This is a genomic window from Hongsoonwoonella zoysiae, assembly GCF_013266695.1.
Classification (GTDB): domain Bacteria; phylum Pseudomonadota; class Alphaproteobacteria; order Rhizobiales; family Stappiaceae; genus Hongsoonwoonella; species Hongsoonwoonella zoysiae.
The window spans coordinates 1,761,808-1,817,558 of the sequence record NZ_JABRXF010000001.1 but is presented as its reverse complement, the minus strand read 5'-3'; the positions used below and the strand labels follow the sequence as shown (position 1 = coordinate 1,817,558).

Here is a 55,751-nt window from a genome sequence, read left to right as displayed (position 1 = left end):
TCCGTCGAACCTTGTCGTGAAGCATTTGGAACGTCGCACCTTCTTCCGATAAACGGCGCTGCAGACCACGTTCGCTCAAAGCCATTTTGCGCGACACCTTCGACAGGGTCAGATCCGGATCGTCCAGACCCGCGGCTATAGCTTCACAGGTTCGCTCCACGAGGGTATGTGCCCTGCGCTTGTCCGCAAGACGCCGCCGGTTCAATTCGTTCAAGGCACAGAAGATGTCGTTGTTGGCACGCGGGTTGGGTGTTTCCAAAGCAGACGTCTTGACCCGTATCCGGTTGAAAGGCGCATTGAAAGATATATTGGGTCCGAAAAACTCCCGATACGGCCCGGCATCGACCGGCCTGTCGCGATTGAGCTCCACGCTCACGACGAGATCGGTGTCGCCCGCCAACATGGAGAGCTTCCGGCAATACGCGCCGGCGATGCGATCGGTGATCTGATTGCGGCAACTGATCGAGGGCGGAAACGCCCATTGCAGCGCCGTCGTCGCCCCCTCACTGACACATTCGGCCATCGCAAGATCGTGGCTGACCGAAGCGAAACTCGCGAGGACATCGATCGCGGAGCGTAAATCGGGCGCGTAACTCGCCGCCATGCAAACGGTATCATCCGCGCCCTGACAGTCGAGCGGATCGGGCGTTTTCTCTATCAACCACTTCGTCCAGTCGAGCGAAAAGGTTTCACGCCGCGCACGCGTCGCAAGAGCGTCCAGCAGCCGGCAAAAATCGTCCAGGCGGATGTAGCTGCCGAGCGGGGGCTGCGCGGGAATGTTGCTGAGCTGATACTGTTTCAAAAATGGCGACAGCGGGATTTTCAGCATCGCGCAATAGTGCGGCAATCCCACAAGCTCACGCGCCCGGATCAGATGCGCTTCGCGGTCCTCACCCGTGAGAAGCGAGCCGAACTTGGTGTCGCTGGCGGTCCTTTCAAGCATGCTTGTCGCTCAGTAATCAATAACTTCGAGGCGGTTTTGCAAATGACAAGCCTAACGCCTGCTTTCCCGGTCTATCGATCAACTTTCTGCGATGGCAACCCTTACCCGCGCCGGACCCCGCATAACGGATACAAATCCTTGACAAGATTGACTTTGCATAACGAACGTCCGATTGATGTCAGGTCGCACAATTTGCGTTATCGCAAAAACCGCCGAAAGCCTTTCCAAATCGAGGGAAAAGGCGTGCAGCCCGTAGATGCATCGATGAACAGGACGGACCGCAAGAACAAGGAAGCACCCTTCATGGGCCCGGACCAGTTCCGCGCCTGGCGGAAGGCGCTCGGGCTGAAACAGAAGGACGCTGCAGAACGGCTAGGACTGAAAAAGCGGATGATCCAATACTACGAAAAAGGCGATCGCAACGGCCGCCCGGTGGAGATTCCCAAGGCGATCCGCCTGGCCTGCTACGCCTTGTCGAACGGCATCGGCGATTTCGATGGCACGACGCCGGTGCGCGCGCCCCTCGAGCAGCCTTCTGGAAAACCTGCCACCGGCGTCGATTCCAACAAGGACCGGCAGTGGAATGACCGTTCCGGCCAGGCGGCCGATCCCGTCGCTCCGCGACGTTCCAAAGCCTAGTACGTGGACATGCGGAAAATTCCGTAGCGCGACACCTGCCTATAGGGTTTCCCGAACGTCTTTTTTTGCATATAAGGCCCGCTCAGCCGACGAAAAAACCGTACCCTCTCCCCAGCGCGGTGAAAAAAGCGACCCGCGCTCGGATTTTTGCGAGCAGACGATGCCCAAACGCACCGACATTTCCTCCATTCTCATCATCGGCGCCGGCCCGATCATCATCGGTCAGGCCTGCGAGTTCGACTACTCCGGTACCCAGGCCTGCAAGGCGCTGAAGGACGAGGGATACCGAATTATCCTGGTCAACTCGAACCCGGCGACGATCATGACGGATCCGGAACTGGCGGATGCGACCTATATCGAGCCGATTACTCCGGAAATCGTTGCCAAGATCATCGAAAAGGAGCGCCCGGACGCGCTTTTGCCGACAATGGGCGGACAGACGGCGCTCAACTGCGCCTTGTCGCTGCGCAAGATGGGAGTGCTCGAAAAATTCGGTGTGGAGATGATCGGCGCCACCGCCGAGGCGATCGACAAGGCTGAGGACCGCGAGCTTTTCCGCGAGGCAATGAACAAGATCGGCCTGGAAACGCCGACGTCCGTGCTGGCGCACGACATGGTCGAGGCAGTGCAGGCCCTGGAAACGGTCGGCCTGCCGGCGATCATCCGCCCGTCTTTCACGCTCGGCGGCACGGGCGGCGGCATCGCCTACAACCGAGAGGAATATTTCGACATCATCGAGCGGGGCATCGACGCATCGCCCACCAATGAGGTGCTGGTGGAAGAAAGCGTGCTCGGCTGGAAGGAGTATGAGATGGAGGTGGTTCGCGACAAGGCGGACAACTGCATCATCATCTGCTCCATCGAAAACATCGATCCGATGGGCGTCCACACCGGCGATTCAATCACCATCGCGCCGGCGCTGACGCTGACGGACAAGGAATACCAGATCATGCGCGACGCCTCGCTTGCGGTTCTGCGCGAGATCGGGGTGGAAACCGGCGGTTCGAATGTGCAGTTTGCCGTCAATCCGGAAAACGGGCGGCTGATCGTCATCGAGATGAACCCGCGCGTATCGCGCTCTTCGGCGCTTGCGTCCAAGGCGACCGGCTTCCCGATCGCCAAGGTCGCCGCAAAGCTTGCCGTCGGCTATACGCTCGACGAGCTTGAAAACGACATTACGGGAGGCGCTACGCCGGCCTCCTTCGAGCCGACGATCGATTACATCGTCACCAAGATCCCGCGCTTTGCCTTCGAAAAGTTCCCCGGCGCGGAACCCACGCTGACCACGGCGATGAAATCCGTTGGCGAAGTGATGGCGATCGGCCGCACGTTCACGGAAAGTCTGCAAAAAGCGCTGCGCGGCCTCGAAACAGGTCTGACCGGCTTCGACGAAATCGAAATCCCCGGCCTTGGCCAGGGCGACGACCGCAACGCGATGCGCGCCGCCCTCGGCGCGCCCACGCCCGACCGTCTTCTGAAGGTGGCCCAGGCGATACGCGAAGGCGCCGACCTCGACCTAGTTCACGAATCCTGCAAGATCGATCCGTGGTTCCTGGAGCAGATCAAGGCGATCGTCGACATGGAGGAGAAGGTCCGCAAGTTCGGGCTTCCCCAAACGGCCGATCCTCTGCGCCGGCTGAAGGCCATGGGTTTTTCCGACGCCCGCCTTGCCACGCTCGCGGGCTTGAATGAGGCGGATGTCGCCAGGCTCAGGCGCAGCCTTGACGTGCACCCCGTCTACAAGCGCATCGATACATGCGCGGCGGAATTCGCCTCGCCAACCGCCTATATGTATTCCTCCTACGAGGTGCCCTTCGCCGGCCGGCTTGAAAACGAGGCAGAGCCTTCGGAGCGCAACAAAGTCGTCATCCTCGGGGGCGGGCCCAACCGTATCGGCCAGGGTATCGAGTTCGATTACTGCTGCTGCCACGCGGCTTTCGCGCTGCACGACGCCGGTTTCGAATCGATCATGGTCAACTGCAATCCGGAAACCGTTTCCACGGACTACGACACGTCGGACCGGCTCTATTTCGAACCGCTAACGGCCGAAGACGTGCTGGAGATCATTCGCCTGGAGCAGTCGAAAGGCACGTTGCACGGCGTGATTGTCCAGTTCGGCGGACAGACGCCGCTCAAACTCGCCCAGGCGCTTGTCGAGGAGGATATCCCTATCCTCGGCACCGCGCCGGACATGATCGACCTTGCCGAAGACCGCGACCGATTCCAGAAGCTTCTCTGGAAGCTCGATCTGAAGCAGCCTGACAACGGCATCGCCTATTCCGTCGAGCAAAGCCGTCTCGTCGTTGCCGACCTCGGCCTGCCCGCCGTCGTGCGTCCGTCGTACGTGCTCGGCGGCCGCGCCATGCAGATCATCCGTGACGAGGAGGCTTTGAACTCCTATCTCCTCGGCACGCTGCCCGAACTGGTCCCGGGCGACGTGCGCGCGAAATACCCCAACGACAAGACCGGACAGATCAACACCGTCCTCGGCAAAAATCCGCTCCTCTTCGACCGATACCTCGACGGCGCGATCGAGGTCGATGTCGACGCGCTGTCGGATGGCGAGGACGTCTTTATCTGCGGCATCATGGAACATATCGAGGAAGCCGGCATCCACTCCGGAGACAGTGCCTGCTCGCTGCCGCCCTACTCGCTGGGCGAAGACGTTCTGGAAGAACTCAAGCGCCAGACGAAGGCCCTGGCGAAAGGTCTTCAGGTGGGCGGGCTGATGAACGTCCAATTCGCCATTCTCAATGGCGACATCTTCGTGCTCGAGGTCAATCCGCGCGCCTCCCGCACTGTGCCGTTCGTCGCCAAAACGATCGGCGTGCCGATCGCCAAGATCGCCGCGCGCGTAATGGCGGGCGAAAAGCTAGCCTCCTTCGGGCTCAGGGAAAACACCTTTGACCATATCGCGGTGAAAGAGGCGGTTTTCCCCTTCGCCCGCTTCCCAGGCGTCGACACGGTGCTCGGCCCCGAAATGCGCTCCACGGGCGAGGTAATGGGGCTGAACGGCACGTTTGAGGCCGCTTTCGCCAAATCGCAGATCGGTTCCGGTACAAGGGTTCCGACCGAAGGCCGCGTCTTCATTTCCGTTCGCGACGCGGACAAGGAACGCGCTCTCGATCCGGCAAAGCGCCTGCAAGCCGCCGGGTTTTCCATCATCGCCACCAGCGGCACGCAAAGATTTCTCGAGGAGAACGGAATTCAGTGCACCAAGATAAACAAGGTGCTTGAAGGCCGGCCTCACATCGTTGATGCTATCAAGAATGGAGATGTCCAGCTCGTCTTCAACACAACCGAAGGCGCGCAGGCTCTTTCCGACAGCCGGTCATTGCGCAGAGCTGCGCTGTTGCACAAGATCCCCTACTACACGACGATGGCAGGGGCGGTTGCAGCGGCGAAAGGCATCGAAGCATACAAGTCCGGCAATCTTGAAGTGAGACCATTGCAGTCCTACTTCGCCTAGGCTGACCCGCATCGCCGCAGGATGCGGAAGGGGCGGCCAGGCACCCTGGAACATAGAAGCGTGCCCGCAAGCCGGGAAAACGGCGAGCGAATGCACGCTTCGCTAAATAAGCGTACGAGCCTCGGTTCGGGCGGAATTCCCGGACCGGGTTTTATCTTTGTTTGTGCATGCGCCTTGAAGGCGCAAAATACTGAAGGTCAAAGACCATGGAAAAAGTCCCGATGACCGCCGCCGGCTACGCCATGCTGGAGCGGGAACTGAAGGAGCGCACGTCGGTCGAGCGGCCGCGCATCATCCAGGCGATCTCGGAAGCGCGGGCCCATGGCGACCTTTCTGAAAACGCGGAATATCATGCCGCCAAGGAGCAGCAGAGCCACAACGAAGGCCGTATCTCCGAACTGGAGGACAAGCTTGGCCGGGCGGAGATCATCGACGTTTCTAAGCTGTCGGGCGACACGATCAAGTTCGGCGCGACGGTGACGCTCATCGACGAAGACACCGACGAGGAGAAGAAATACACGATCGTCGGCGATGTCGAGGCGGATGTTAAAGCCGGAAAAGTGTCTATTTCTTCGCCCATCGCCAGGGCGCTGATCGGTAAGTCCATTGGCGATTCGGTGGAAGTCGCGGCGCCCGGCGGCGCGCGTGCCTATGAGATTATCGCCGTCGCCTTCGGCTAACGGTTCGAAACAGGGTATCGTTCACGCGGGCGGCATTTGCCGCCCGTTCTGGCTTTGCTGTGCAATTGAATGTTACGTCGCAGCGATTCCGGAGCGAGCCCCGCGCGAACGCGTCCCTGGCGCACCGCCTCAGCCTAGATCGATCGGAACGACAGGCTCATCCTTGGTCCGACGGATCGTGAGGGCGGTGCGCACGCTGTCCACATTGGGCGTGGCGGTCAGGTCGCGGATGATGAAGGTTTGAAACGTCTGCAGGTCCTGCGTCACGCATTTCAGCAGGAAATCCACTTCGCCCGACAGCATGTAGCTCTCGCGCACGATCGGCCACAAACTCACCTGCTCTTCGAACGCAAGAAGATCGGCCTCCGTCTGGCTGTGCAGGCCGACCATGGCAAAGGCGGTGACGTCATAGCCGAGTTTCTTTTCGTCGAGCAAGGTGCGATACCCGCGGATGAGGCCAACCTCTTCCAGCCCGCGCACGCGGCGAAGGCAGGGGGGCGCGGATATGCCGACACGGCGAGCAAGCTCGACGTTCGTCATGCGGCCGTCTTCCTGCAGTTCCTTCAGGATCTGCCAATCGATCGCATCGAGCCGGGCCTTCACTCTGGTCTCCTAAGGTAAAATATGACAAAGCCTGGCGGGAGTGCCGGCTTTCTCCGGCAGCAAATCGCACACACCTACCGGAATCGGCGCAACACAATGGCTGGCGGAAGTCATGGCATTATGATTTTTTGCGCAAACGTGCAATAGAATAACAATCCCGCGCATGAATCGGAAAGAATACGAAACAGGAAAGCCGGATGCCGCGAGTGCCGGCGTCGCTTCCGTATGGGTGCTGACCGACGGCAAGGCCGGCGACGAGGCGCAGTGTATCGGCGTTGCCGAAGCGCTTGGCGCGCCTTTCGAAGTGCGCCGCGTTTCGCCGCGCGCGCCATTCGCCTGGGCAATGCCATGGGGCCCTATCGACCCGCGCGATGCCTCAGAAAAGCCCGGAAGTCCGCTTGCCGCGCCCTTTCCCGACATCGTGATAGCATCCGGCCGCCGTGCGGTCGCCTATCTGCGCCACATCGCGAAGGCAAGCGGCGGGCGCACCTTCACCGTATTTCTGAAAGATCCGAGAACCGGCACGCGAGCCGCCGATTTCATTTGGGTGGCAAAACATGATGATTTGCGCGGGCCGAACGTGATGGTCACCGTCACGGCTCCGCATCGCATCTTCGAATCCAGGCTCGATGAGGCCCGCCGGCCGCCGCTTCCGGAAATCGCCGCCCTCCCCTCTCCGCGCGTCGCGGTGCTTGCGGGAGGCGACAGCCGCCACCACCGTTTTTCGCCGGACGATGTCCGCCGCTTCGTCTCAGGGCTGAAGACATGGTCGGATGACGGGGTGTCGCTGATGATGACGGCTTCGCGGCGCACGCCGCCAGCGCTTGCCGAAAGCTTGCGCAAACTTGCCGCAACCGGGCCTCATCTCTTCTGGGAGGGAAAGGGAGAAAACCCGCTGATCCAATATCTTGCCAATGCGGATGCGATCGTCGCCACGGCCGATTCCACCAACATGATCGGCGAGGCGGCGGCAACAGGCCGGCCCGTGCATGTGTTTCATCCAGGTGGCGGTCATGCAAAAATCAACCGCTTTCTCGCTGAAATGTCCGCGATGGGGGTGGTTCACCCCTTTCCGGGGGCGCTGAAAACCACTACCTACGAGCCGGTCAATTCCACTTCGCAGATCGCACGGGCCATCGTTTCGGCATTCAAGGCACAGCGTGGCGAAACGGACAAAACGGAACATTAAGGAGACGAAGACCATGGCGAGCCAGCACCACAAACTTCTTATTGTGGGATCCGGGCCGGCCGGCGACACGGCCGCGATCTATGCGGCGCGCGCCCTGCTGGAACCCGCGCTCGTCACGGGAATTCAACCAGGCGGCCAGTTGACGATCACCACGGACGTTGAAAACTACCCCGGTTTCGCAGACCCCATCCAGGGCCCCTGGCTCATGGAAGAGATGCGCAAGCAGGCGGAAAACGTCGGCACGAACATCATCTACGATACGATCCTCGAGGCCGACCTCTCCACCCGCCCCTTTGCGCTGAAGGGCGACAGCGGCACGACCTACACCTGCGACGCACTGGTGATCGCGACCGGTGCCCAGGCGAAGTGGCTCGGCATTCCGTCCGAACAAGAATTCCAGGGCGCGGGCGTTTCGGCCTGCGCAACCTGCGACGGCTTCTTCTACCGCGGCAAGGAAGTGCTGGTGATCGGCGGCGGCAACACGGCGGTGGAAGAGGCGCTTTACCTTGCCAACCTCGCCTCCAAGGTGACGCTCATTCACCGGCGCGACGAGTTGCGTGCCGAGCGCATCCTGCAGGACCGGCTCTTCAAGAACCCAAAGATCGAGGTGGTCTGGGACAGCGTTGTCGAGGAAATCCTCGGCGGCGGCATGCCGAAGGCAGTAACCGGCGCGCGCATCAGGAACGTCAAGACCGGCGAAACGTCCGAGCTTTCGGCGGAGGGCTTTTTCGTCGCCATCGGCCACGCGCCGGCGGTCGAACTGTTCAAGGACCAGGTGAAGCTGAAGGAAAACGGCTACATCTGGACGGAAGCCGACAGCACCAGAACCTCCATTCCGGGCGTCTTCGCAGCGGGCGACGTGACCGACGACATCTTCCGTCAGGCGGTAACGGCGGCCGGTATGGGCTGCATGGCAGCCCTTGAGGCGGAGCGTTTCCTTGCCGAACAACCCGTTGCGGAAGTCGAAGCGGCGGAATAGCCTGCCTTCCAGGAGCATCTCCCGCAAAATCCGAACGGATTTGGCGAAAAGTACATGCTCAAGATTTTGATCCTGGAGCGATTTCTTATCGACCGGACGACCCGGGTCGGTCGGGGGAATGCTCCAGGCTAACCTGGGCTCAGGTAGCGTCACCCGAGCACGGGAAAGTTGATCGCATTCAAGATGCTCTAGCGAGCTCGCAAAGGGGGCAACTCGCGTCATGCCTATGGACTGGGACAAGCTGCGTATTTTTCACGCGGCGGCACAGGCGGGAAGCTTCACCCATGCGGGCGATGCGCTCAACATGAGCCAGTCCGCCGTGAGCCGGCAGGTGAGCGCGCTGGAGGCCGATCTCGGCGTGCCCCTGTTTCACCGGCATGCGCGCGGGCTGCTGCTGACCGAACAAGGAGAACTGCTTTACCGCACCGCACGCGAGGTCCTGCTCAAGCTCGAGGCGGTGCAGACGCGGCTGACGGACACAAAGGAAAAGCCGTCAGGCACGCTGAGGGTAACGACAACGGTGGGCCTTGGGTCGACGTGGCTTACCTCTCGCCTGAATGAATTCGTCGATCTTTACCCGGAAGTCGAGCTTCGCCTCATCTTCGACGATGACGAGCTTGACCTTGGCATGCGCGAGGCCGATGTCGCCATTCGCCTGAGGAAGCCCACCCAGCCGGATCTGATCCAGCGCAAGCTCTTCACCGTGCATTTCCACCTCTACGCGGCCCCTTCCTACATCCAGCGCTTCGGCACGCCGACTTCCATCGAAGATCTGGATAACCACCGGATCGTCTCCTACGGCGAGCAGGCGCCGATGTATCTGCGCGACATGAACTGGCTGGAAACGGCAGGCCTGCCTTCCGGCCAGAAGCGGCGCTGCGTGCTTCGCATCAACAACGTAGTCGCCATAAAGCGGGCCGTACAGCGGGGCGTGGGCATAGCGCTTCTGCCGGATTACCTGATCGAGGAGGATTCCGGCCTCATGCAGGTCCTGCCCGGTGCGCATGTGCCCACGTTCGACACCTATTTCGTCTATCCTTCCGAACTCAAGAACACCGCCCGTATCGCCGCATTCCGGGACTTTTTGCTGTCTAATGCGGAACGCTGGACGTTCTGAGCAGCCGTCCTTGAAACTTGATGACGGAAAGGGGCCACCTCGGACCTGCCGGGCATCTTGCGGGCAGGTGCCGCGTTTTTATGCAATACCATTCCATGACCGCTTTACTTACGCTGAGACATGCCGGAAATGCATAACAGCGATGCACCACTGCCTCTTGTTTATTCAGCTTGTGCACTGCATATAAGCGGTGCTGTTGGTTTGCTTCGTCGCTACCTCCTCCCAGCGACGTCTTGATGCAGCCAGCTGTTCCCCTCTGGAAGGTGATTGCACCGTCTTGAGACGGTATGATCAAGACTGCCGGGCCCAAGTGGCCCGGCTCTTTTTTTGTCTGTATTTCAACGATTTTTTGTTGCGCCGAAATCGTCGCTCGTGCTGCGAAGGCATGGCAGGTGCACGCAATTCGATGCATTCCTGTGAAACGGCAAGTTATGCTGCGTCGCAAAATCACATATGCGGAAGGGCCCATGAAATGGGCAGCTGTATCCTGTCATCGACTTTTGCCCAGGTGCCATGCAGCACCCCGCCTTTTTATCGGCAGCTCATACAAGCACCCATAAAAAAGGCCGGCGCGCGAGGCACCGGCCCAAATTGTTCTGCTGTCAATAAAACTCACATGTAGAGCTGTTCGCCCTCCAGCCCCTTGTAAAGGTGGGCAACCTGCTCCGTGTAACCGTTGAACAGCAGTGTAGGCACCTTCTCGCCCGTGTGGAGGACCGTCTCGCGGGCCTGGCTCCAGCGGCGATGTGGCACTTCCGGGTTCACATTCGCCCAGAAGCCGTATTCAGACCCCTGGATCTCTTCCCAGAAGCTCACCGGACGTTCGTCGGTGAAGGTCATCTTCACAATCGACTTGATGGATTTGAAGCCGTATTTCCAAGGCAGCATAAGGCGGATCGGCGCGCCGTGCTGCTTGGGCAGCGACTTGCCGTATACACCCGTAACCATGAAGGCAAGTTCGTTGGTCGCCTCTTCCATGGTCACACCCTCGACGTAGGGCCAGGGATACCAGCTGGCGCGCTGTCCGCTGGCAAGGTCCGGATCGTTGAACGTCTCGAAACGGATGTATTTCGCTCCGGCTTTCGGCGAGGCCAGCTTGACGAGATCGGCAAGCGGAAAGCCCGACCACGGCACCGTCATCGACCACGCTTCGACGCAGCGGAAGCGGTAGAGCCGCTCTTCCAGCGAAACCTTCTTCAAAAGATCGTCGATGGCGATCGTTTGCGGATTGTCGACCATCCCGTCAATGAGGATATCCCAGGGGCGGATCTGTAGCGCTTGCGCGGCGCTGGAAATCTGCTTGTGCGAGCCGAATTCGTAGAAATTGTTGAACTTGGAGGCAACGTCTTCCGGGGTCAGTTCACGGTCGACCGTATAGGCCTCATTACGCTTTGCCGGGTAAAGATGCGCGCTCGGATCCGTTTCCGCGAACGCCGCACGCGGCAGCCCCACGCCACCGGCAACCAGCGCGCCCGCACCGGCAAGGCCGGCAAGCACCGAACGGCGGTTCAGGAAAACCTCTTCGGGTGTTGCCTGGGATTCCGGGATTTCCCAGCTTCTTTTGCGCAGGATGTGCATTATTCCCTCCAGCTTGACTCTTTTCCGGCCGTTTGCCGCCCGTATGTCACGTTGCGGACAGACGTCCGCGAGCCTGCCCTTTGCAAAATAGGTAGCGCGGGGAGCAGCCCGCCTCAAATCAAGCTCAGTTGAACGAAAAGGGCGAAACACCCTCAGGGCGCAGCACCGATCCGGTAGAGAGCGCCATCGGGTTCGTCGGTCGAAAACCACAAAGCACCGTCCGGACCGTTCCTGATCGTGCGGATACGCCCGTAGTCGCCTTCGAGCAGATGCTCTTCGCCGACCACCTTTCCAGCGTCGATCCCGAGGCGGACGATCATTTGGTCCTTGAGCGCGCCCACGAACATGTCGCCGGTCCATTCAGGGATCGTATTGCCCGTATAAAACGCCATTCCGGAGGGCGCGATAGACGGGTCCCAGTAGTGCACGGGCTGCTCGTAACCCTTTGCGGCGGTTCCCACACCGATCTTCCCGCCCGAGTAATGCCTGCCGTAAGAGATCACCGGCCAGCCGTAGTTCAGGCCCGCCTGGGGGCGGTTGATCTCGTCACCGCCGCGCGCACCGTGCTCGACGGTCCATAATTCGCCCGTGTCGGGGTGAAGAGCCGCGCCCTGAATGTTGCGGTGGCCCATGGACCAAAGCTCGGGCAATCCCTTTTTTCCGTCCGCAAACGGATTGTCCGCCGGAATCGAGCCGTCGGCCCTCACCCGCAGGACCGAGCCCGCATGGTCAAAAGGGTCCTGCGCCCTGTCGCTATCGCCCCTGTCGCCGGTCGTGACATAGACCGTGCCATCGGGCGCAGGCACGATGCGCGAGCCGAAATGCCGCCCGGCGCTCGTCTTCCTGGTCATACGCGCGATCACGCGTACGTTCTCAAGGCGCGGGCCCGCGTCATCCTGCATGAATTCGGCAGTTGCCGCCGCCGTCCCGGCGCCGCCCGGCCCCGGTTCGGAAAAGGTGAAATAAATCCGACGCGACGTTTCGAAATCCAGCGCGACTACCAGATCAAGCAACCCGCCCTGCCCCGATGCCCTGACCTCCGGCACGCCTTCAACCTGCGTTACTTGTCCGAAATCCGGCGGTAAATAATGCATCCGGCCATCGCGCTCATTCACAAGAACAGCGCCATCGGGCAGGAAATCGAACCCCCAAGGGTGGTCGAGCGGCTGCGTCATCCGCGTTACGCCGAATGTCGCGGACGCCGCATTATGGACGTCCCCGGCTTCGGATTTGGCACCCGCATTCAGCGCAAATGCCACCGCGAAGACTGCGGCAAGCTGGAATCTCTTCACGTGGGCCTCCTCTCCGGATGCAGATTGCTCAGGAAGATATGGCCGCCGGGATCAAGTTCCATACGCACTTCAAAAGAACTTGCGTGGCCCGCCGAAGACGCAACGCCGGACTTCCAGCACCTTTTCTCGATTGGCGTATCATGAAACCGGACTTTGCCCGCAGAGCCGCGATCGTTTATCATTGCCTTTCCGGCTAAATTCGCGGGGCGCCTTCAATAGCCGACCATGGGATTTTGCGTAAAATCCGAAAACCTCGCGGCCAGTCCTTTTCTCAAAAGATTTTTATTTCGATAGATTTTCCAGGTTGAAACGCTCGGAGCAGTCCGATGACACAGATACGCCATCTTCTGGAAAGTAAGGGGCACGAAGTCTGGACAATCCAACCGGATGACACTGTTCTTCATGCCCTGGAGGAAATGGCCGCCAAGGACATTGGCGGGTTGATCGTGGTCGACAACGGTGAATATGTGGGCATCTTCACGGAGCGCCAATACGCCAGGAACGTGTTCCTCAAGGGGCGCGCCTCGCCCAGCACTCCGATCCGGGATGTCATGCGGACGGATCGTCTTTTTCTCCGCCCGGAACAGACGATCCAGGAATGCATGTTCGTAATGTCGGAAAAGAACGTGCGCCATCTACCCGTTCTGGATCATGGCAAGATCTGCGGTGTCGTGACGATCGGCGACGTGCTGCGCAGCCTCGTCACCGACAGGGAATTCGATATCGATCAACTCGTGAATTACATCAGCGGCGGGCGGTAGGCGTTACGCCGCAGGCCGGATAGTGCGGCTGCCCGGCAATCGGAGGTCGCCGGACAGCGGAGCATCAGCGGCTTACGCCGCCTGACTGCGGCCGAAACGATTGCATATTTCTTCCGCCGTCTTGCCGGAAAGTTCGGCCATATGGTCGAAACGCTTGGTGTAGCTGGCCACACCAGCCGTTGCCGAGCGAAGTTCGATGATGAGTTCGCCGATCTCCGCTTCCGGCATCGTCGCCTTCACCTCGTCCCAGCCGCTCCAGCCTTCGCGAGCGTCGAAGCCGAGGATCTGGCCTCTGCGTGACGACACGATCGCGTTGACCTTCGCTGTCGCATCGTTCGGGCAGTAGATGGACACCTGATAGATCGGCTCCAGCAGCACGGGATTGCACTGCGGCAGGCCTTCGCGCATGCCAAGGATGGCGGCCATGCGGAACGCCTGGTCGGAGGAATCTACCGAGTGATACGACCCGTCGGTCAGCGTCACGCCGACATCGACCACGGGGAAGCCCAGCGGACCGTGCTGAAGCGCTTCCTTCACGCCTTCGCCGACGGCGGGAATATACTGCTTCGGCACGACGCCGCCGGTAATGCGGTCGTCGAAGACGAACCCCGCGCCGCGCTCGAGCGGGCGTATCTCCAAAACGGCATCACCGAACTGGCCGTGGCCGCCGGATTGTTTCTTGTGCCGCCCGCGCACAGTGGTGCCGTTGCGGATCGTCTCACGATAGGGAACGAGGGCCGGCCGCTTTTCGACCTCAAGCCCGTATTTGCCGGCCAGACGCTCCAGTGCCACGCGAAGGTGCATCTCGCCCTGCCCTTCGATGATCGTCTCGGCGGTATCCTGGGTGTGGCTGACGATAAGGCCTTTGTCCTCTTCGGCGATCTTGGCGAGAGCCGATGACAGTTTCACCTCGTCCCGGCGCTCCTTCGGCGCGACAGCCAGCGCAAGAACGGGCGGCGGCGGCTCCAGGGTGTATAGCTGCCTTGCCGGCGCCGACCCGCCCAGCGTTTCGCCGGTCTGCACCTTGTCGAGCTTGCCAAGGCCCACGGTCTCGCCGACACCGGCGCGCTCGCGCTTCGTCGCCTGCTGGCCCATCAGCCTGAAAAGGCCGGAAACCTTGGCTTCCGACCCGTCGTGACGGTGCAGCACCTCGCCATCGCCGACCGAACCGGTCAGCACACGCGCGATTGAAAGTTTGCCGGCGTGCAATGTGTTCAGTGTCTTCAGCACCTGAAGCGTCGTATCCGCGCCGCTGTCGAGGCCAAGCCTCTCACGCGTGATTTCGATGTCCGGCGCTTCATGGCGCAAAGCCTTCAACAGGCGCTGAATGCCGTTGCCGTGCTCGGCGGATCCGATGAAGACCGGACAGATGATGCCCTGGCGCAATTCGTCGACAAGGTCGCCGAACACACGTTCCTTGCCGGGCGCGATATCCTCAAGAAGCGCTTCCATGAGAACATCGTCATGATCGGCAAGCTTCTCCAGCATCTCGAAGCGTGCTTCCACCTCGCGCGCCTGATCGTCATCCGGCATGTCGATGACAAGGCTTTCGGCATGTTCTCGATAGACGAAGGCGCGTTCCAGCGCGAGATCGATGAAGCCTATCGCGATGCCGTCCTTCCAGATCGGGATCTGGCGCAGCACCATCGGCACGCTCGACGCCGGCTGCAGCAGCGACAGGGCATCTCTCACGCGCATCGTCGTCTTGTCGATCTTGTTCAGGAATAAAACCCTTGGGATTCCGCGATCCTCAAGCTTCTTCAAAAGCACCTGCAGCGCGGGAACCTTCTTCTCGTCGGCTTCGGCGACGACGATCGCCATGTCGACGCCCGCCAACACGCCATCCGCCTCGCTCAGGAACTCGACGGAGCCAGGGCAATCAAGAAACGTATAGGTGTCCCCCAGATAGTCGATCTCGGCCACGTTGACCTCGACGCTCATGGAATGATCGCGCGCTTCGGGCGCGCCGTCGCCGACGGTGTTTCCGTCGGAAATCGTCCCCTGTCTGTGAATGGCCCCCGTGCGGGCGAGGATGGCCTCGAGCAGTGTGGTCTTGCCACTGGCGAACGGCCCGATTATCGCGATGCACCGGGGCCCCTCTCGTCTGCCGCCGGCCTGTCCCCCTTTACCGTCTTCTCCCATGGTGTCGCCTCCGTTGGTTTATCCGGTCTGCGGATGCAGCCCGGCCGCGGAGCGCGCGACGCCGCATTCGACGTAGCGTGATCCGCGCCGCCGTCCGCCGGTGTGCGGGCGGTCGTTTATGGTCGCGCCGATCCGCCCGCGAACGCAAGGAAAACCAATGCCGCAGCGCGAAATACGCCTTGGCGCGGCATGCAGCGAATTGTTTCGACGAAGAACCTGCTGGAAAGACGGCAATTCGAATGCTCAGGAATACCGCCCCAATCGCCGCGGATTCCCCCTTTTCGCATCACGAGATCGTGCCCGAATGAATTTCCCACGATGATCGAACAAAAGGTCTTTCGCGGACCGGAAATGCTTGAACCTGTATGTATAACAACTTCGCCGCCTCTTTTTTTAACGAGGCGGAGAATTAAACATTCTGAATTTTCACGTATATATTCTTACTGAAGCTTCAGACCCTTTATTTCCGTCTTGGCGATCGGAGAAAAAGTATCGGATCCCCCGTCGATCTGGTCACCATAGACCAGTTCCCACTCGGTGGTTATCTTCCCGTTCTGATAATAGCCGGTCCATGCCGTGATCGATTGGCAATCCTGCTGGGCATTGCTCCAGCGGACGGACCAGCTGATCAGATTGCCGTAAACGTATCCAACCACTGGATAAGGCGACCCGATACACCCGTAACCGGCCGCACTATTGATGTAATTTCCCGTCAGTAGACCGGAAGCCGGATCGATGGTCTGGATCGTCAGCTTGGATCCTCTCTGGTTTTCCCAAACCGAGAGCGCCGTCAAAGAGGCTTCTTCCGCAGCGGCTATGGTGCTGACGCAGGAGAATGCCGCGATCAAGGCGAGACTGGAAAGGCGTCGCATAATAATCTCCAATATCCGTTTCGATAGAGAAAAACCAATCTGTTACTACGTAACTTATACAAATAACGGTCGCATAATTTTTCTTTGCAATCAATGCTATCAAGTTCGCGAACCGCCTTTCGATCACTTTGGCGGCCGCGAACACAGAGGGGCTGCTTCTTTTATTACGTGAAGCTATTACGTGAAGCGATCCGTCAGACGCTATCTCCCGGCTTTCAAAGACAGAGAGGCGACGCCGGCCTGGATGTTGAGACCTTGCGTGCCCGCCACGCTTAGCGGATTGAGTGCGATCGACTTGTCGAAACCGCCGATCAGGGCATTGGCTTCAATGCCGGCCCCAACCGCCGCACCGGCGGAAACACCGGCGTAGTTTCCTTCAAGCGCGCCGGGGTCAAGGTTGGCCGATGGAGCCAGAACCGCCCAGATGAATTCCGCCGCTTTGACTTCGCCAATATCGATCCCGAACTTGTTGATGGTTCCCGTGTAGGGCTCCTCAGGACGGCTGCCCACAGGCTTGAAGGTGCAAATAAGGCCCTTCGTCGATCCGAAGATGAAAGATCCGCCACTACTGACGTTGCATCTTAAAACACCAGCTTCCACGCCCGGTCCGCTTTGGGCAAGCACCATAACCGGTGCGCAGGAAAACAGAACCACCAACAGGAATCGCAGCATGGCTTTTCTCCACCTATTCAGCATAAAAGCGCTTGGTCCAGACACCTCTAAATAGAGTAAAAGCACAAAAAGGCGATTTCCAAAATAAAAGGGCGGCACGAGGCCGCCCTTCGAAATTTCTCGCTTGCCGAAAGGGCTAATTATTTCAGGTTTCCGCAGAACCTTTGAATGCGTGTGCAGGCTTCTTCCAGAGCTTCCGTGGATGTGGCGTAGGAAACGCGGAAGTTCGGCCCGAGCCCGAAGGCCGACCCCTGCACCACGGCCACGCCTTCGGCTTCCAGCAGTTCGGTCACGAAATCCTCGTCCGATCCGATCACCTTGCCGGAAGGCGCGGTTTTGCCGATCGTGCCCGCGCAGGACGGGAAGACGTAGAACGCGCCTTCGGGAACCGGGCATTCGAGCCCTTTCGCCTGGTTCAACATGGAAACGACGAGATCGCGCCGGCCCTTGAAAATCTCGTTGTTCTTCGGGATGAAGGCTTGCGTGCCGTTCAACGCCTCGACCGCCGCGTATTGAGCGATCGAACAGGGGTTTGACGTCGACTGCGACTGCACCTTCGCCATCGCCTTGATAAGCTCCGCCGGGCCGCCGGCATAGCCGATACGCCAGCCGGTCATCGCGTAGGCCTTGGAAACGCCATTGACGGTCAGCGTGCGATCATAGAGCGCGGGCTCGACCTGCGCCGGGGTCGTGAATTCGAAATCGTCGTAGACGAGATGCTCGTACATGTCGTCCGTCATCACCCAGACATGAGGATGGCGGATGAGCACATCGCAGAGCGCCTTGAGTTCGTCGCGCGTATAGGCCGCGCCGGACGGGTTCGACGGCGAGTTGAAAATGATCCACTTGGACTTCGGCGTAATCGCAGCCTCAAGCGCTTCGGGCGAGATCTTGAAGGTTTCCGGATCGGCGTTGACGACGACCGGCGTGCCGCCGGCGAGAAGCACCATGTCCGGATAGCTGACCCAATAAGGTGTCGGGATTATCACCTCGTCGCCCGGATTAACGGTGGCGACAAGCGCGTTATAGAGCACCTGCTTGCCGCCGGTTCCCACCGTGATCTGGTTCGTCTCGTAGTCAAGGCCGTTCTCGCGCTTGAATTTGGCGGCGATTGCAGCCTTCAGTTCCGGAATGCCATCGACGGCGGTGTATTTCGTCTTGCCCTCGTTTATCGCCGTAATCGCCGCCTGCTTGATGTTTTCCGGCGTATCGAAATCCGGCTCGCCCGCGCCGAGACCTATGACGTCGCGGCCGGCGGCTTTCAGCTCGCGCGCCTTGTTCGTGACCGCAATGGTCGCTGATGGTTTCACACGTGCCAGCGCGTCGGCGATAAAGCCCATTTTGCCCTCCTTGAGGCCAGTCCAATGAAGTGAGGCGGGCGGACCGTAATCCCAGTCGGATAGGCACGCAAGGGGGCAGGCCGAGTTCCGCCGATACAGGCGACGGTTTGGGCCGGCTCTATCCCGAAAGCACGGGCCGGATCGTTTCCCAAAGCAGGCTGAACGATGTGTACCCGGAATCCGTGTTGAAGTGTCCTGCGTTCGGTACGGAGATCAAGTCGGTCCTGAGTTTTTCGGCGGCGAGAGTGCCGTTCCCGATTGCCACGTAGGGATCGTCCTCACCATAAAAAACGAAGAAATTATCGCAGTTTGCCGAAATCGTGTCCCAGTCGAAAATATAGCCGCTAGAGGCCTCGGCCCGCTCGACATCGTTTACCGGTTTCACGCCGAGAGGCGATGCCACGATTGCGGCCACCTTGACCTTGTGAGCAAGTTTTTCGAGCACCCGAAGGGCGAACAAGCCCCCCAGGCTATGGCCAATGAATACGGTGTTTTCATCGATCTGGTCGGCATATTCCGACAACACATCGTGCCACTCGTCCACCTTTGTCGGCACCTCGTTCGGCGGCGACGGAAACTGCGGCGCGATTACGGCGTGACCTTCGGCGGACAAGGTCCTGTTGAGCCAACCGAGCCAATGAATATCCGGATGCCCTTCCGTCCCATGAAAAAGAAAAACCGTACTGCCCATGCAAGTGTCTCCGTTCAGGGTCTGTCATATTCATGAAGGCTTCGAACGGCCCGCACCGTCCGCCCGGCGACGTGCCATCCGTATCGCGAACGCGATTTGGCGGACTGCTACGTTGAGACGCAAATCGTTTGTCAACGCTAGCAATGCGCAAGGCGCCGTCGCACGTTTTCGCGTATTTGCCCCGGCAAAACTTCGTTTTTCGCGCTTACCGGGCAAGACGTCCATTGAATGCCTTGTGGGGCGAACGCCTGAGGGCGAAGGGTGAATTCGGCTTGTCCGGCGGGCTCGCCTCGACGAGGGATTCCACCGGAAACCGGCTTCTCAGTGCTTGCTTTCGATGACGAGGTAAATGCTCTCGTCCTGATGCATCAGCGTGGCCTTGAGCCGCTTGGAACGCGTGATACCGTCGAAACCGCTGATCGTCGCCTGCACGGGCGTCTGGCTGCCTTGCTGGGCGTGGTCGATCAGGCTTTTGAACGTCTTCGGGTGAAGAAGCGTTTCGGTGATCGGCGCGGATTCCATCATCTGCTGCGACATTGCGAATGCGCGGCGAGCAGCTTCGTTCGCCGCCACCATCATGCGCGTCTTTACATCGACGACGAGGATATTGGTCACCAGAAGGTCCATAACCCGCTGGAAATCGACACCGCCGGCAAGTTGGCGTTCGGCAGTGAAAACCGCTCCGCCCAGACCCGCCGAAACACGGAACGGCACCAGTGAAAAGCTCAGCGACACCGCGTCTCCGCTCGAAAGCAGAAACCGGCGCGCGGCATGCTCCGGCGCCCTGCGGGCAAGCCCGGTCAGGATCAGCGAGGGCAGCGTCTTGCCGAGACGGTTAGGAATATGGGCGATGTTGCGGCCGATGCAAAATTGCTTGTCGGCGATCTGGAACATGCGGAAGAAGTGGTCGTTCGCGTAGCGCACGTAGCCGAAACTGTCGACCACCAGAACCGACTTCGAACTGCCTTCGACGAGATGCCGAATGAGCGGAGCGACGCCGCGCACGGCAGCACCACCCGTTTCCACCACGCCGTCGCCGTCGGCTGCCGCGATGACCATCGCTCCGCCGCCCGACGTCTCATAGCGACGCGCGGAAAGCGACAGGCCGTGGCCTATGTCGTCCCCGCCGAGGTCGATCGGGCCGGCCGTGCCCTTTTGCATGGCTCGCTGGATAAGCGAAAGCACCTGCTTCTGGTCGCCCTGGGAAAGCCGGCGCAAGGCGCTTGCAAGCGGCGCTTCCTTGAGGCCCGCCTCGCCCTCGAAGTCGAGCCCCTCCGGCTCCATCCAGATAACCTGCTTCGCAACGGCGTCCACCACGAAGAAAGTGAGCCCCGCAAGGCTGATTGCAGGTGCATCGTCCGCCCGCGCGGGCGCGGCATCGGCGGGCCCGGCCTGCTCTTCTTTCATTTCGGGTTCGGCTGCGCGTTCCAAAGCTTCCATGGGTCTACCGCATACTCGCAAGGCGCCGGGATATTCGGTCCGAAAGTAACTCGGGCCGGCAGCGGAAGTCGCTCCGTTCCCGATTTTTCAAGACGCTTCCCGATCCTTCTCCAGTTCGGGCGATTTTGTGCCAAGAGTGCCTGCAAGCGATGAAAAAGCGGTAAAGAGGTTCGATTGCATTTTCGTCCGTTCCGCGCGTCGGCTGCAGATATCGTTGCGTTAGCTCGCCACAAACTCTCCACGAAATCACACCGCCCCCGCCCGATTGCGGGCATCGAACCGTCCTTTTCGGCAGCGAATGTGCGCCGCATGGAGCCAATGCCGGTTAGGGCACACGCTCATAAATAAGGCTGGAATGGCACAACAAACGGCAAAGAGATGCAAGGAGAAGCGCGCAGAGCGGGTTTGCCAACCGGTCAAGCGCTTCGACAAAGCAGGTCGAAGCCGTTTTCGCGTCCTTTCAGGATATGTCGGATTTGCCCGGCAACGTCGTTGCAACCCTTTGAAAATCGGATGGTTTCCCGCAGGTTTGCGCCTCGTATCCGAACAAATCCGCTCATACCATTTCAACCCTATTTATGCGTCCGTGACCTGGTTGGGGAGTAACGGTGATGGTCGACAAAACTGAAAAAACCGCATTGCAGAAATTTCGCGCCATTTTGCGCTATTCCGCATTCGCCATTGCAGCCGCGTTGCCGCCGGCATTGCTGGCGTCGAGCGCCCGGGCCGGGCCGCTCAGCCTCGGCGAAGACTGGGCCATCGGCATTATCAGCATCGCCTTTTCGGCAATGTTGACGTTGAGCGCCGTATTGGCCCGCCATCTGACGAAAAGCCTCCGTGCCGCTGCCCGCCGCAGCCAGGATCGCTTTCGCTAAGACAGCATCACCAGGTCATGAATTCGCAGATACAACGAAACGACTTTCACGTCGGCGCCGACAGCCCGCGCACGGGCCGTCACCTTTCCATTGCCATCGCGCTTGGCCTTGGTCTTGCGCTGGCTATCGCGCTGTTCGGCCAATCGCTGTCCGGCGCCAGCGGCGGGGCCGAATCCGGTTCTTCGCCGACGGAAACCGGGACCCCGGTTGGCGCTGCCGTTTCCGATCTTCCGGAGACGGCAGCGCCCCCTATAGCGCCAAAATCCGAAGCCCGCCCGATAGCAGTCCGCAAGTTCCAGCGCCGCCACCCGGTCATCCGCGAAGCCGCACGGCAGCAGGAAAAAGGCTCCGCCGACACCCCGCTCGACCATCAGCGCATGACTTTCCTGCAATAGCGCTGCCCCCGGACACTGCGCGCCTGGCGGATCGTTTCCCCGGAAAATGATTCCGGGAACGATCCTGCACGTCCCCTCCTTGCGTTCGATCAAGGCCTTGTTTCTTCTTTGGGCTATGCACGGTTCGGCAAGGCGCCAACGCCGGAACATGCCGACGATTGCGCAAATTTCATCGATACGAGATGATTGTCATCTCGAATGAGGAGTGTGGCCATGGCGGTCGACCTGTCCATTTCGCCGGAAACGGTGCGCATGCTGATCAACAAGGCGCGTGGCGCCTATTCGGGCGTGGACGAAAGCCTGGAGGACGGACACGACGGCGAGATCGAATTCGACAGCGATTCGTTGAGCGACACCCACGCCCATGACGGGCTTGCGGAGGAGGAAAGCGAAGACCTCTCCGAAGAGGAACTGCGCGAACTGATCGAGGATCTCAACGTCGACGAGGCGGCCGAACTCGTCGCCATCTGCTGGGTCGGGCGCGGCGACTACGATTCAGGCGACTTCGAACAGGCCATTGAGGACGCCCGCGAACGCGCAGTGGGGCCGACCGCGAAATACCTTTTGGGAATGCCGCTGCTGGCGGACTACCTGGAGGCGGGCCTGGATACGCTCGATCTCTGAACCCGGCGAATCAGCCGACCCCGACCTTAAAGCCGGCGCCGTTGCGGCACATCGTCGCGATGGCTGGTTTTCATCGGCCGTAGCGTGTCCTTTACGCAACAAGCCTCAAAAAATTCACGAATATCCGATCTCGATCGCTCAAAACTTCGGGATAACGCGTGAGTGTGTCGTGAGCGTTATTTACGAATTGGTAACCATAATTCCTAATCGTTCGGCTTCCACAAGTCTTCCAGGAGACCGTCATGAGCCTTGCGGATCGGACCGAACAGGACATGTTCACCGTCGTCAAGCCTTCACCCTGGCCGCTCGCCTTCAAGGCGACGTTCCTTGCCTCGGTCGTCGTGTTCATCCTCTTCATCGGCTTTCCGTAACGATTCCGGCTTCATCCCCGTTCCATAGGTCCTCTAGGACGCTCGGCCGGTTTATCTTTTGCTGAACGCCTCCGGGTAATCGGGCATATCAATGTTCGAATCCCGCGGCCCGCCGGAACGGTGCTTTTCCTCTTTTCAAAATCCGTCTTCGCCGCCGTTTTACGCGCGCTTCTCCCGGGCGACCGGTTATCTGTCCCCGGCGTGAACGGCTGTGGTTTAATTCTCCTGTCGACCGTCGCCGTCCAGATCATGCCGCTTTTCGGTTGGAGTGTCCGGAAGAAGCCAATTACCCTTTAAATAACTGCCGTGGCACGGACCGCAGCCCCACGGCAAATGTGAGGCCATGGACCAGACCACATACGCCAGCGTGCGAAATTCAACCGCCGGAAAGAAAAGCCGGATCGACGCTGTCGATATCGCGCGCGGGCTCGCCCTGCTGGCCATGGCCATCTACCACCTGTCGTGGGACCTGTTCTGGTTCCGCCTGGTCGACTGGGACGTAGCGCGCGGCGCGGGATGGCGGACTTTCGCGGTCGCGATCGCGGCAAGCTTTATTTTTCTGGTGGGCGTCAGCCTGGTGCTCGCGCACGCCAGATCCTTCCGCTGGAAGGCGATTTTCATCCGCTTCGGCAAGATCGCGCTTGCCGCCGGCGCCGTGACGATCGGCACCTGGTATGCGCTTGGCGACCAGTTCGTGCGCTTCGGCATCCTGCATTGCATCGCGCTTTCGAGCCTGCTCGCGCTGCCGTTTTTGAGGTTCCCGATTTTCGGTGCCGTCGCGGCGACGGCATTCGTGTTTTCGATGCCGTTCTGGGCGCGGGCCGAGGTCTTCAACGACCCGGCGCTGCTCTGGACCGGGCTTGCCACCGCCCCGCCGCCGGCGGTCGATTATGTTCCGATGGTCCCCTGGTTCGGGTTCGTGCTGACCGGCATTGCGCTTGCCAGGATCGGCAAGTCCTTCGGGTTATTCGACTTTCTCGCAAGATGGCAGGCGCGCAATGTGGTTTGGCGAGGGTTCGCCTTCGCAGGGCGGCACTCACTTGCCGTCTATCTGCTGCACCAGCCCCTGCTGTACGGCCTCGTCTGGTCCATGATCGCGCTGGGACTGACAAATTCCCCGGCGGAGATCGACTTTACCGACAATTGCCGGATGTCCTGCTCGGTTTCGCATGACGATGCTGATTGCAAGAAAATTTGCCGCTGCACCCTCAATACGATGAAGAACGAAGGAACATGGGTCGGGCTGCTGGCGAACCCGCAGGACGACCGGCTGACGACGCGGATGCGCGACACTTACGCCATGTGCGAGGCGCGCGAATTCAGCCGCTGAGCGCCGCCAGTGCCCGATTTGCGCGATCAAGGCGTTTTTCCGCGTAAGTATGGAAATCCGTTGCGGAATTTCCGGCGTGAAATTGCTCGAGCGCCCAGAGGCCCGACAGGCAGTCACAGACCGGCTTCATTCGGGCGACCCTTTGACCCATCCCCGCGCCGCCGCCGTAACCTTCGAGCAGATGAACCAGCGAATTTTCGCAAAGCTCCGCCTCCAGCGCGAAATAGGCGAGATCCCAGGCGGGATCGGCCATCGCCGAATATTCCCAGTCCACCAGGAGAATTCCGGAAGGGTCGGAAAAGGTTCCGAAAGGGGTATCTTTAATTCCCTCATGGCTTTCAGGGCGCCTTTCGAGGACGTTGCCGGGCACCGGATCGCAGTGGCAGGGCGCCAACTCCTTCCCATACGTTACATCACCACCCCGAAGTGCCACCACGTCGGCGACCAGACCGCGCCAGGCGGAATCGAGACCGGGCAGGCGCGCAGCCGCATCCGAGATCAGGGCGAAGGGATCGAGCCGCCCCTCGAACACAGCGCCCGAGCGATGCAACCGGGCGAAGGCGGCGCCGACGCGCGCCAACATATCATGGCCCGCCGCGACGGGGACAAGCTCCCGCGCACCCGCCACCAGCCGCGTGACCATGACGCCGCTTTCGGGATCGGCATGGAGGATCTGCGGCCCGATGCCGACGCGTTCAGCTTCCCTTGCGTTATGCAATTCGCGCCGCCGGTCGATGAGCCCGGCCGTTTCCGGCCTCGGCAGGCGCACGACAACACCCGCGCCTTCGGGGAGATCGACCCGGAAAACGCGGTTGGTAAGGCCCGAGAGCGGCGAGACGTCATCCGCCCCGACACGATCCGCCAGCCCGGCGGCGGAAAGCGCGCGGGAAATCTCGCCAAGCGGAAAGACACCGGAAGAATTCATGCCTTTTCCTTTCCGCCAAATTTCCCGGCGTCGCAAAGAAATCGCATTCGCGTTTCACACTAACGTCAATTGCAAGAACGGATACGCGCCCGCAAACAGGTTATGCCCCGCATGCGTTTCACGGAACAGCCGGCCATGCAACATTTCCGCCTCTCCGCCCTCAAGCTTTCCCTCGCCCTTGCCGTAAGCCTGACGACATTCGCCAGCGCCGCCTCCGCAAGCGATTGGGAAACGGTGAGCGACACCGCCTTTACGCGGGTTCTGGAGACGAACTCGACGATGGTGGCGCTGGCCGTGCAATGCGCCGACGAGATGAAGCTGGAAATCTATGCCGCAAACGACGGGCCGATCTTCCACGCCGACACGGGCGAGACCAGCGAATTCCAGTATCTGCCCGGCAAGGTGCTGGCCGTGATCGACGGCGAGGCCTTTCCGCTGGCCGCTGCCGGGGCGGAAGCGACGACGGTGCTTTTCTCCGAAGGCCGGGAAGCGCAGAACTACCTTGCGCCGATCTCGCCGCCGCTGGCCGCCGCCCTGCGCAGTGGCAACAGCCTGGAACTGCGGTTCGACCTTTTGCCGGAGGCGGCACCGGACGGAAGCCCTTTCGAGACCTACGGACGGTTTTCGCTGAACGGCGCGGCGGAGGCGATGGACACCACCGGCCCCTACTGCCGCTAGAAAAGAAACACAACCGCCCCTGCCGCCACCGTTGTGTCAGCAGGGACGGTGGATTGCGGGACGAATGGCGAACGCGGGGTTTCCATACGATATGGAATTATCCATATTTGCGGCCATGGCCAAGCGACCCTCCCCAGCGACGAATCCCGAGAGCGAAGACACCCTGCCGCAGGCGCGCGAAACCCGCGCGGGCGACGGCCTGGGCGAAGCGCCGCTGGGCGAGCTTTCCGGCGCGCCGCTGTCCGGCTCCATTTCCGACTGGGCGAAGGAGATTTCCGACGCGACGGACGCCGCGCCCAAGCCGGCGAAAAAGGCGAAGCCCAAAACCGCCGAAAAGCCGAAGAAGCAGAAAGCCCCTGCCCGCTCCGCGCGCGGCACCTCCATGGGCGACAGCTCCAGCCCGCGCGAGCGCGCGGCGGGCGGACTGAACCCGATCGCCGGGCTCGATGTCTCGCTGGAAGAAGCCGAGGAGCTTCTGGCCAAACACACCAAGGCCAACAAGAAGAAAAAGAAGGAGCGGCCCGAACTTTCCGACGGCACCACCGGCCACACTGAAACGGTGAAGGCGCTTTCGGACCTCATCGAGCACGGCAACCCGCTGCACCGCGACGGCACGCCGTGGACGCCGCACCGCCCGCCGCGGCCCGAGAAATCCGAAGGCGGGGTGCGCCTCGTGCTCGCCTCCGAATACGAGCCGAAGGGCGACCAGCCGACGGCCATCGCCGACCTCGTGCAGGGGCTGAAGGACCAGGACAAGACGCAGGTGCTGCTGGGCGTCACCGGCTCCGGCAAGACCTACACCATGGCGCAGGTGATCGAGCGCACGCAGCGCCCCGCCCTGATCCTGGCGCCCAACAAGACGCTGGCCGCCCAGCTCTACGGCGAGTTCAAGAACTTCTTCCCCGATAACGCGGTGGAATATTTCGTTTCCTACTACGACTATTACCAGCCGGAAGCCTACGTCCCGCGCACGGACACCTATATCGAGAAGGAAAGCTCGATCAACGAGCAGATCGACCGCATGCGCCACTCCGCCACGCGCGCGCTGCTGGAGCGCGACGATGTGGTGATCGTCGCTTCCGTCTCCTGCATCTACGGTATCGGCTCGGTGGAGACCTATACCGCCATGACCTTCGCGCTGGAGGTGGGCGAGCGCATCGACCAGCGCCAGTTGCTCGCCGACCTCGTCGCGCTGCAGTACAAGCGCAACGACGCCGCCTTCCAGCGCGGATCTTTCCGCGTGCGCGGCGACACGGTGGAAATCTTCCCCGCGCACTATGAGGACCGGGCCTGGCGTGTGTCCCTCTTCGGCGACGAGGTGGAAGCGATCACCGAGTTCGACCCGCTGACGGGCAGAAAATCCGGCGAGATGAAGTCGGTCAAGATCTACGCCAATTCGCACTATGTGACGCCGAAGCCGACGCTGAACCAGGCGATCAAATCCATCAAGGCCGAACTCAAGCAGCGGCTGGAGGAACTGCACAACCACGGCCGCCTGCTGGAGGCGCAGCGGCTGGAGCAGCGCACGATCTTCGACATTGAAATGCTGGAGGCGACCGGCTCCTGCGCCGGCATCGAGAACTATTCGCGCTATCTCACGGGCCGCGCGCCGGGCGAACCGCCGCCCACGCTGTTTGAATACCTGCCGGACAACGCTATCGTCTTCGTCGATGAAAGCCATGTCACCATTCCGCAGATCGGCGGCATGTACCGGGGCGACTTCCGCCGCAAGGCCACACTTGCCGAATACGGCTTCCGCCTTCCCTCCTGCATGGATAACCGCCCGCTGCGCTTCGAGGAGTGGGACGCCATGCGCCCGCAGACCGTCGCCGTGTCCGCCACACCCGGCGGCTGGGAGATGGAAGAGGCCGGCGGCGTCTTCGCGGAACAGGTGATCCGCCCGACAGGCCTTGTCGACCCGGAGATCGACGTGCGGCCCGCCTCCACCCAGGTGGACGACCTCTTGGGCGAGGTGCGCGAGGTGGCGCAGAAGGGCTACCGCACGCTGGTCACGACCCTGACCAAGCGCATGGCCGAGGACCTGACGGAATATCTGCACGAAAACGGCGTGCGCGTGCGCTACATGCACTCCGACATCGACACGCTGGAGCGCATCGAGATCATCCGCGATCTTCGCCTCGGCGCGTTCGACGTGCTGGTGGGCATCAACCTCTTGCGCGAGGGGCTGGACATTCCCGAATGCGGGCTTGTCGCCATTCTGGATGCCGACAAGGAGGGTTTCCTGCGCTCCGAAACCTCGCTGATCCAGACCATCGGCCGCGCGGCGCGAAACGTCGACGGGCGCGTGATCCTTTATGCCGACCATCGCACCGGATCGATGGAACGCGCGATTGCCGAGACGAACCGCCGCCGCGAAAAGCAGGTCGCCTATAACGTGGAACACGGCATCACGCCGGAAAGCGTGCGCCGCTCCATCGGCGACATCATGGAAAGCGTCTACGAGCAGGACCACGTCACGGTCGACAAGGGAATGGCCGAGGCGGCGGAGGGCATGATCGGCCACAACCTTCAGGCGCATATCGAGGACCTGGAGAAGAAGATGCGCGAGGCGGCGGCCGACCTCGACTTCGAGACGGCGGCGCGGCTGCGCGACGAGGTCAAGCGCCTGCGCGAGACGGAACTGGCGATCTCCGACGATCCGCTGGCAAGGCAATCTCAGATCGAGGACAAGACCGGCGGCTACAAAGGCGAGCGGAAATTCGGCGCCGGCGGCACGCTGGAAGGGGCTTCAGGCAAGCGGAAGGCGAAGGGCGGCGGGGCTGTGCCCGGCAAGGGACGTTCATCGCGCGATAGCGCGCAAGCCCAAGCGGGCGTCGCGCCTGATGGCGCGCCCTCGCGGAGGCCAGGGCGCGAGCCCGATGCGGCCGTGAGCGGCAAGGTAAGAAAGAATACGCTGGACGAGATGACTGTCGGACGGACGGAAGTGCCCCTGCCTCGCGCAAGGCCCGGTGTCGGCTCCGAGGAGGAGAAAGGGCACAGGGGCAGGCCGAAGAAGACGGGGAGAGCGGGGAGGTGAATTCCGATGTAATTCTACACTTCTGCATTTCTTATTGTCTTCCAAGCGGCTCTGAGATTATTGAGAATAAAAACTTCATATTCTGAGTAGTTTGGCGTTTTTATGTTTATATTTGGCCTCTTATGATTATTGATATATGACTCCAAAATACCGTCATCATTTTTGCGCTTACTTCTTTCGAATAACTCTCTGTATCTTCTAGGAGTTACACCATAAAAATGTAAAAACTCCACCATCGGATACTCGCTATATTCGCCTCTATCTTCTCCCTCAAAAGATATTGAATCTGTGTGCAAATTAACCGACAAACTTTTTGGATAAGGCTCTAGAAAATATACCTTCTTAATTCCGGAAGATACGATGTGCCTTGCGCACATATGACAGGGAAAAGTCGTACAATAAAGGATGGAATCTTTTAGCTCTCTCCCCAATCTAGCGGCATCTGAGATTGCCGCCATCTCCGCATGTATAATTCGCCCATATTCTAAGGCATCCATAATTTGTAAATCCTGTACTTTTTTTGATTTTACTAATTCTTCAATATTTTCATTCGGCAATATGGCCTTTAATACCTCGCGAACAATCTCCACCTTTCTAATATAATTGGTGTCTTTTTTTCTTTTATAGTCCCTGTCATCAATCTTTCCGTCAGACTCCCAGTATGTTCCACCCAGCGCTTTAGGGACCTCATTTGAACCAAGACAAATTATTTCTCCATTGGCGGAGAATATTGCCGCCCCAACCTGACGTGACAGATCAAGAGTCCTAAGAGCTGCAGCCTTAGCTGCAAACATTCCATACTCCAGTTTACTTGGAGAAATTACATTTGATGAAAATAGTAACTCACAAAATCGTTCGACTTGCGATGAGACCTCAGGCTCAGCAATATCTGAATTAATTATTAAATCTGCATCATGGAAAATTTTTCCTACCTTTTGGCCAAATTTATCACGTTCATTTTCGTCAATAGAAACAAGCTCTTCTGCCATAGATCTAAAATCAGTAATATTTGCCGATCCGCGACTCTCAGCAATCCTTCGTGAGAGGTAATCGACCCTCGCCCCTCTACGAGAATATACTGAGACTTGAAAGAAATTTTCTCTATAAACAGACCTAAATAATTCAACCTCTTCCTGGCGTTTAAACTGCCTAATTAGGTAGACCGTCTTTGTAAAATCATCAATTTTTCTCCTATCCTTTTTCCTTTTTCTTTTTATTTCATCTCTATTTGAAACAATCTCGAATATCGCGGCGGATGCCAATATAGCATTATCGTTAAATTTTCTCCTAAGCTGATTTCCATAAGCAATATGAGTTTGATAACGTTTCTCAAATGATGAATTACTAAGTTTTTCTATTGGTGGAATTAGGTCCGCATATTCTTCAAAATGATCTGTGATTCTAATTTTTACGACATCATAATCGCAAGAAGAGAAATATGCTTCAAAAGCAGAAATGGTTTCATCAAGATCAACACCGATTGGCGCAACGAAACCAATAAATATTTCTGGAAATTCCATGTTTGTAAGTAAATCGTTCATTTTCCCTCCAAATTTTATGTGAATTCAATAGATACGTCACTAGATTTCATATTAACGATAGGTTCATATTATGTTAATAATCTGATTCTGGGAGGATTGGAGCTATGCACAGTTTAAAGGGCGCTGTCCGTATGAACGATAGGATAGACACAAAGATTAATCGCTTGATTAAGCGACAGAACGCATCCTATTCCAATTGGCAGTCTACTCAAATAGAAAGAAGCCAAAAGAAGCTTTCGCAGCATACAAATGAAAGCCGCGACAAGATAAAAAAATAAAACACGTGGCATCGAATATTCTCGTTTGGGGTAGGCCTTCCGCTCTAATAAGTGAATTGTTCCGATTCAATGCTTATTGGGAATCCACCCATGCAACCACGGTTCCGCGCACTACTTGATACTACCAGTCAAGCCCGGATGACAGGTGCGATACGGCGATAGCGGTGCGCGACAGGTGCCATACTGGCCCGCGTGCCCGCGCGAGCGGCTCCCCGATCAGGTCGAGGACAGGCGGCAATGACGGGGGAGAGGCGGTGCGCTCTAGCTCCGAATATCTTGCCGAAACTTCTCAATTCGTCATGCCCGGTACCCGGATCAAATCCGGGCAAGACCCGGGCACCCATGCAGCTTCCGCGTGTTTGGTGAGCGTTTTATGGGTCGCCGGGTCAAGCCTCCCCGATCAGGTCGGGGACAGGCGGCGATGACGGAGGAGAGGACACAGCGTGTGGAGGGAGGCCCCGCCACGAACCACGCAGCGATGGAGATTGAACCGATAGCCCCTCAATTCGTCATGCCCGGTACCCGGATCAAGTCCGGGCATGACCCGGGCACCCAATCAGCAGTTGCATCCGCTTATGGAAGGGTGGGCTTACATTACCGCTTCGAAGCGGAACGGGACGCTGTACACCGGGGTGACGAACGACCTTTCCCGCCGCCGCATCCATGAACACCGAAACCAACTGACGCCCGGCTTCACCAGCCGCTACGGCGTCGTCCAGCTTGTCTGGTACGAACGCCACGAGACGATGCCGCTTGCCATCCAGCGCGAGAAAAACATCAAGCATTGGCCGAGACGGTGGAAGATCGACCTGATCCGAGCGATGAACCCGGAATGGCGCGATCTCTATGAGGAGTTGGCCTGACGCCATTGCCCATGGATCGCCGGGTCTGGGCCCGCTGCTGTGCAATAATGCGCGGGCAAAGCCCGCATCAGATATCTGGGCCCCGGATCGGCGCGCGGCTTCGCCTCACTGGTCCGGGGTGACGTTCTTCGTGACGTCGAGGTTGTGCCGCCCTCAAAAAGCAAACAGCCGTGCGGCGGTGATCATCGCTTCGGCTTCCGCCGTCATGCTGATCGCGCCCAAAAGCGCGCCGAAAAGAAGGGTGAGGCCGATCTGGTCCGCAAGGCTCGAAGTCATAACATCCACTCCACGCAATAGTGTACCGTTCGCCGGAAATGCGTCCGGCGGCAGAAGAATCCGGTTTTCGAAGTGCTCTATGGCGGTGCCCCCCGCCACATTTTTCAGGCGATCAGCTTTTCCGCATCCCGGCGATATAACCGGCGCGGGCTGATCTGTGTTTAATGAATTGCTAACGCATCGCGCGGCAGTTGCAAACAATTTGATAGATTAACGATTAATGCAACCTGCCGTCGGGAAATGCGATAAAACCGTTGACGGAACATGCGCGCTTGCCCGCGCTGGTCACGCCGCTATTCTCCCAGCCAGCATGAACAGGGAGACGCCTATGAACCCGGTTTGGGCGGTCGGGCTGATGACCGGCACGGTGCTGGACGGCAACATCGACATCGCCATGATCCGCACCGACGGCGAGGAAATCGCCGAATTCGGGCCGTGGCGACTTGCGCCCTATCCGCCGGACCTCGCCCCCGTTCTGCGCGAGGCGATGAGCACCGCAGCCGCCTGGAACTTCGAGGGGCCGGAACCGGCGATATTCGCTGAAGCCGAGGCCATGCTGACGCGCGCGCAAGGCGAAGCCGTCAACACCTTCCTGAAGGACGAGGGCATTCCCGCCCGCGACATCGCCGCGATCGGCTTTCACGGGCAGACGGTGCTGCACCGTGCGCCATCGCATGAGCAAAAAGGCGCGACGCGCCAGCTCGGCGACGGGGCGCTGATGGCGGAGATCACCGGCATCGACACGGTTTACGATTTCCGCTCGGCCGATGTGGCGGCAGGGGGACAGGGCGCGCCGCTGGCGCCGATCTATCACGCGGCCCTCCTCAAGAAGGCGGGCGCGAAACCCGGCTCGGCGGTGCTGAACCTCGGCGGCGTCGCCAACATCACATGGTGGGGCGGAGCCGAGAAGCTGGCGGCATTCGACACCGGACCCGCCAATGCGCCGATCAACGACTGGGTGGCGAAACACGGCGCCGGCCCATACGACGAAGACGGCCGGCTGGCGGCAGCGGGCACAGTGGACGAGGCCCGGCTTGCCCGGCTCCTCCAGCACCCTTACCTGAGCGCGCCTTACCCCAAGTCCCTAGACCGCAACGGCTTCACCGCCGCAATGGCCGACGGGCTGACGCTGGAAGACGGGGCGGCGACGCTGACCGCCTTTTCCGCCGCCGCCGTGGGCAAGGGCCTCGACATCCTTCCCCGCCGGCCCGAGCGGGTGATCGTCAGCGGCGGGGGGCGCAAGAACCCGGCCTTCATGGCGGCCCTCAGGGAACGCGCGAAGGTGGAGCCCGTGATGGCGGAGGACGCGGGACTTCGCGGCGACGCCGTGGAGGCGGAATGCTTCGCCTTCCTGGCGGTGCGCGCGCTTCGCGGCCTGCCGATCAGCTTTCCCGAAACGACGGGCGCGCCGCAGCCCATGACGGGCGGCAGGACCGCCCGCGCCAACGAGGAACGGTAGGACGATGTCCGTCAGACCGCCGCGACAGTTCACGGCTTCCGAGAAAGACCCTCTGGCGAAGGCGCTGGAACAGGAGGTGATGAGCGAGAAGGCCGATACGCTCGCCCGCCTGATGACCAAGCTGGAAAAGGCTCTGGCAAGGCTCGCCGCACACGAGGAGCGCATCGCGCAAGCGCAGGCCGCGAACGCCGAACCGCCCGACCCGGCCCGGCGGCAAAGGCTGATCGCGGAAGCCGGCGAGGCGCTGTGGCATGTCATCATCCAGCGCGAACTTTGCGGCCTGCACCGCCACGACGGGCTGATGCGCGAGATGAGCGTGCCTAAGCGCGTGCGCCTGAGCATGGGGCCGGCCTCGCTCCGGAATGCGTGAACGATGCCGGGTAACGAGAAATTTGACGGGGCATGTCCCCTTCGACCAATTCCATCGCTTCGCAAAAATCGCTAGTTTTTGCGAATCGTCCGACCGTGAACCCATGGCGGATGTGTCGCCCTTGCACTAGCGTCATTTTTCGAAAAGAGATATCCCGCGTTCGCTTCCCTCTGGAGAGATCGATGCCGACCGATGCCCCGTCGATTGCGAACCGCTTCACGAGAGCGCCCGCCGTCTTCCGGCTGATTGCGCTCGGCGCGTTCGTATTTGCGGCAGCACCGCTTCCCGCCCCGGCTGTGGCATTCGCGGCGATGCAGGTGGTGCCGGAGGGAAACCGAAGTGCGGAGCAACCGGAAATCCCCTTCGCATCGGCAAGGCGCACGGCGGCGAGCCGCTCCAGCTACGACGCGAAATTCGACAGGGTGATTGGCGTATTGCGCCGCGACACCCGGCTGATCCGCGACATCAAGCAGGTTTCGGCGCAATACGGCATCGACCCGGTGCATATGCTGGGCGCGATCATCGGCGAACATACCTATAATTACGACAGCCTGGACAGCGCGCAGTCCTACTACGTCAAGGCGCTGAGCTATGCCGGCATCCGTCTCGACTTCGAGTACCGCGGCGAGAACGTGGAGGAATTTGTCGCAAGGCCCGCGTTCGATTCCTGCCGCGCCAGGAGACGGGACAGCAACCACCTGTGGACCTGCTACGAGCGGCTTTGGGAGCAGGTCTTTCGCAACAAGCGGGTAAACGGGGTGCGCTATCCCGACAAGAACTTCAACGAGACATTCTTCCAGCCGCTTTTCGCCGGCCAGAGCTTCGGCCTTGGCCAGCTCTCGCCACTGACGGTGCTGAAGATGTCGGACGCGGTGTCGCGCACCAGCGGCTTCGAAAAGCTGTCCCCGCGCGATGCCAACGAGATCTACCGTTCGACGATGGATCCGAACCGTTCGCTCCACTACATGGCGGCGGTGATAAGGGATGCGATCCAGGCCTATAAATCGGTCGCGAAGGTGGATATTTCGAAAAACCCCGGCATAACGGCGACGCTTTACAACCTTGGCGATCCATGGGCGCGGGCATCAAACTTCCGCCGGCAGAAAGCCGCCGGCAAGGTGACGTGGCCCCAGGAAAACTACTACGGCTGGCTCGTCAACGCGCGGCTCGACACGCTTCGAAGCCTGCTTTGATCCCTCATCTTTCAATGATGTGAAACGCATGCTCACAGCACGGGCGGACGTGCGAACAAATCGTTCTCGCATCGCCTGCGGATAAACTTTCGCCCGCACCCAGTCCTTCCCAGATAGGAAGGGTTCGGCCACCTTGCCGGCGGGGCCGACCTTGCGAATCTGCCGTTTTCATCCCCCAGGCCGTAACCGATATCCTCAAGCAAATGCGGCGACGTATCCGCAAGACGCTGAAGATCGGCAAGACGTTTATGCCGACACGCGCGCCGCGCTGCGGAGCGTTGAAATTTCCTGATTACGGCAACAAGCCACGCGGCTGTTGAAAGCGCAGGGCCCGCCGTCTGACGAGGGCATGTCGCATCGGCTTTCATTTAGGCCTCCGTTGACATAACGACATTCGGAAGCGTTTTAATTATGGGCAACGCAAACGCGTTTCAAACCAAGATATCTGTCAGGATGGATCAGGTTTCATGATCCATTAAAGGAGGATCGTTGAGGCTGCCTCCCCTCAATTCGTTACGCGCCTTCGAGGCGGCGGCCCGCCACCGCGGCTATGTTGGTGCCGCGGAAGAACTTCACGTGACGCGCGGGGCGGTGAGCCGGCATGTCAAGCTCCTGGAAGAACACCTTGGCGTCGCGCTGTTCAAGAGACTGCCGAAGGGCCTGGAGTTGACCGAACACGGCCGGAAGTTCCTTCCTGTCCTGACGGAGGCTTTCGGCTGGATCGCCGAGGAAGCGCGACGCATTTCGCGCAGCGGCGCGGATCTGCGCATCATCTGCCCGCCGACGTTCTCCATTCGCTGGCTCATCCCCAAGCTCGACCGATTCCGCATCGAATATCCGGACATCCACATACGGCTGACGACGGATTTCTATGGCGAGGCGGGCTTCGACGCGAGCGAATACGACCTTGGTTTCGCCATGGACAACAGGCGCAAGCGGCCCGCCGACATCCGCTCGCTGCCGCTGTTGCCGACCGCCCTTTCACCGGCCTGCGCACCGCGATTCCTTCGCGAGCATGGACCCTTCGACAAGCCATCGGACCTTGCCGGCAAAAAGCTTCTTCACGAAAGCCCGAAGCATGAAGACTGGAAAGCGTGGCTGACGCACTTCAAGGTGGAAGGGGTCGACCCGGAAAGCGGCGATGCCTTTCCAAACCTCGACATGGCGGTGAAAGCGGCCGTGATGGGCACCGGCATCGTGATGGGCGACCTGATGCTTTGCCAGGAAGAGATCAGGGCCGGAACGCTCGTCATGCCGTTTCAGGACATGAAATGCGAAACGGACGGATGGCTTTGCCTGATCGGACGCGATGACAAATGGAGCGACCCGATGGTGGAAGCCTTCAGGGACTGGATTTTTGAAGAATCCGCGAAAGACGTCGCGGATTTTGCAATGTGATGGGGCATTTTGACGGGGCGTCGTGACGGGCGCGGGCGGACATGCCGCCGGCGCGGACCGTCATGGAGAGGCTGCCGCGTTCATTCGAACCAGCAGACTTCCTTGTTCACGTAGATGCGCTCGCCCGTCTGAGGGTCGCGGGTGGGCGTCGGCAGGATGTTGCAGACGCGAAAGCGCGTCTGGAAGCCCGAGCGCCCGCCCTTGATGTAAGGCCCGCCGCGCGCTTCGGAACGCTCAAGATCGCGGAGCGTGGCGGAACGGTCCCAATAGTCGCTGCCGGCGAAAGCCTGGCCGGCCGGCCCGACAACCACGGCGGAAAGCACTGCAACGGCAACGGCGGAACGAATGCGTTTCATCGTCTTGTCTCCCTCGTTCAAGAACGCGGCGATTGCGCGCCCTCTACGCCCTTTAATTAGGACGGAAGGAGAAAGACGGGTGTAACCGGCATCACAATTCGGGCGAATGGGTGTTTTTACTTCAGGAAGGAATTTGTTTGCCGCTCGTGCCCGAACGTCGAGCCTGGACCGTGCCCCGGCAGGAAGGCGACATCATCGCCCAGCGGCAAGAGCTTTTCCTTAATCGAGCGGATGAGCGTGTCGTGATCGCCGCCCGGTAGGTCGGTGCGCCCGACGGACCCCGCAAAGAGAACGTCGCCGGAAATCGCGAAACGAAGGTCACGCTCGAAATAAACGAGATGGCCGGGCGAATGCCCCGGACAATGGAGAACCTCGAACGTGCGGCCGGCGAAGTCTATCGTGTCGCCCTCTTTCAGCCATTTGTCCGGCTCGACCGGCTTTGCCCCTTCAAGGCCGAAACTTGCGGCCTGATCCGCAACGCGGGCAATCAGCTGGCGGTCGTCCTCATGCGGGCCTTCGACCGGTACGCCCAGCGCCGCCGCTAGATCCGCAGCCCCGCCGACATGGTCGATATGTCCATGGGTGAGCACGATCTTTTCCACCTTGACGCCGTACTGCGAGATGACCTTGCGAATGGCATCCACATCGCCGCCTGGATCGACCACCGCGCCCGCCTTCGTCTGGCGGTCGAAAACGACAGAACAGTTCTGCTGAAAGGGCGTGACGGGGATGACGGCGATCTGGATCGGCGGTTCGGCGGGGGCAGCACTCATGGACCGGCTCCTTATTTGGTCGAAGGAAACGGCCTATAGCTTCCCCGAACCGGTGACAACCGGCACACTTTCAATTGACCGCAAACGATGCAAATGCGAACAAATGCGGCACTTCGGGCCGGCTTGGCCGCCGGAAAGTGACGTTGGGGATAATTCAGGTCCGTTTTTTACGTATCTTCATAAATTAACGCTGAGTTTCGCTTGCGAAAAAGCCTGTGGAAATCTTATGATGCCGCGCGGTCGTTCACCGACCGGCGATCCGGCATGGCCTGCCTGTATGCGGGCACAATCCGGAGTTTGTCGGGGTGATCGACGCCAGGGGCCAAGAGGCCCGAACCGGAAGACAAGCGCGGTCCAGGCGGGGAATGGCCCCTGCGGCACGTTGCAACTTCCGGACGATAAATCGGATCGCGTCGGGGGTGTCGCAAATTCAGGTGGCACAAAGTGTTCGGTGCGTTTCGGCCATTTAAATCGGCAAGACAGGCGGGCCGGCGAGCAAAGGACAATGCGGCTCCGCTCCAGCAGGGTGATCGGCAAGATGGATGACGGGAATTCGGACCGCCGTTCGCGCGGCCGCCGCGGCGGCAAGCGTGAATTTGGAGGCCCGCAGGATTATTTCGGCGACTTCGGCGGACAAGACTTCGGAAACCGCGATTTCAGCGGCGGCAACGACAGATACGGCAACCGCGACGCAGGACGCGGCGGCTACAACAACGAGCGTGACGACCGTGGCGGCGGCTATGGCGGGCAACGCGGCGGCGGCTACGGCGGCCAGCGGAGCGGCGGTTACGGCGGCCAGCGTGGCGGTGGAGACCGTGGCGGATATGGCGGCGGCGGCGACCGTGGTGGATACGGCGGCGGCGGCGACCGTGGTGGATACGGCGGCGGCGGCGACCGTGGTGGATACGGCGGCAGCGGAGACCGTGGAGGCCCGGGCGGCGGCGGATATGGCAGCCCGCGCGGTGGCGGCGGCTTCGGCGGGCCACGCGGCGAAGGAGGCTATCAGGACCGGGGCCCGCGCGGACCGAGAGCGCCAGTGGAACGCGGACCGCGCCAGCCCGGCACGGTCAAGTTCTTCAAGGCGGATAAGGGCTTCGGCTTCATCACGCCCGATGAGGGCGATGCGGATGTGTTCGTGCATATTTCGGCGGTCGAACGCTCCGGCCTTACCACGCTCGACAGCGGCCAGCGGGTGACCTTCGAGACGGAGCCGGACCGGCGCGGCAAGGGACCCAAGGCCGTCGACCTCAAGCTTGAGGATGCGCCCGAACCGTCCGGCGATGACGACGACCAGCCGGGCGACAGCGGCTTCGACGACTGAAGCGGCAACGCACCAGCCGAAATGAAAGAAGCGGCGGCCTGGCTCCAAGGTCCGCCGCTTTTTTGTTTTGACGCCAGACACCCGACTGGCTAGGTCATGATTTCATACGAAAATCTGCATGACCGAGACATATGAGCATCCGACCCGCCGAACCCCGCGACATCGAAAACCTGATCGCCATCAACGAGGCCGCCGTGCCGGCCGTGAACAGCCTGGAGGCGGCGGAACTCGCCAGGCTCATCGCCATGTCCGCAAGGACGCTCGTGAGCGAGCGCAATGAAAAGCCGGCCGGCTTCGTGCTTTGCCTGGATGAAACGGCGGACTACGACAGCCGCAATTTCCTGTGGCTCAAGCGAAATTTCGAGCGGTTCTTCTACGTCGACAGGATCGCCGTATCGCCGGAGGCGCGCGGTCTCGGCCTCGGTGAAAAGCTCTATGACGCGCTTGTCGGGGAAACTTCGGCCGATGGCACATGCGCCGGCGCGCCGCTGACCTGCGAGGTCAACGAACGCCCGCCCAACCCCGGCTCGCTGCGCTTTCACAAACGTCTGGGCTTTCTGGAAGTCGGGCGGCAGGACCTTGGCGACAAGGCCGTGGTCTATCTCGCGCGCGAGCTAATCCCGGCCCGCACCGCCACTGAAACGGAAAACGCGTGAACTACCGCCACATCTACCACGCGGGCAACATCGGCGACGTGCTCAAGCATATCGCCCTTGCCCTCGTCATCGACTATCTGAAACGAAAGCCGGCCGCGTTCCGCGTGATCGACACGCATGCGGGGCTGGGCCTTTACGACCTTTCAAGCGACGAGGCGCAAAAAACCGGCGAATGGCGGCGCGGCGTTGGCCGCGTTCTGGAAGCGGAAATGCCGGAAACGGTGCGCGGCGTGCTTGCGCCCTGGCTGGAGGCGATATCCTCGGTGAACCAGGGCGGGCCGCTTATGTGTTATCCCGGATCGCCCGAGATTGCCCGGCGCCTGATCCGGCGTCAGGACCGGCTGACGCTGACCGAACTGCACGCCCGCGACTTCGAAACGCTTTCAGCCCTTTACGCGGGCGATATCCAGGTCAAGACGATCGAGCTTGATGGCTGGCTTGCGCTGAAAAGCTTCCTGCCGCCAAAGGAAAGGCGCGGGCTCGTCATCATCGACCCCGCATTCGAAGACGCCCGGGAGTTCGAAACGCTCGGCCGGGGGCTCATCGAGGGATGGAAACGCTGGTCGAGCGGGATTTTTCTCGCCTGGTATCCGGTCAAGGACAGGAGGGCCGTCGACCGGCTCCACGCAACGCTTCGCGACAGCGGAATGCGAGACGTCCTTTCGCTTGAACTTTCAGCCGGGCGGCCGGCGAGCGACAAACCGATGATTTCGAGCGGCCTCGTGATCGTCAATCCGCCCTGGACTTTCGCGGAAAACATGCGATCGGCCTTGCCGTTTCTCAGCAAAACCCTGCGTGAGGGACCGGGTTCGGCATGGAAATGCGTATCGATTGTGGACGAATAGCAACAACAATCGCGAAATATTCGGCGCGCCTGCGCGCGCGGGTTGACCCTTCATCATGCTTACCGCATCGTCAGATCAAGGAAAATCCGCCCATGCGCGCCGGAGTGAACAGACATGTCCGCGATTGCCAGAGTAACCCTTGCCGCCGCACTTGCCGCTGGCCTTGCAATGCCAGCGGGCGCGAACGGAAACTACCCCGGCGCCGGCGACAGTCCGGACCATGTCTATTTCTCCAGGAACAAGGAACCGCGAGTTCCCGACTGCCTCGATACGTCCGTGCAGAAGGCGGTGTCGCGCAGGGTGGCGCGCGCCTACCCCGGCTATTACGACGGCCGCACGATCATGAACCTCGACCGTGTGGTCGAAACGGGCTACCAGATCGGCAACCCGAGCCCGCTTGCGCGGCGCTACTGCGAAGGCCACGCCACGCTGAGCGACGGCAACATCCACCGCGTCTACTACAAGGTGGTCGAGCATCAGGGCTTCGTCGGCATCCGATGGAACGTGGAAGCCTGCCTTGCCGGCCTCGACCGCTGGCGCGTCTACGACGGAAACTGCAGGACCGTGCGCCCGCAGTGATCCGGGCGCGGGACTTGTTACGTCTGCCCGTCCTGCTTCTGACGGCGTTTCTTCTTTCGGCCGGAACTGCTGCGGCCGAGCGCGCGGGCGAATTCGATTTCTACGTGCTGGCGCTGTCATGGTCGCCGACCTATTGCGCGAGCGCCGGGCGCGGCGGCGACCCAATGCAGTGCCGGGCGGCCAAGCCTTACCGCTTCATCGTGCATGGCCTGTGGCCGCAGCACGAACGCGGCTACCCGGCGTTCTGCCGCGCCGGACCGAGGGACGCGCCGCGCGGCGCGGTCGATTCCATTCTCGACATCATGCCAAGCCGGGGCCTTGCCCGCCACGAATGGCGCAAGCACGGCACCTGCTCCGGCCTCACGCCTTACGCCTACTTTGAGACGACGCGGGCAGCCTTCGAGCGGGTGAAAATCCCGCCCGCCTTCAACTCCGTCGCCGACGGAAACCGGATGACGCCCGACGCGGTGGAAACGGCCTTCAGGCTTGCCAATCCCGGCTTGCGGGACAATGCGATCGCCGTCGATTGCGCGAACGGCCGGCTCAAGGAGGTGCGTATCTGCCTGACGCGGGACCTTGCCTTCCGCTCCTGCCCCGCAATCGACCGGCGCGGCTGCCGGGCGTCGAATATTTTCGTTCCGGCGCCAGGCCGATGAGCGCCATCGCAAGCTGGGGTACGGTGGCAATTCTTCTGTGGGCGGGAGCCGCCTTTGCTGCGGAACCGGTGTCGGGGCAGTTCCGGGACTGGAAACTCGACTGCGACGGAACGAACGCCTGCACCGCGTTCACGCTAAGCGGCGAAAAGGCGAACGGCCGCCCGCTCTACCGCCTGCGGATCAAGCGCGGCCCGCCGCCGGACGAGACATTCGCACTTTCCTTCGACGTCAACGGCGAACGCCCCGACCACCTCCGCAAGCAGCAATGGCGGATCGACGAGCATGGCCCGCGCGTCCTCGGAGAAGCGGGCCTGGGCAATTTCGGGCATGAAAACGCTTTCTTCGTGACCGGCGAAGACCAACGAACGACCCTTCTTCCGGAGCTGAACCAGGGAGAGCGGCTGAGGATCTCCTACATCGACGCGCTCGGCGCGCCGCATGAGGCAAGTTTTTCCCTTTTCGGCCTGAGCGCGGCGCTCGAAAAGATGAACGATGTGCAGGGCGCGCGCGGCGAAGACATCGAGGCGCCCGAGGACGAAGACCCTGTCGCGCCCCCTTCCCGGGCGGAAATGGTTGAGACGCTCGGCATTCCGCACCCCGTATTGGAGGCCCACCGGCTCACATCCAGCTGCGAGGATCCGCAAAGCGAGAACATGGGCCAGGCTGCACCGGTCATCGCCGTCTTGTCGCAGACGTCCACGCTTTATGCGATTCCCTGCACGCGCGGGGCGGGGCGGACGACCTACCGTCTTTACCTGCGTGATTCAGGAGAGATCGGCGGGTTGGAAACGCTTTATTTCGCGCTTTACGACCCACGGTTCGGCTGGCTTGGCACGGATATTCTTGATGGCGTGAAATTCGACGAGGAGGAAGGAACGCTCAACGCCGTCGCACAAAGGCGGTCCGACAGGCACTGCGGCTACCGGGCGAAATGGAAATGGCGGGACTACGCGTTTCGGCTTGTCGAATTTCAGGCGCCGCGAACATGCGCTGACAGCGCCCGGCTGGAGCGGATCTACCCCTGAAGACCAGGCTAGCACTACTTTGGCATACTGTCGGAAAGTTTGTCCTTCACATTATCGCTGGCGCGAACAATAGCCGTCCTGGGATCGCCCAGGCCCAGATCTCCGCCGAAAACGGCAAGATCCACGGCATGGTGAAAGCCGGCGAAAGGTGCATCAAGAGCCTTCGGCCGCAAGGATCCCGCCATCGGCGACCCATAGGCATAGACCACAACCACGAGCACGCCCGCCTTGGCCGTCGCCTTCATCAGCAATTTCACCGCATCACGCATTCCAGGCACTCCCATCGGAGGTACGGTGCATCCACCCGTAAAAATACGCGTTACCATTTGGGGACATCTTGAAGAATAAGTCCTACACACCTATTAAATTGGCAAATACATATTTTATAAAATTTAAATGAATACTAGAAAATTACAAGAAAGCATCAAACATTCAATATTCCAGTGAAAGGCAGACGCAGACTTGCGCATTCGCCGCGGATCGGTGCAGATATGCCCCAGGGCCTAGAGCCCAGAGCGCTTTTCACGAAGGCAAAGTCGCTTCCGTGAAAAGAAATCGATCCAAAATCAATGTCTTGAGCTTTTTTCAACGGAGCCATCAATGCCTGTCCTTCGCTCGTCTCCCGCCTCCCCCTTCGGCCGCCAGATCAAGATCGCGGCAAGCGTGCTTGGGCTTTCCGATAAGATCACCGTGGAAATGACGGACACGAACGATCCGGGCGACACAATCCGCAAGCAGAACCCGCTCGGCAAGATTCCCGCGCTCGTTCTGGACAATGGCGATGTCCTCTACGACAGCCGGGTGATCCTCGACTATCTGAACGAACTGGACGGGGGAAACCGCCTGATCCCCGCGAAGGGCGAAGAACGCTACAAGACACTGACGCTGCTGGCGCTGGCAAACGGCCTGATGGACGCAGCGCTGCTCCAGGTTTACGAAGGCCGCTTCCGGGAAGAGGCCGAGCGCAGCGAAAAATGGCTTTCCTATCAGGCGGAAAAGGTCAGCCGCGCCCTTGCCGTCCTGGAAGCCCTGCCGCCGGCGACCGTTTCGCCCGGGGATGTGCCTGACGCCGCCCGGATCGCAGTTGCCTGCGCGCTCGGCTATCTGGACCTGCGCTTCGAAGGAAAATGGCGCGATAGCTACCCCACCCTCGTCAAATGGCTGGACGATTTCGCCGCCGCCATTCCCGCCTTCGAACAGACCCGGATGAAGAGCTAGAGCGCGTCTTGTTTGACCGGAATCACCGGACGCGCTCTATCTATTTGATAGTTCGCATGTCCTTGTCCCAAAACCGGTTCCCACTTTTGGGGGACATGCTCTAAGGGAAGATCAGCAAAGTTCGGCATAGCCGAGGCGTTGCGCCTCGGCGAGCCTTGCCGATATCACATCGTAATCCGCTTCGGAGAATGGCACGAAGCCGGTCAGCAACAACGCTTCCTTCGTCCCGCGATCAAGACCGCCAATACCCTCGGCCACAGCCTCGGCGATGCGGCGAAGCTCATCAGCCGGCCTCAATGCGGTGATGAACGGCAGACCCGGCGTCGGGTACGTGCGCAAAAGCACCCTCAGGCGTGACGCCGAAGGCTCATGCCGCTTCGCCAGTTCCCAGCTTACAGCATCCACCGCCGCGATATCCGCCTTGCCTTGCGCCACCGCACGAACGGAAGCGCGATGGGAACCTGTGGCCAGCGCTTCGGCAAAAAACCTCCCCCCGCGCGCAAACGGCGCAACCGCCGCGAGCATCGCCGCATGGCCGGATTGCGAGCCTTCCATATTATAGGCAACCCGCCGCCCGCGCAGGCCGCCAAGGCCACCCGCCGGATCGTCAGCGCGAACAACCAGCGCGCTGCAATATTCCCCCGGCCCACAATCCTCCAGCGCATAGGCCGGGGCGCCGACGAGCGACACACGCCCCTTGAGCCGGCTTACGAACGGCAGGCCACAAGTCTGACCGATAAGAAGGTGCGGATCGGCCCATGCCGCCTGCGCATCGATTTCCCGGCAAAGGCCCGATGGCGAATCGAAGTCCGCGTCGCGCAGTTCATGCGCAAGCGCCTGCCAAAGCCGGTCCGTCTCGGCGCGAACTTCAGGCCAGTCGTACATGGGCAAAACGGCAAGCGTGGTGTTGGCAGGCATGGTCGGTCGGCTTTCCATCGGAATCGGCCATCGAAATCGGTTCGCTCGGAAAGCATACAGAAAACGTGCCCACGCGAAATCTCGTCCGCGACATCATTCCGGGAAGAGGCGAAACGGCCGGCTTCGAACGCACCGGAGCGCCGCAGATCACTGATTCGTGCATGGCTTGTGAGAGGACCAAAGCCTGCGCGGCATGCGATAGCTCGTTAAATTTCAAGGTGTTTCATGTCTCGGCAATCGCAACGCGCATATACTGAAATCGGCCTCCTGGTACTGCTGTCCTTCCTGTGGGGATCGTCGTTCACGCTCATCGAATTCGCCATCGACACGATCCCGCCTGCGACGATGGTTTTCGGCAGGCTTTCCATCGGCGCTTCACTCTTGATGCTCATGGCATTCTGGAGCGGAGCGGCCTTTCCAAGATCACCCTCCCGTTGGGGACACTTGCTGGTCCAGGGGATATTGCAGAGCGCATTGCCCTTCACGCTGATAAGCTGGGGCCAACAGCATATCGACAGCGGCCTTGCGGGGCTTTTGAACACCACGCCGCCGCTGTTCGTGTTCCTGATCGGATTTTTCCTGCTGAAAGACCGCTCCGCCGGATTGCAGCAATTCGCCGGCATCCTACTCGGCTTCGCAGGCGTTCTCGTCATAATGGGGCCCGCGGCCCTGGCGGGAGAGGAAAGCTCCGTAGCCGGCCAACTGGCCGTTATCGGCGCGAGCCTCAGCTATGCGACGGCCGCTCTTTACGCTAGGCGGTTTTCCGACCAGTCGCCCGTGGTGACCGCGGCCTGCTCCATGACATTCGCCGCCCTCGTGATGCTGCCCCTTTCGGCCTGGGCCGACGACCCCCTGAGCCTCTCTCCGCCGATATCCTCCGTTGCCGCGGTCATCGGCCTTGGCGTCTTTTCAACCGCACTTGCCATGACGATCTACTTCCGCCTCGTGCGCACGCTTGGCCCCCTTGGCGTTGCCACGGGAGGATATATGAGGGCCGCCTTCAGCGTCCTGCTCGGTGCGCTGCTTCTTGGCGAGGCGCTCACCGGCACGTTGCTTCTGGGCCTTGTGACGATCTTTGCGGGCGTCGCGATCGTCACCGGATTCGTGAAGTTGCCGGCGCGAAAAACCGCCGCCTGACGGATCCGGCCGCCGCGCGGCACCTGACGGGAGACGAGGTGCGCGCAACCTCTCGAAAACGTGTCTTGTCCGGATTTCGACGAAACTTTACCGATCGGTACAGTTTATACCGATCGGTAAAAAGGACCGTCATGCTTTCGTTCTTTACCAGGCTCCAACCACATCCGACCGCCAGATCCGTCGCACTCGCCGGCCTTGGCGGGCTCATCGCCATCGCAGGGCTTGCCCTTCTCACCGACACGACGCAGCTGTCGCTGATGATGGCGCCCTTCGGCGCGAGCTGCGTACTGCTTTTCTCCGTGCCGAACAGCCCGCTTTCCCAGCCCGCCAACGTAATCGGTGGGCATGCCCTTTCGGCTTTGATCGGCCTGGCGCTCCGCACCCTCTTGCCCGATGTCTGGTGGGCGGCGGGTCTTACGGTCGGCATCGCGATTGCCGCCATGGCGGCGCTGCGCATTACCCACCCCCCCGCCGGAGCGAACCCGCTCGTCATTTTCGCGGCCGACCCCGAAATCGGCTATCTTCTGACGCCCGTGCTTTCGGGAGCCGGCATTCTCGTGGCCGGAGCGACCATCTTTCACCGGCTGAGCGGCACGCCCTATCCGATGAGGAAAACCTGATGTCACGGATCATCGCCGAAGGGCGGACGTCATTCCCGCCCTTGGCGAGATCTTCCGCCGTTACGGCTATGAAGGAGCCAGCATCGCGCGCATCACCGAAGAAACCGGCCTTGGCAAGGGCAGCCTCTACAACTTCTTTCCCGGCGGAAAAGAGGAAATGACGGAAGCCGTGCTGGCCGACATTCATCGATGGTTCGAGGAAAACATCTACCGCCCGCTGGAAACGCAGGAGCCGGACGCCGCAATCCGGCAAATGTTCGAGGGCGTGTCGGCCTACTTCCAGTCGGGCCGGCGCATCTGCCTCGTCGGCGCCCTCGCGCTGGAGGAAACGCGCAACCGCTTTTCAGCCGAGGTAGCGCATTATTTCCACCGATGGCTCGAAGCGCTTTCGGCCTACTTCCGGCGCAAGGGCGCATTGCCCGCGCAGGCAAAGGAAATCGCAAGCTATATGATTGCCGGAATTCAAGGCGCCATCATCATGGCGCGCGCCACAAACGACGTGTCGCAATTCCCGGCGATCCTCAAGATGCTGGAAGCGAACTGCGACAAGTCATGCCGCGCATGAAAAAAGACCCGCCGGAAAGGCGGGCCTTGAAGGATAACCGTCACGTGGCTCAGAACTTGTAGGCCATGCCGAAGCGGACGATGTTGTTCGTATAATCGGTGTTGACCGTCGTGCCACCCACCGTGAAGTCCTCGTCGCCGAAGTCCTGATAAAGGTATTCGACGCGCGCGGTGATGTTGTTGGTGATCGCACCTTCGACGCCGCCGCCCGCCGTCCAGCCGACTTTCGTGGTGTCGTCGCTCTGGCCGGCATAACTTGTCGAAAGGTCGGCGATCGCCATACCGCCGGCGCCGTAGATCATGAACCGGTCGAAAACGAAGCCCGCGCGGGCACGGATGTTGCTGTTCCAGTCGCTGCTGGTCCGCAGCCTGATGCCGGCGGCAGTGGACGATTCATCAAGGTTCGACAGCGAAAAATCGCCTTCGAGGCCGAGCACGAAATTGTCGTTGAACTGATAGTTGTAGCCGCCGTAAACGCCGCCCGTCACGCCATTGGCGTCGGTGTTGACGCTGAAGGGAACGGGAGCGGAATTGTCGAACTGGGCCCAGGCCCAACCGAGCTGGCCGCCGAAGTAAAAACCGGTCCAGAAGAACCGGGCCGCCGGGACGGGTTCCTTGTAGACCGGCTCCGCGACGGGCTGCGGGAGGTCAGCCGCGAGGACAGGCCCGGATACGGCCGAGGCCATGACCAACGCTACGCCGGTCAAAAAGATACGCTTCATTACCTGTTTCTCCACAATCAAACTGACGCGTGAAGTTGCGGCGGGCATGATGCCTTACCGCAGCAGGGGCCTGAACCGATGGATTCCAGGTGGACCTTTCGCCTCAACGAGCGAAAACCGGCCTGAATCCACGGATTCAGACCCCTTACACATCTGTTGTCGCTGAAAATTATGGCTGCATCGCAGGTGAATTATGGATTTTCAGTGACATTTCCACGCGTGCTCGATCAGGGTTAACGGCCGGATGACGCTGCGGGAAACCGAAACGCGGCACCATCGGCCCCGGAACATGGGGTTTTCCGGCACGAAGGAATGCTTATATACGGTCCGTTGATCGGAACGACCCATGCGCAGAATGCGGCCGCCATCTGGACAGGCCGCTTCTTTCGTTGCGCGCGGTGGCTTTCGAGCGCACAAGACACAAAAACCCAGAAGATTCCAACGCACCGGCCGCACGTTCCATGCTCATCGAATATGTCAGCCTTCTCGGAGGCCTCGTCGTGCTCATCGTCGCCGGTGATGTGCTTGTGCGGGGCTCGGTCGGCATCGCGGAACGGCTCGGCATCCCTTCCCTCATCATCGGGCTCACCATCGTCGCCTTCGGGACGTCGGCTCCGGAGCTCGTTATTTCGCTCGACGCGGCGCTGAACGGCCTTCCGGGTATCGCAGTGGGCAATGTCGTAGGCTCCAACGTCGCCAATGTGCTGCTGGTGCTCGGCCTGCCCGCGCTGGTGGCGGCCACTTCATGCCAGGAAAAAGGCGCGCTGCGAAACGCCGTCTTCATGACCGGTGTCAGCATCATCTTCGTCTTTATCTGCTTCACCGGCACGATCACACGCACGACAGGCGGCTTCCTCGTCATTCTGCTTGCGGTCTTCCTGGCGGATTCGGTGCTTGCGACGCGAAAGCACAAGCGCGAGAACCGCAAGGCGCGCCCCGCCCGCGACCTGAGCGCATCCGCCGTTGTCACAAGCAAGGAGGCAAGCGCGGACGCAAGAGACGAAGACGACGCCTGCACCGCCCCTTTCGAGGAAGTGGAGGGCGTGCCGGAGAACATCGCGCTGGCGGCCGTATTCGTCGTCCTCGGCCTTGTCGGGCTGCCGCTCGGCGCCCACTTCACGATCGAAGGCGCTTCGGCGCTGGCACGATCCTGGGGCGTGACGGAAGCCGTGATCGGCCTGACGGTCGTCGCCCTTGGCACTTCCCTGCCCGAACTTGCGACATCCCTCATGGCCGCGCTTCGCAACCATTCGGCGGTGGCGCTCGGCAATATCATCGGCTCCAACGTCTTCAACATTCTCGCCATCATGGGGATAACCGGCCTTGTGACGCCGGTGCGCATCCCGCCCGAAATCCTTTCCTTCGAACTTTGGGTGATGCTGGCCTGCGCGTTTCTGGTGCTGGCGCTCGCGGCATTGCGCACGACGCTTCGCCGCCCCGCCGGCATGGCACTGGTGACATTTTACGCAATTTACATGGCCACCAGCTTCGCTCTCGGACAGGCCGGCTGATCGAGCCCGCATCCCGTTACGTACGAATCATTTAGACTGTACGCCCGGCGGGACCCGAAAACATGCTCGGCAGACTCAGCGAAACCTCATCGAACGTTCTGGTGACAGGCGCCGGACGGCGCATCGGAGCGGCGATTGCGACGGATCTCGCGACAGCGGGCTTTGGCGTGGCGGTGCACGCGAACGCCGCCCTTGCCGAGGCAGAAGAAACCGCGGCCTCGATCCGCGCCTCCGGCGGGCGGGCCGCCGTCGTCACCGGCGACCTGACGAGCGCCCAGGGCCTTTCGCGGATCGTCAGCGATGCGGCGAGCGAAATCGGCCCACTGTCGATGCTGGTGAACAATGCCTCCATCTTCGAGCCCGACGAGATCGAAACGCTCGACATCGAACGCTTCGACCGGCATTTCGCGATCCACACGCGCGCGCCCGTTTTTCTCACGCAGGCGTTCGCCGAGCAACTTCCCGCGTCGGGAAACGGTCTGGTCGTCAACATCATCGACCAGAGAGTGTGGCGGCCAACGCCGAAATTCCTCTCCTACACGCTTTCCAAATCGGCACTCTGGTCGGCAACGCGCGTGCTGGCGCAAGGCCTTGCGCCGCGCATTCGCGTCAATGCCATCGGCCCCGGCCCCACCCTGGCCAATGCACGCCAAAGGGCCGAGGACTTCCGCCGCCAGCAGGAAGCCGTTCCGCTCCGCAAGGGGCCCGAATTGACGGAATTCGCGAACACGATCCTCTATCTCTGGCGCACACCCTCGATAACGGGGCAGATGATTGCGCTCGACGGTGGACAACATCTTGCGTGGGAGACGCCGGACGTCGTAGGCATCCGGGAATGAACAACACACCAATACCTTCCGCCGACAGGCCCGAAGCGGCCGAAGAAACCGGCGACTCACCGATCGGCCCGGTTCACTTCGAGGCCGCTCCCGCCCCGCGCGAGAGCGAGCTTTCCGGCGCGGAGGTGATTTCCCATTTCGTCAAGCACCTGCCGATGGGGCCGGGCGTCTACCGCATGCTCGACCGGGAGGGCGAGGTTCTTTACGTCGGCAAGGCGCGCTCGCTCAAAAAACGCGTGACGAGCTATACCCGCCTGCAGGGCCAGCCGAACCGGATCATGCGGATGATCCTGGCCACCGCTTCCATGGAATTCGTCACCACGAACACCGAGACGGAAGCCCTGCTTCTGGAGGCGAACCTCATCAAGCGGCTGCGGCCGCGTTTCAACGTGCTTTTGCGCGACGACAAGTCGTTTCCCTATATCCTGGTGACGGGGGATCACGAAGCGCCGGCGCTGGTCAAGCATCGCGGCGCGAGGCGGCGAAAGGGCAGCTATTTCGGCCCCTTCGCTTCCGCCGGCGCGGTCAACCGGACGATCAACGCGCTGCAAAAAGCCTTCCTGATCCGCAACTGCACGGACAGCTTCTACGCGAACCGCACGAGGCCCTGCCTTTTGCACCAGATCAAGCGGTGCGCCGCGCCCTGCACCGGGGAAATCTCGCTCGACGACTACGCCGGGCTGGTGGCGGAGGCGAAATCGTTTCTTTCCGGCAAGAGCCAGCTCATCAAGACCGAACTTGCCCGGCAGATGGAAAGCGCGGCGGAAAACCTCGACTATGAACAAGCCGCCGTCTACCGCGACCGCCTCGCAGCCCTTTCGCACGTTCAGTCGCACCAGGGCATAAACCCCCAGTCGGTGGAGGAAGCCGACGTCTTCGCCATCCACCAGGAAGGCGGGCAAAGCTGCATCCAGGTGTTCTTCTTCCGCACCGGCCAGAACTGGGGCAACCACGCGCATTTTCCCAAGGCCGACAAATCCATGGACGAGCGCGAGGTGCTGCAAAGTTTCCTCACGCAGTTCTATGACGACAAGCCCTGCCCGCGCCTTGTGCTGCTGTCGCACGACGTGGAGGAGCGCGAGCTTTTGTCTCTGGCGCTCAGCGAACGTTCCGGCCACCGGGTTGAGGTTGCCGTGCCTAAACGCGGAGAAAAGAAGGAACTGGCCGACTATGCGGCCAAGAACGCGCGCGAGGCGCTGGGGCGCAGGCTTGCCGAAACGTCTTCGCAGACCCGGCTTCTCAAGGGCGTCGGCGAGGTGTTCGGCCTCGATGCGCCGCCGCGCCGGATCGAGGTCTATGACAATTCGCACATCATGGGCACGAATGCCGTCGGTTGCATGATCGTGGCCGGGCGCGAGGGCTTCGCCAAGGCGCATTACCGCAAGTTCAACATCAAGTCAGAGGATCTTACGCCAGGCGACGACTACGGAATGATGCGCGAAGTGATGACGCGGCGTTTTTCGCGTCTTCTAAAGGAGCACGGCGAGGAGCGCCCCTCCGCAGCCAAGAGCGAGAGGCCTGCACAGGCCGGCGACACACCCGAGGCCACCGCCGATGTGGAGGAAAACGACAGCGCGGCGATTCCGGCGTGGCCCGACCTCGTCTTCATCGACGGGGGGCTGGGGCAACTCAACGCCGCGCGCGAGATCCTCAAGGAACTGGGGATCGAGGATGTGCCGCTCGTCGGCATCGCCAAGGGGCCGGACCGCGACGCGGGCCGCGAGAAGTTTTTCATGCCGGGCAAGGATTCCTTCATGCTGCCGGAGCGCGATCCGGTGCTTTATTTCGTGCAGCGCCTGCGCGACGAGGCGCATCGCTTCGCCATCGGAACCCACCGCGCCAGACGCAAGAAAGACATCGCCAAGAGCCCGCTGGATGAGATCGCCGGCATCGGGCCCACGCGAAAACGCGCGCTCTTGCGGCATTTCGGCACCGCCAAGGCCGTTTCCAAGGCCGGCATAGAAGACCTGATGGCCGTGCCGGGCATATCCGAGGCGGTTGCCAAGCTGATCTACGATCACTTCCACGAATAAAATTTTCTCCGCAGACCTGCCCTAATGCCGCCATCGAATTGCGGCATTCGGCTTGCGTCGGAGCGGTGATCTCCGTATTCCGTAAAGATCGATTTTCCGCGCGTTCCCCGCCGGGACAAAGACTGCTGAGGACATTGCCATGAATCCCGCGGCATTCGACCATGCCTTGGATCTCATCGAACAAAAGCGCTACAAGGAGGCTGAACCCATCCTCCTTGATCTGCACGACCGCGACCCGATGAACGCGCGGATCAACTTCTCGCTCGGGCTCGTTTATGACGACGCCGACGAAGTCGAGCTGAGCCTCGCCCATTTGCGCCGGGCCGCCGAAGTCGCCAAGAAGAAATCGATCGTCTTCGAAGAGCTTGCGCAGATCCTGATACGCGCCGGCGAATACGACGAGGCGCTGGAGGCGGCGCGAAAGGCCGTCAAGCTCGACCCGAACGTGGGCGCCAGCTACAAAGCGCTCGGCGATGCCTATGCCAAGCTGCAAAGGCCGGTTCTTGCCCGCCAGGCGCTCCAAAAGGCGATCAAGCTGGAACCCGAATTCCCGGGAGCCTATCTTGCGCTTCATCTGCTGGAAAAATCCCTCGGCGACAAGAAAAAGGCCCAGGAATACCTGGATAAGGCCAGGGACGTTTCTCCGAAAAACCCTTCGGTACTCTACCAAGAGGCCATCGCCGCCAAATACAAGGAAAAGCCGGAAAACCTCGACACGATCGAGGAAGTGCTTGGCGACGAGGAGAAGGAATTCAAGCGCAACCAGCGGGCCCATCTACATTATGCGGCGGCCAAGATCTACGACGATCTGGGCGAAATGGACGATGCCTTCCGCCATTTCGAAGCGGGCCGCAAGTTCCTCTATTCACCCTACAGTTCCAAGCGCAGGCGCTGGCAGATCGATGCCTTTAAGGAGTTCTTCAACAAGGAGTTCTTCGAGGCGCGAAGGGAAGTCGCGCTGGAAAGCGCGAAGCCGGTTTTCGTCTTCGGCATGCCGCGCTCGGGAACCACGCTGACAGAGCAGATCATAGGCCGCCACCCCAAGGCAGTGGGTGCAGGGGAGCTTACGTATTTTCACTCCGAAATGGTGAAATTGCGTGACGGCGCGAAGGTGACGCCGGAGTTTTTCAAGAACATCCTCGCCATGGACCCGAAGGCGTTCCGCCGGGCCGGCAAGGGCTATCTTTCGCTTCTCGATTCCATTGGCGGCAAGGCTGCCCGCGTCGTCGACAAGATGCCGCACAACTTCGAAAACCTCTGGATGATGGCGCTGCTTTTCCCGAACGCAAGCTTCATCCACCTGAACCGCAATCCGATCGACAACTGCATCTCGATCTACACGACACCGCTTCGCGACGGCCACAATTACGCCAGCAGCCAGAAGAACCTTGGCGAGTACTACTGCATGTACCGCGAGCTGATGGACCACTGGGTGGAAGTCCTGCCCGTCAAGATCCGCGAGCAATCCTACGAGGCGATGGTGGAGGATCAGGAGCGCGAAAGCCGGGCGCTGATCGACCACGTCGGCCTGCCGTGGGACGACGCCTGCCTTGAGTTCTACAAGGGCGACAGGCAGGTGACGACTTTCAGTATCGACCAGGTGCGCCGGCCGATCTACAAATCGTCCGTCAACCGCTGGAAACGCTACGAAGCCCAGGTCGGCGAGCTTGTCGAGGCGCTTGGCCCCTACGGCCCGAAAAAGGACTGAAGGCGCTCGCCACGTCGCCGTTGCCGGGTTCGTGAGGTTGCACCCGGCGGTGGCTGCTCCATAGTGATGGTGATGAACAACGAAAAAACGAGCACCACCATGGGACTTGGAAAAATATTTGCCGGCTTGTTCGGCGGCAAAAGCGGCGAAAGCGCCCCGGGCAGCGGCATAACCGTTGAGCACAAAGGCTTCACCATCCGCCCGACTCCTCGACAGGCCGATGGCCAGTGGCAGGTCGTTGGCGTCATCTCCAGGGATGTCGACGGCGAAACGCGGGAGGAAACCTTCATCCGCGCCGACAAATGCGCCTCCGCCGACGAAGCCGTCGAAGTGACGCTGAGAAAAGGCCGGCAGATCATCGACGAACAGGGCATGCGCCTTTTTTCGTCGTGAATGCCTCTACCGGATGAAGCCTCGCGTCACCCGTTCTCCCGAAACCCGGCGAGCGTGCGGCGCTGACGGCCGTTTGCGTCGAAATTACCCGGATCGAGCCAGGCTGCGAATGCTTGCCTGAGCTTCGGCCATTCCCGGTCGACGATTGAAAACCACGCCGTATCGCGGTTGCGCCCCTTATACATCGTGGCCTGCCGGAACGTACCCTCGTAAACGAAACCGAGGCGGCGCGCGGCCGCCATCGAAGCGGCGTTGAGGGCATCGCACTTCCACTCGTAACGCCGGTATCCTAGTTCGTCGAAGACGCGGGCCATCATCAGGAACATCGCCTCGCTCGTCATGACGGTTTTCTGGAGTGCAGGCGAGAAATTGATGTGGCCGACTTCAATCACGCCCGTCGCCGGTTCGATCCTCAGAAAGCTCGCCACACCCAGCGCCCTGCCCGTCTCCTTGTCGATTACGGCATGAAACAACGGATCTTCGCCGAGGCAGGTCGCCTCGATCCATTGGCGCAATGAGGATGGGCTGTCGAACGGCCCATAAGGCAGATAGGTCCAGATCCGGTTCTCCCGATCCGCCGAAAAAGCCTTGAACAGATCCTCCGCGTGATCTTGGCCGAGCGGCACGACATCGCAGGTGCGCCCACGCATCGGCGTTTCCGGCGGGCGGGCGGCGGGCGTCCAGCCGGGCACGGGAAAGCCGATCGGCTGGCCCAGATCGTTCACATGGTCCGGTTTCGCTTCATCCATCGCGCGACATCCGTTTGTTCGATTCCATCGGGTTCACAATCGCAGGAGCGAAGCGACGGAAAAAGGCCCGGTTTGCGACGTTCTCCCGATCCGGCCCCTCTCGCGCATTGACGGCGCGCCGCGGACCGTGCTTCAAGTCGTTATCGAAGCCTGTTCACGCACCACGAGTACTGGCCGAGCCTTGTCTGAGACACCCATTCGCCCGACGCAGCGATCGATCGCCTGGAGCCTGCCCAACCTCCTGACATACGGGCGAATTCTCGCTGTGCCCGCGCTGGCGTTCTGCTTCTACTTCCCTGGACACGGCGCGCGATGGACCGCGCTTGCGATTTTCGTTATCGCCGCCTTGACCGATTTTCTCGACGGCTATCTCGCCCGCGCTTGGCAGCAGCAGTCGCGCCTTGGCCAGATGCTGGACCCGATCGCCGACAAGCTTCTCGTCGCGGTCAGCCTTCTGATGATGGCGGGCGACGGCACTATCGGCGGCTGGTCGATGATCGCCGCGATCATCATCCTGTGCCGGGAGATCCTGGTCTCGGGCCTGCGCGAATTCCTGGCGGAGCTGAGGGTCAGCGTGCCCGTTACCCGGCTTGCGAAATGGAAGACGGCCGTCCAACTCATCGCACTTGCCCTTCTCATCGCGGGTCCGGCCGGAGAAGCGCTTCTGCCGGGAACGATTCTCGTCGGCCTGATCGCGCTGTGGATCGCCGCAACCTTGACGCTATATACTGGCTACGATTATTTCCGCGCCGGTATCGGCCATCTCATGGCCGATTAGGGTCTGTTGAGTGTCAGGGTTTGGAACGTGGTATGAGCAGAAATCGTTTAGCTTCAGGAGCAGGACCGCAGGAAGGACAGCCTCCTTTCAAGGTCGTGCGACACCAAGCTGGGCGATTTCCGCCATATCCCTTCGGGACGCGGTGGAATTCGGCCCTGAATGCGTTGAAGAGCCCTTGTGGTGGAATACACCACCGCGGTCTCTCCGCCTGTTCAGCCCCGAAATCCATCACGCGCCACGTCCGAAACCTGATACTCAACAGACCCTAGCCACGAACTATCGGGATCACGCTTATGAAGGTTCGTTATTTCGCCTGGGTGCGCGAGCGCA

General features: G+C 60.7%; 54 protein-coding genes and 1 pseudogene (2 of these 55 only partly in view). 36 read left to right on the top strand and 19 right to left on the bottom strand.

What is annotated here, in order from left to right; genetic code table 11:
• Positions 1-943, bottom strand: the 5' portion of a protein-coding gene (locus tag HPQ64_RS08435; protein WP_172887905.1) for an AraC family transcriptional regulator. Its footprint begins 164 nt before the window's first position; the window shows 943 of its 1,107 coding nt (coding positions 1-943); the start codon lies at positions 941-943; its stop codon lies off the left edge, out of view.
• A gap of 303 nt (positions 944-1,246) precedes the next feature.
• Between HPQ64_RS08435 and HPQ64_RS08430 the strand changes: the two genes are divergently transcribed.
• The 3 genes from HPQ64_RS08430 to greA all read left to right on the top strand — a co-directional run bounded on the left by HPQ64_RS08430 (position 1,247) and on the right by greA (position 5,731).
• Positions 1,247-1,582, top strand: a complete 336-nt coding sequence (locus HPQ64_RS08430; protein WP_172887904.1) for a helix-turn-helix domain-containing protein — start codon at positions 1,247-1,249, stop codon at positions 1,580-1,582.
• A 160-nt stretch (positions 1,583-1,742) separates the two neighbouring features.
• A complete protein-coding gene (gene carB / locus HPQ64_RS08425; RefSeq protein ID WP_172887903.1) occupies positions 1,743-5,051 on the top strand; it encodes a carbamoyl-phosphate synthase large subunit in 3,309 nt (1,102 codons plus the stop codon).
• 206 nt (positions 5,052-5,257) lie between these two features.
• Complete coding sequence (greA, locus tag HPQ64_RS08420; protein ID WP_172887902.1) at positions 5,258-5,731, top strand: transcription elongation factor GreA; 474 nt, start codon at positions 5,258-5,260, stop codon at positions 5,729-5,731.
• 129 nt (positions 5,732-5,860) lie between these two features.
• On the opposite strand, the gene HPQ64_RS08415 is transcribed toward greA, so the two are convergent.
• On the bottom strand, positions 5,861-6,334 hold the full coding sequence (locus tag HPQ64_RS08415) for an AsnC family transcriptional regulator (RefSeq protein WP_172887901.1): 474 nt from the start codon (positions 6,332-6,334) through the stop codon (positions 5,861-5,863).
• 163 nt (positions 6,335-6,497) lie between these two features.
• Here HPQ64_RS08415 and HPQ64_RS08410 point away from each other — a divergent pair, with 163 nt between their 5' ends.
• The 3 genes from HPQ64_RS08410 to HPQ64_RS08400 all read left to right on the top strand — a co-directional run bounded on the left by HPQ64_RS08410 (position 6,498) and on the right by HPQ64_RS08400 (position 9,619).
• Positions 6,498-7,523 carry a mitochondrial fission ELM1 family protein gene (locus HPQ64_RS08410; RefSeq protein WP_172887900.1) on the top strand — a complete coding sequence of 342 codons (1,026 nt, stop codon included), beginning with the start codon at positions 6,498-6,500 and terminating at the stop codon, positions 7,521-7,523.
• A 13-nt stretch (positions 7,524-7,536) separates the two neighbouring features.
• Positions 7,537-8,502 (top strand): thioredoxin-disulfide reductase, encoded by a 966-nt coding sequence (gene trxB, locus HPQ64_RS08405; RefSeq protein WP_172887899.1) that lies wholly within the window; start codon positions 7,537-7,539, stop codon positions 8,500-8,502.
• 226 nt (positions 8,503-8,728) lie between these two features.
• On the top strand, positions 8,729-9,619 hold the full coding sequence (locus HPQ64_RS08400) for a LysR family transcriptional regulator (protein ID WP_172888576.1): 891 nt from the start codon (positions 8,729-8,731) through the stop codon (positions 9,617-9,619).
• Between the two features lie 612 nt (positions 9,620-10,231).
• Here the strand turns inward: HPQ64_RS08400 and msrP are convergent.
• Positions 10,232-11,197, bottom strand: coding sequence for a protein-methionine-sulfoxide reductase catalytic subunit MsrP (msrP, locus tag HPQ64_RS08395; RefSeq protein ID WP_172887898.1), 966 nt, complete (start codon positions 11,195-11,197; stop codon positions 10,232-10,234).
• Between the two features lie 152 nt (positions 11,198-11,349).
• A complete protein-coding gene (locus HPQ64_RS08390; RefSeq protein ID WP_343035953.1) occupies positions 11,350-12,489 on the bottom strand; it encodes a PQQ-dependent sugar dehydrogenase in 1,140 nt (379 codons plus the stop codon).
• A gap of 326 nt (positions 12,490-12,815) precedes the next feature.
• Here HPQ64_RS08390 and HPQ64_RS08385 point away from each other — a divergent pair, with 326 nt between their 5' ends.
• Positions 12,816-13,250: a CBS domain-containing protein gene (locus HPQ64_RS08385; protein ID WP_172887897.1), complete on the top strand. Its 435-nt coding sequence runs from the start codon at positions 12,816-12,818 to the stop codon at positions 13,248-13,250.
• Positions 13,251-13,322: 72 nt separating this feature from the next.
• Here HPQ64_RS08385 and HPQ64_RS08380 read toward each other — a convergent pair whose 3' ends face one another.
• The 6 genes from HPQ64_RS08380 to HPQ64_RS08355 all read right to left on the bottom strand — a co-directional run bounded on the left by HPQ64_RS08380 (position 13,323) and on the right by HPQ64_RS08355 (position 20,407).
• Positions 13,323-15,392: an elongation factor G gene (locus tag HPQ64_RS08380; RefSeq protein WP_172887896.1), complete on the bottom strand. Its 2,070-nt coding sequence runs from the start codon at positions 15,390-15,392 to the stop codon at positions 13,323-13,325.
• A gap of 440 nt (positions 15,393-15,832) precedes the next feature.
• On the bottom strand, positions 15,833-16,264 hold the full coding sequence (locus HPQ64_RS08375) for an avidin/streptavidin family protein (RefSeq protein WP_172887895.1): 432 nt from the start codon (positions 16,262-16,264) through the stop codon (positions 15,833-15,835).
• Between the two features lie 201 nt (positions 16,265-16,465).
• On the bottom strand, positions 16,466-16,936 hold the full coding sequence (locus HPQ64_RS08370; RefSeq protein ID WP_172887894.1) for a DUF992 domain-containing protein: 471 nt from the start codon (positions 16,934-16,936) through the stop codon (positions 16,466-16,468).
• Positions 16,937-17,076: 140 nt separating this feature from the next.
• On the bottom strand, positions 17,077-18,276 hold the full coding sequence (locus HPQ64_RS08365) for a pyridoxal phosphate-dependent aminotransferase (protein ID WP_172887893.1): 1,200 nt from the start codon (positions 18,274-18,276) through the stop codon (positions 17,077-17,079).
• Positions 18,277-18,394: 118 nt separating this feature from the next.
• Positions 18,395-18,967 (bottom strand): RBBP9/YdeN family alpha/beta hydrolase, encoded by a 573-nt coding sequence (locus HPQ64_RS08360; RefSeq protein WP_172887892.1) that lies wholly within the window; start codon positions 18,965-18,967, stop codon positions 18,395-18,397.
• A 321-nt stretch (positions 18,968-19,288) separates the two neighbouring features.
• A complete protein-coding gene (locus HPQ64_RS08355) occupies positions 19,289-20,407 on the bottom strand; it encodes a PAS domain-containing protein (RefSeq protein ID WP_172887891.1) in 1,119 nt (372 codons plus the stop codon).
• A gap of 611 nt (positions 20,408-21,018) precedes the next feature.
• Here HPQ64_RS08355 and HPQ64_RS08350 point away from each other — a divergent pair.
• The 5 genes from HPQ64_RS08350 to HPQ64_RS08335 all read left to right on the top strand — a co-directional run bounded on the left by HPQ64_RS08350 (position 21,019) and on the right by HPQ64_RS08335 (position 24,002).
• Positions 21,019-21,282 carry a hypothetical protein gene (locus HPQ64_RS08350; RefSeq protein ID WP_172887890.1) on the top strand — a complete coding sequence of 88 codons (264 nt, stop codon included), beginning with the start codon at positions 21,019-21,021 and terminating at the stop codon, positions 21,280-21,282.
• A gap of 17 nt (positions 21,283-21,299) precedes the next feature.
• Positions 21,300-21,677, top strand: coding sequence for a hypothetical protein (locus HPQ64_RS08345; RefSeq protein WP_172887889.1), 378 nt, complete (start codon positions 21,300-21,302; stop codon positions 21,675-21,677).
• 213 nt (positions 21,678-21,890) lie between these two features.
• On the top strand, positions 21,891-22,301 hold the full coding sequence (locus HPQ64_RS08340; protein ID WP_172887888.1) for a DUF3775 domain-containing protein: 411 nt from the start codon (positions 21,891-21,893) through the stop codon (positions 22,299-22,301).
• A 242-nt stretch (positions 22,302-22,543) separates the two neighbouring features.
• Positions 22,544-22,672 carry a hypothetical protein gene (locus tag HPQ64_RS20600; protein ID WP_281358258.1) on the top strand — a complete coding sequence of 43 codons (129 nt, stop codon included), beginning with the start codon at positions 22,544-22,546 and terminating at the stop codon, positions 22,670-22,672.
• Positions 22,673-23,015: 343 nt separating this feature from the next.
• Positions 23,016-24,002 (top strand): heparan-alpha-glucosaminide N-acetyltransferase, encoded by a 987-nt coding sequence (locus tag HPQ64_RS08335; RefSeq protein ID WP_172887887.1) that lies wholly within the window; start codon positions 23,016-23,018, stop codon positions 24,000-24,002.
• On the opposite strand, the gene HPQ64_RS08330 is transcribed toward HPQ64_RS08335, so the two are convergent.
• Positions 23,992-24,927, bottom strand: coding sequence for a choline/ethanolamine kinase family protein (locus tag HPQ64_RS08330; protein ID WP_172887886.1), 936 nt, complete (start codon positions 24,925-24,927; stop codon positions 23,992-23,994). The two genes, HPQ64_RS08335 and HPQ64_RS08330, sit on opposite strands and share 11 nt — an antisense overlap.
• Before the next feature lie 135 nt (positions 24,928-25,062).
• On the opposite strand from HPQ64_RS08330, the gene HPQ64_RS08325 reads away from it, so the two are divergent.
• Together HPQ64_RS08325 and uvrB are read left to right on the top strand one after the other, a co-directional pair.
• Positions 25,063-25,605: a hypothetical protein gene (locus HPQ64_RS08325; RefSeq protein WP_172887885.1), complete on the top strand. Its 543-nt coding sequence runs from the start codon at positions 25,063-25,065 to the stop codon at positions 25,603-25,605.
• A 163-nt stretch (positions 25,606-25,768) separates the two neighbouring features.
• Positions 25,769-28,277, top strand: a pseudogene (uvrB, locus tag HPQ64_RS08320) (excinuclease ABC subunit UvrB); the annotation flags it as partial.
• A 379-nt stretch (positions 28,278-28,656) separates the two neighbouring features.
• Here uvrB and HPQ64_RS08315 read toward each other — a convergent pair.
• Positions 28,657-30,183, bottom strand: a complete 1,527-nt coding sequence (locus HPQ64_RS08315; protein WP_172887883.1) for an anti-phage dCTP deaminase — start codon at positions 30,181-30,183, stop codon at positions 28,657-28,659.
• Positions 30,184-31,036: 853 nt separating this feature from the next.
• On the opposite strand from HPQ64_RS08315, the gene HPQ64_RS08310 reads away from it, so the two are divergent.
• Complete coding sequence (locus HPQ64_RS08310; RefSeq protein WP_172888574.1) at positions 31,037-31,324, top strand: GIY-YIG nuclease family protein; 288 nt, start codon at positions 31,037-31,039, stop codon at positions 31,322-31,324.
• A 153-nt stretch (positions 31,325-31,477) separates the two neighbouring features.
• Here HPQ64_RS08310 and HPQ64_RS20595 read toward each other — a convergent pair whose 3' ends face one another.
• Positions 31,478-31,600, bottom strand: coding sequence for a hypothetical protein (locus HPQ64_RS20595; RefSeq protein ID WP_281358256.1), 123 nt, complete (start codon positions 31,598-31,600; stop codon positions 31,478-31,480).
• A 328-nt stretch (positions 31,601-31,928) separates the two neighbouring features.
• On the opposite strand from HPQ64_RS20595, the gene HPQ64_RS08305 reads away from it, so the two are divergent.
• From HPQ64_RS08305 to HPQ64_RS08290, 4 genes are all read left to right on the top strand, one after another.
• Positions 31,929-33,059, top strand: a complete 1,131-nt coding sequence (locus tag HPQ64_RS08305) for an anhydro-N-acetylmuramic acid kinase (RefSeq protein ID WP_172887882.1) — start codon at positions 31,929-31,931, stop codon at positions 33,057-33,059.
• Positions 33,060-33,063: 4 nt separating this feature from the next.
• On the top strand, positions 33,064-33,429 hold the full coding sequence (locus tag HPQ64_RS08300) for a DUF6665 family protein (RefSeq protein WP_172887881.1): 366 nt from the start codon (positions 33,064-33,066) through the stop codon (positions 33,427-33,429).
• Positions 33,430-33,611: 182 nt separating this feature from the next.
• On the top strand, positions 33,612-34,622 hold the full coding sequence (locus HPQ64_RS08295) for a DUF1402 family protein (protein WP_172887880.1): 1,011 nt from the start codon (positions 33,612-33,614) through the stop codon (positions 34,620-34,622).
• 489 nt (positions 34,623-35,111) lie between these two features.
• On the top strand, positions 35,112-36,020 hold the full coding sequence (locus HPQ64_RS08290) for a LysR substrate-binding domain-containing protein (RefSeq protein WP_172887879.1): 909 nt from the start codon (positions 35,112-35,114) through the stop codon (positions 36,018-36,020).
• Between the two features lie 80 nt (positions 36,021-36,100).
• Here the strand turns inward: HPQ64_RS08290 and HPQ64_RS08285 are convergent, their stop codons facing one another.
• Entirely contained in the window at positions 36,101-36,376 is a 276-nt protein-coding gene (locus HPQ64_RS08285) for a hypothetical protein (RefSeq protein ID WP_172887878.1), read from the bottom strand.
• 116 nt (positions 36,377-36,492) lie between these two features.
• Complete coding sequence (locus HPQ64_RS08280; RefSeq protein ID WP_210260133.1) at positions 36,493-37,149, bottom strand: MBL fold metallo-hydrolase; 657 nt, start codon at positions 37,147-37,149, stop codon at positions 36,493-36,495.
• A gap of 505 nt (positions 37,150-37,654) precedes the next feature.
• Between HPQ64_RS08280 and HPQ64_RS20590 the strand changes: the two genes are divergently transcribed.
• The 6 genes from HPQ64_RS20590 to HPQ64_RS08250 all read left to right on the top strand — a co-directional run bounded on the left by HPQ64_RS20590 (position 37,655) and on the right by HPQ64_RS08250 (position 42,231).
• On the top strand, positions 37,655-38,470 hold the full coding sequence (locus HPQ64_RS20590; RefSeq protein ID WP_343035951.1) for a cold-shock protein: 816 nt from the start codon (positions 37,655-37,657) through the stop codon (positions 38,468-38,470).
• A gap of 131 nt (positions 38,471-38,601) precedes the next feature.
• Complete coding sequence (locus HPQ64_RS08270; RefSeq protein ID WP_172887877.1) at positions 38,602-39,126, top strand: GNAT family N-acetyltransferase; 525 nt, start codon at positions 38,602-38,604, stop codon at positions 39,124-39,126.
• Positions 39,123-39,971 carry a 23S rRNA (adenine(2030)-N(6))-methyltransferase RlmJ gene (locus tag HPQ64_RS08265; protein ID WP_172887876.1) on the top strand — a complete coding sequence of 283 codons (849 nt, stop codon included), beginning with the start codon at positions 39,123-39,125 and terminating at the stop codon, positions 39,969-39,971. Before HPQ64_RS08270 ends, HPQ64_RS08265 begins: the two co-directional genes overlap by 4 nt.
• 114 nt (positions 39,972-40,085) lie before the next feature.
• Positions 40,086-40,550, top strand: a complete 465-nt coding sequence (locus HPQ64_RS20200) for a hypothetical protein (RefSeq protein ID WP_210260132.1) — start codon at positions 40,086-40,088, stop codon at positions 40,548-40,550.
• 14 nt (positions 40,551-40,564) lie between these two features.
• Positions 40,565-41,206, top strand: a complete 642-nt coding sequence (locus tag HPQ64_RS08255; protein WP_246270375.1) for a ribonuclease T2 family protein — start codon at positions 40,565-40,567, stop codon at positions 41,204-41,206.
• Entirely contained in the window at positions 41,203-42,231 is a 1,029-nt protein-coding gene (locus HPQ64_RS08250) for a DUF1176 domain-containing protein (protein WP_172887874.1), read from the top strand. Before HPQ64_RS08255 ends, HPQ64_RS08250 begins: the two co-directional genes overlap by 4 nt.
• Positions 42,232-42,245: 14 nt before the next feature.
• On the opposite strand, the gene HPQ64_RS08245 is transcribed toward HPQ64_RS08250, so the two are convergent.
• Entirely contained in the window at positions 42,246-42,500 is a 255-nt protein-coding gene (locus HPQ64_RS08245) for a hypothetical protein (RefSeq protein ID WP_172887873.1), read from the bottom strand.
• Positions 42,501-42,831: 331 nt separating this feature from the next.
• Here HPQ64_RS08245 and HPQ64_RS08240 point away from each other — a divergent pair, with 331 nt between their 5' ends.
• Positions 42,832-43,449 carry a glutathione S-transferase family protein gene (locus tag HPQ64_RS08240; RefSeq protein WP_172887872.1) on the top strand — a complete coding sequence of 206 codons (618 nt, stop codon included), beginning with the start codon at positions 42,832-42,834 and terminating at the stop codon, positions 43,447-43,449.
• Between the two features lie 111 nt (positions 43,450-43,560).
• On the opposite strand, the gene HPQ64_RS08235 is transcribed toward HPQ64_RS08240, so the two are convergent.
• Entirely contained in the window at positions 43,561-44,367 is an 807-nt protein-coding gene (locus HPQ64_RS08235) for a phosphate/phosphite/phosphonate ABC transporter substrate-binding protein (protein ID WP_172887871.1), read from the bottom strand.
• 225 nt (positions 44,368-44,592) lie between these two features.
• Here HPQ64_RS08235 and HPQ64_RS08230 point away from each other — a divergent pair, with 225 nt between their 5' ends.
• The 3 genes from HPQ64_RS08230 to HPQ64_RS08220 all read left to right on the top strand — a co-directional run bounded on the left by HPQ64_RS08230 (position 44,593) and on the right by HPQ64_RS08220 (position 46,689).
• Positions 44,593-45,504 (top strand): DMT family transporter, encoded by a 912-nt coding sequence (locus HPQ64_RS08230; protein ID WP_172887870.1) that lies wholly within the window; start codon positions 44,593-44,595, stop codon positions 45,502-45,504.
• A 131-nt stretch (positions 45,505-45,635) separates the two neighbouring features.
• Positions 45,636-46,124 carry an HPP family protein gene (locus tag HPQ64_RS08225; RefSeq protein WP_172887869.1) on the top strand — a complete coding sequence of 163 codons (489 nt, stop codon included), beginning with the start codon at positions 45,636-45,638 and terminating at the stop codon, positions 46,122-46,124.
• 31 nt (positions 46,125-46,155) lie between these two features.
• Positions 46,156-46,689 (top strand): LmrA/YxaF family transcription factor, encoded by a 534-nt coding sequence (locus tag HPQ64_RS08220; RefSeq protein ID WP_172888570.1) that lies wholly within the window; start codon positions 46,156-46,158, stop codon positions 46,687-46,689.
• Between the two features lie 49 nt (positions 46,690-46,738).
• Here HPQ64_RS08220 and HPQ64_RS08215 read toward each other — a convergent pair whose 3' ends face one another.
• Positions 46,739-47,410, bottom strand: a complete 672-nt coding sequence (locus HPQ64_RS08215; RefSeq protein WP_172887868.1) for an outer membrane protein — start codon at positions 47,408-47,410, stop codon at positions 46,739-46,741.
• Between the two features lie 461 nt (positions 47,411-47,871).
• On the opposite strand from HPQ64_RS08215, the gene HPQ64_RS08210 reads away from it, so the two are divergent.
• The 5 genes from HPQ64_RS08210 to HPQ64_RS08190 all read left to right on the top strand — a co-directional run bounded on the left by HPQ64_RS08210 (position 47,872) and on the right by HPQ64_RS08190 (position 53,894).
• Positions 47,872-48,921: a calcium/sodium antiporter gene (locus HPQ64_RS08210; RefSeq protein ID WP_172887867.1), complete on the top strand. Its 1,050-nt coding sequence runs from the start codon at positions 47,872-47,874 to the stop codon at positions 48,919-48,921.
• A gap of 62 nt (positions 48,922-48,983) precedes the next feature.
• The gene (locus HPQ64_RS08205) at positions 48,984-49,760 is read left to right on the top strand and encodes an SDR family oxidoreductase (protein WP_172887866.1); all 777 of its coding nucleotides are present in this window, start codon (positions 48,984-48,986) and stop codon (positions 49,758-49,760) included.
• Positions 49,757-51,793, top strand: a complete 2,037-nt coding sequence (gene uvrC / locus HPQ64_RS08200; RefSeq protein WP_172887865.1) for an excinuclease ABC subunit UvrC — start codon at positions 49,757-49,759, stop codon at positions 51,791-51,793. The genes HPQ64_RS08205 and uvrC overlap by 4 nt, the downstream gene beginning before the upstream one ends.
• Positions 51,794-51,932: 139 nt before the next feature.
• Positions 51,933-53,501, top strand: a complete 1,569-nt coding sequence (locus tag HPQ64_RS08195; protein ID WP_172887864.1) for a tetratricopeptide repeat-containing sulfotransferase family protein — start codon at positions 51,933-51,935, stop codon at positions 53,499-53,501.
• A gap of 72 nt (positions 53,502-53,573) precedes the next feature.
• Complete coding sequence (locus tag HPQ64_RS08190) at positions 53,574-53,894, top strand: HlyU family transcriptional regulator (protein ID WP_246270372.1); 321 nt, start codon at positions 53,574-53,576, stop codon at positions 53,892-53,894.
• Positions 53,895-53,920: 26 nt separating this feature from the next.
• On the opposite strand, the gene HPQ64_RS08185 is transcribed toward HPQ64_RS08190, so the two are convergent.
• Positions 53,921-54,643, bottom strand: coding sequence for a GNAT family N-acetyltransferase (locus HPQ64_RS08185; RefSeq protein WP_172887863.1), 723 nt, complete (start codon positions 54,641-54,643; stop codon positions 53,921-53,923).
• Between the two features lie 181 nt (positions 54,644-54,824).
• Here HPQ64_RS08185 and pgsA point away from each other — a divergent pair, with 181 nt between their 5' ends.
• Both pgsA and moaD read left to right on the top strand, forming a co-directional pair.
• Positions 54,825-55,421, top strand: coding sequence for a CDP-diacylglycerol--glycerol-3-phosphate 3-phosphatidyltransferase (pgsA, locus tag HPQ64_RS08180; protein WP_172887862.1), 597 nt, complete (start codon positions 54,825-54,827; stop codon positions 55,419-55,421).
• Positions 55,422-55,714: 293 nt separating this feature from the next.
• On the top strand, positions 55,715-55,751 hold the 5' portion of the coding sequence (gene moaD / locus HPQ64_RS08175) for a molybdopterin converting factor subunit 1 (protein WP_172887861.1). It continues 215 nt past the right edge of the window; 37 of the gene's 252 nt are visible here — the first part of the coding sequence; its start codon is at positions 55,715-55,717; its stop codon lies off the right edge, out of view.

What these genes read in the sequence shown, in the direction of transcription:
- HPQ64_RS08305 (WP_172887882.1), top strand. Translation starts at nt 31,929, where the DNA reads ATGAACCCGGTTTGGGCGGTCGGGCTGATGACCGGCACGGTGCTGGAC.
- HPQ64_RS20590 (WP_343035951.1), top strand. Translation starts at nt 37,655, where the DNA reads ATGCGGCTCCGCTCCAGCAGGGTGATCGGCAAGATGGATGACGGGAAT.
- HPQ64_RS08250 (WP_172887874.1), top strand. Translation starts at nt 41,203, where the DNA reads ATGAGCGCCATCGCAAGCTGGGGTACGGTGGCAATTCTTCTGTGGGCG.
- HPQ64_RS08365 (WP_172887893.1), bottom strand. Translation starts at nt 18,276, where the DNA reads ATGGGCTTTATCGCCGACGCGCTGGCACGTGTGAAACCATCAGCGACC.
- HPQ64_RS08295 (WP_172887880.1), top strand. Translation starts at nt 33,612, where the DNA reads ATGCCGACCGATGCCCCGTCGATTGCGAACCGCTTCACGAGAGCGCCC.
- carB (WP_172887903.1), top strand. Translation starts at nt 1,743, where the DNA reads ATGCCCAAACGCACCGACATTTCCTCCATTCTCATCATCGGCGCCGGC.
- HPQ64_RS08205 (WP_172887866.1), top strand. Translation starts at nt 48,984, where the DNA reads ATGCTCGGCAGACTCAGCGAAACCTCATCGAACGTTCTGGTGACAGGC.
- HPQ64_RS08330 (WP_172887886.1), bottom strand. Translation starts at nt 24,927, where the DNA reads ATGAATTCTTCCGGTGTCTTTCCGCTTGGCGAGATTTCCCGCGCGCTT.
- HPQ64_RS08245 (WP_172887873.1), bottom strand. Translation starts at nt 42,500, where the DNA reads ATGCGTGATGCGGTGAAATTGCTGATGAAGGCGACGGCCAAGGCGGGC.
- HPQ64_RS20595 (WP_281358256.1), bottom strand. Translation starts at nt 31,600, where the DNA reads ATGACTTCGAGCCTTGCGGACCAGATCGGCCTCACCCTTCTTTTCGGC.
- HPQ64_RS08370 (WP_172887894.1), bottom strand. Translation starts at nt 16,936, where the DNA reads ATGCTGCGATTCCTGTTGGTGGTTCTGTTTTCCTGCGCACCGGTTATG.
- HPQ64_RS08315 (WP_172887883.1), bottom strand. Translation starts at nt 30,183, where the DNA reads ATGAACGATTTACTTACAAACATGGAATTTCCAGAAATATTTATTGGT.
- HPQ64_RS08350 (WP_172887890.1), top strand. Translation starts at nt 21,019, where the DNA reads ATGGTCGACAAAACTGAAAAAACCGCATTGCAGAAATTTCGCGCCATT.
- HPQ64_RS08190 (WP_246270372.1), top strand. Translation starts at nt 53,574, where the DNA reads ATGAACAACGAAAAAACGAGCACCACCATGGGACTTGGAAAAATATTT.
- uvrC (WP_172887865.1), top strand. Translation starts at nt 49,757, where the DNA reads ATGAACAACACACCAATACCTTCCGCCGACAGGCCCGAAGCGGCCGAA.
- HPQ64_RS08385 (WP_172887897.1), top strand. Translation starts at nt 12,816, where the DNA reads ATGACACAGATACGCCATCTTCTGGAAAGTAAGGGGCACGAAGTCTGG.
- HPQ64_RS08345 (WP_172887889.1), top strand. Translation starts at nt 21,300, where the DNA reads ATGAATTCGCAGATACAACGAAACGACTTTCACGTCGGCGCCGACAGC.
- HPQ64_RS08230 (WP_172887870.1), top strand. Translation starts at nt 44,593, where the DNA reads ATGTCTCGGCAATCGCAACGCGCATATACTGAAATCGGCCTCCTGGTA.
- HPQ64_RS08280 (WP_210260133.1), bottom strand. Translation starts at nt 37,149, where the DNA reads ATGAGTGCTGCCCCCGCCGAACCGCCGATCCAGATCGCCGTCATCCCC.
- HPQ64_RS08215 (WP_172887868.1), bottom strand. Translation starts at nt 47,410, where the DNA reads ATGAAGCGTATCTTTTTGACCGGCGTAGCGTTGGTCATGGCCTCGGCC.
- trxB (WP_172887899.1), top strand. Translation starts at nt 7,537, where the DNA reads ATGGCGAGCCAGCACCACAAACTTCTTATTGTGGGATCCGGGCCGGCC.
- HPQ64_RS08210 (WP_172887867.1), top strand. Translation starts at nt 47,872, where the DNA reads ATGCTCATCGAATATGTCAGCCTTCTCGGAGGCCTCGTCGTGCTCATC.
- HPQ64_RS08300 (WP_172887881.1), top strand. Translation starts at nt 33,064, where the DNA reads ATGTCCGTCAGACCGCCGCGACAGTTCACGGCTTCCGAGAAAGACCCT.
- HPQ64_RS08310 (WP_172888574.1), top strand. Translation starts at nt 31,037, where the DNA reads ATGGAAGGGTGGGCTTACATTACCGCTTCGAAGCGGAACGGGACGCTG.
- HPQ64_RS08360 (WP_172887892.1), bottom strand. Translation starts at nt 18,967, where the DNA reads ATGGGCAGTACGGTTTTTCTTTTTCATGGGACGGAAGGGCATCCGGAT.
- HPQ64_RS08400 (WP_172888576.1), top strand. Translation starts at nt 8,729, where the DNA reads ATGGACTGGGACAAGCTGCGTATTTTTCACGCGGCGGCACAGGCGGGA.
- HPQ64_RS08335 (WP_172887887.1), top strand. Translation starts at nt 23,016, where the DNA reads ATGGACCAGACCACATACGCCAGCGTGCGAAATTCAACCGCCGGAAAG.
- HPQ64_RS08225 (WP_172887869.1), top strand. Translation starts at nt 45,636, where the DNA reads ATGCTTTCGTTCTTTACCAGGCTCCAACCACATCCGACCGCCAGATCC.
- HPQ64_RS08235 (WP_172887871.1), bottom strand. Translation starts at nt 44,367, where the DNA reads ATGCCTGCCAACACCACGCTTGCCGTTTTGCCCATGTACGACTGGCCT.
- HPQ64_RS08340 (WP_172887888.1), top strand. Translation starts at nt 21,891, where the DNA reads ATGGCGGTCGACCTGTCCATTTCGCCGGAAACGGTGCGCATGCTGATC.
- HPQ64_RS20200 (WP_210260132.1), top strand. Translation starts at nt 40,086, where the DNA reads ATGTCCGCGATTGCCAGAGTAACCCTTGCCGCCGCACTTGCCGCTGGC.
- HPQ64_RS08380 (WP_172887896.1), bottom strand. Translation starts at nt 15,392, where the DNA reads ATGGGAGAAGACGGTAAAGGGGGACAGGCCGGCGGCAGACGAGAGGGG.
- HPQ64_RS08355 (WP_172887891.1), bottom strand. Translation starts at nt 20,407, where the DNA reads ATGGAAGCTTTGGAACGCGCAGCCGAACCCGAAATGAAAGAAGAGCAG.
- HPQ64_RS08375 (WP_172887895.1), bottom strand. Translation starts at nt 16,264, where the DNA reads ATGCGACGCCTTTCCAGTCTCGCCTTGATCGCGGCATTCTCCTGCGTC.
- HPQ64_RS08270 (WP_172887877.1), top strand. Translation starts at nt 38,602, where the DNA reads ATGAGCATCCGACCCGCCGAACCCCGCGACATCGAAAACCTGATCGCC.
- HPQ64_RS08325 (WP_172887885.1), top strand. Translation starts at nt 25,063, where the DNA reads ATGCAACATTTCCGCCTCTCCGCCCTCAAGCTTTCCCTCGCCCTTGCC.
- HPQ64_RS08285 (WP_172887878.1), bottom strand. Translation starts at nt 36,376, where the DNA reads ATGAAACGCATTCGTTCCGCCGTTGCCGTTGCAGTGCTTTCCGCCGTG.
- HPQ64_RS08430 (WP_172887904.1), top strand. Translation starts at nt 1,247, where the DNA reads ATGGGCCCGGACCAGTTCCGCGCCTGGCGGAAGGCGCTCGGGCTGAAA.
- msrP (WP_172887898.1), bottom strand. Translation starts at nt 11,197, where the DNA reads ATGCACATCCTGCGCAAAAGAAGCTGGGAAATCCCGGAATCCCAGGCA.
- HPQ64_RS08410 (WP_172887900.1), top strand. Translation starts at nt 6,498, where the DNA reads ATGAATCGGAAAGAATACGAAACAGGAAAGCCGGATGCCGCGAGTGCC.
- greA (WP_172887902.1), top strand. Translation starts at nt 5,258, where the DNA reads ATGGAAAAAGTCCCGATGACCGCCGCCGGCTACGCCATGCTGGAGCGG.
- HPQ64_RS08240 (WP_172887872.1), top strand. Translation starts at nt 42,832, where the DNA reads ATGCCTGTCCTTCGCTCGTCTCCCGCCTCCCCCTTCGGCCGCCAGATC.
- HPQ64_RS08195 (WP_172887864.1), top strand. Translation starts at nt 51,933, where the DNA reads ATGAATCCCGCGGCATTCGACCATGCCTTGGATCTCATCGAACAAAAG.
- HPQ64_RS20600 (WP_281358258.1), top strand. Translation starts at nt 22,544, where the DNA reads ATGAGCCTTGCGGATCGGACCGAACAGGACATGTTCACCGTCGTCAAG.
- HPQ64_RS08185 (WP_172887863.1), bottom strand. Translation starts at nt 54,643, where the DNA reads ATGGATGAAGCGAAACCGGACCATGTGAACGATCTGGGCCAGCCGATC.